General features: G+C 57.3%; 61 protein-coding genes (2 of these 61 only partly in view). 41 read left to right on the top strand and 20 right to left on the bottom strand.

Annotation, left to right across the window (positions count from 1 at the left end; all coding sequences use genetic code 11):
• The 10 genes from BM344_RS00590 to BM344_RS00550 form a co-directional block, all read left to right on the top strand.
• On the top strand, positions 1-79 hold the 3' end of the coding sequence (locus tag BM344_RS00590) for an adenosylcobalamin-dependent ribonucleoside-diphosphate reductase (protein ID WP_091984781.1). The gene continues 2060 nt to the left of window position 1, outside the view; only the last 79 of its 2139 coding nucleotides appear in the window; the start codon falls outside the window, past its left edge; its stop codon occupies positions 77-79.
• A 27-nt stretch (positions 80-106) separates the two neighbouring features.
• Positions 107-805, top strand: coding sequence for a TSCPD domain-containing protein (locus tag BM344_RS00585; RefSeq protein WP_091984778.1), 699 nt, complete (start codon positions 107-109; stop codon positions 803-805).
• 690 nt (positions 806-1495) lie between these two features.
• A complete protein-coding gene (locus BM344_RS00580; RefSeq protein ID WP_091984775.1) occupies positions 1496-1870 on the top strand; it encodes a hypothetical protein in 375 nt (124 codons plus the stop codon).
• 80 nt (positions 1871-1950) lie between these two features.
• Positions 1951-2463 carry a hypothetical protein gene (locus BM344_RS00575; protein WP_091984772.1) on the top strand — a complete coding sequence of 171 codons (513 nt, stop codon included), beginning with the start codon at positions 1951-1953 and terminating at the stop codon, positions 2461-2463.
• A 148-nt stretch (positions 2464-2611) separates the two neighbouring features.
• On the top strand, positions 2612-4228 hold the full coding sequence (locus tag BM344_RS00570) for a DUF4435 domain-containing protein (RefSeq protein ID WP_091984769.1): 1617 nt from the start codon (positions 2612-2614) through the stop codon (positions 4226-4228).
• Positions 4229-4369: 141 nt separating this feature from the next.
• Positions 4370-5104, top strand: a complete 735-nt coding sequence (locus BM344_RS17470) for a hypothetical protein (RefSeq protein ID WP_139229614.1) — start codon at positions 4370-4372, stop codon at positions 5102-5104.
• Between the two features lie 131 nt (positions 5105-5235).
• Positions 5236-6621 (top strand): hypothetical protein, encoded by a 1386-nt coding sequence (locus tag BM344_RS00565; RefSeq protein WP_091984766.1) that lies wholly within the window; start codon positions 5236-5238, stop codon positions 6619-6621.
• Positions 6622-6725: 104 nt separating this feature from the next.
• A complete protein-coding gene (locus BM344_RS00560) occupies positions 6726-7211 on the top strand; it encodes a GNAT family N-acetyltransferase (RefSeq protein WP_091984764.1) in 486 nt (161 codons plus the stop codon).
• A gap of 120 nt (positions 7212-7331) precedes the next feature.
• Complete coding sequence (locus BM344_RS00555; protein ID WP_208603360.1) at positions 7332-7829, top strand: nucleoside deaminase; 498 nt, start codon at positions 7332-7334, stop codon at positions 7827-7829.
• The gene (locus BM344_RS00550; RefSeq protein WP_091984759.1) at positions 7826-8620 is read left to right on the top strand and encodes an SDR family NAD(P)-dependent oxidoreductase; all 795 of its coding nucleotides are present in this window, start codon (positions 7826-7828) and stop codon (positions 8618-8620) included. Before BM344_RS00555 ends, BM344_RS00550 begins: the two co-directional genes overlap by 4 nt.
• Positions 8621-8710: 90 nt before the next feature.
• On the opposite strand, the gene BM344_RS00545 is transcribed toward BM344_RS00550, so the two are convergent.
• Entirely contained in the window at positions 8711-9130 is a 420-nt protein-coding gene (locus tag BM344_RS00545) for a DUF2267 domain-containing protein (RefSeq protein ID WP_167363196.1), read from the bottom strand.
• Positions 9131-9261: 131 nt separating this feature from the next.
• Here BM344_RS00545 and BM344_RS00540 point away from each other — a divergent pair, with 131 nt between their 5' ends.
• The 10 genes from BM344_RS00540 (at position 9262) to BM344_RS17730 (ending at position 15958) form a co-directional block, all read left to right on the top strand.
• Entirely contained in the window at positions 9262-9552 is a 291-nt protein-coding gene (locus tag BM344_RS00540; RefSeq protein WP_091984753.1) for a DUF1330 domain-containing protein, read from the top strand.
• A 184-nt stretch (positions 9553-9736) separates the two neighbouring features.
• Positions 9737-10057, top strand: a complete 321-nt coding sequence (locus BM344_RS00535) for a hypothetical protein (protein WP_091984750.1) — start codon at positions 9737-9739, stop codon at positions 10055-10057.
• A gap of 1 nt (position 10058) precedes the next feature.
• The gene (locus tag BM344_RS00530; protein WP_091984747.1) at positions 10059-10556 is read left to right on the top strand and encodes a hypothetical protein; all 498 of its coding nucleotides are present in this window, start codon (positions 10059-10061) and stop codon (positions 10554-10556) included.
• 27 nt (positions 10557-10583) lie between these two features.
• Positions 10584-10982: a GFA family protein gene (locus tag BM344_RS00525; protein ID WP_091984744.1), complete on the top strand. Its 399-nt coding sequence runs from the start codon at positions 10584-10586 to the stop codon at positions 10980-10982.
• A gap of 51 nt (positions 10983-11033) precedes the next feature.
• Positions 11034-11369 carry a DUF2834 domain-containing protein gene (locus BM344_RS00520; protein WP_091984741.1) on the top strand — a complete coding sequence of 112 codons (336 nt, stop codon included), beginning with the start codon at positions 11034-11036 and terminating at the stop codon, positions 11367-11369.
• A gap of 473 nt (positions 11370-11842) precedes the next feature.
• Positions 11843-12355 carry a hypothetical protein gene (locus BM344_RS00510; RefSeq protein WP_091984735.1) on the top strand — a complete coding sequence of 171 codons (513 nt, stop codon included), beginning with the start codon at positions 11843-11845 and terminating at the stop codon, positions 12353-12355.
• A 62-nt stretch (positions 12356-12417) separates the two neighbouring features.
• Complete coding sequence (locus tag BM344_RS00505; RefSeq protein ID WP_091984733.1) at positions 12418-13359, top strand: zinc-dependent alcohol dehydrogenase; 942 nt, start codon at positions 12418-12420, stop codon at positions 13357-13359.
• A gap of 82 nt (positions 13360-13441) precedes the next feature.
• The gene (locus BM344_RS00500) at positions 13442-13921 is read left to right on the top strand and encodes an acyl-CoA thioesterase (protein ID WP_091984731.1); all 480 of its coding nucleotides are present in this window, start codon (positions 13442-13444) and stop codon (positions 13919-13921) included.
• A 51-nt stretch (positions 13922-13972) separates the two neighbouring features.
• Positions 13973-14545: an NADPH-dependent FMN reductase gene (locus tag BM344_RS00495; RefSeq protein ID WP_091984728.1), complete on the top strand. Its 573-nt coding sequence runs from the start codon at positions 13973-13975 to the stop codon at positions 14543-14545.
• A 105-nt stretch (positions 14546-14650) separates the two neighbouring features.
• Positions 14651-15958: a methyl-accepting chemotaxis protein gene (locus BM344_RS17730; protein ID WP_091984725.1), complete on the top strand. Its 1308-nt coding sequence runs from the start codon at positions 14651-14653 to the stop codon at positions 15956-15958.
• Between the two features lie 37 nt (positions 15959-15995).
• On the opposite strand, the gene BM344_RS00485 is transcribed toward BM344_RS17730, so the two are convergent.
• Entirely contained in the window at positions 15996-16322 is a 327-nt protein-coding gene (locus BM344_RS00485; RefSeq protein ID WP_091984723.1) for a thioredoxin family protein, read from the bottom strand.
• A gap of 92 nt (positions 16323-16414) precedes the next feature.
• On the opposite strand from BM344_RS00485, the gene BM344_RS00480 reads away from it, so the two are divergent.
• The 11 genes from BM344_RS00480 (at position 16415) to BM344_RS00430 (ending at position 22166) form a co-directional block, all read left to right on the top strand.
• Positions 16415-16681, top strand: coding sequence for a DksA/TraR family C4-type zinc finger protein (locus BM344_RS00480; RefSeq protein ID WP_091984720.1), 267 nt, complete (start codon positions 16415-16417; stop codon positions 16679-16681).
• Positions 16682-16744: 63 nt separating this feature from the next.
• A complete protein-coding gene (locus BM344_RS00475; protein ID WP_228143511.1) occupies positions 16745-17185 on the top strand; it encodes a methyltransferase family protein in 441 nt (146 codons plus the stop codon).
• A gap of 19 nt (positions 17186-17204) precedes the next feature.
• Positions 17205-17429 (top strand): ChaB family protein, encoded by a 225-nt coding sequence (locus BM344_RS00470; RefSeq protein WP_091984718.1) that lies wholly within the window; start codon positions 17205-17207, stop codon positions 17427-17429.
• 85 nt (positions 17430-17514) lie between these two features.
• A complete protein-coding gene (locus tag BM344_RS00465; RefSeq protein WP_139229612.1) occupies positions 17515-18081 on the top strand; it encodes a hypothetical protein in 567 nt (188 codons plus the stop codon).
• Between the two features lie 43 nt (positions 18082-18124).
• Positions 18125-18559, top strand: coding sequence for a GFA family protein (locus BM344_RS00460; protein WP_091984711.1), 435 nt, complete (start codon positions 18125-18127; stop codon positions 18557-18559).
• A 15-nt stretch (positions 18560-18574) separates the two neighbouring features.
• Complete coding sequence (locus BM344_RS17620; RefSeq protein WP_091984708.1) at positions 18575-18796, top strand: GDCCVxC domain-containing (seleno)protein; 222 nt, start codon at positions 18575-18577, stop codon at positions 18794-18796.
• A 17-nt stretch (positions 18797-18813) separates the two neighbouring features.
• Positions 18814-19146, top strand: coding sequence for a YnfA family protein (locus tag BM344_RS00450; protein WP_091984705.1), 333 nt, complete (start codon positions 18814-18816; stop codon positions 19144-19146).
• A gap of 71 nt (positions 19147-19217) precedes the next feature.
• The gene (locus BM344_RS00445) at positions 19218-19646 is read left to right on the top strand and encodes a DUF4399 domain-containing protein (protein WP_091984702.1); all 429 of its coding nucleotides are present in this window, start codon (positions 19218-19220) and stop codon (positions 19644-19646) included.
• 98 nt (positions 19647-19744) lie between these two features.
• Complete coding sequence (locus BM344_RS00440) at positions 19745-20491, top strand: SDR family oxidoreductase (RefSeq protein WP_091984701.1); 747 nt, start codon at positions 19745-19747, stop codon at positions 20489-20491.
• A 19-nt stretch (positions 20492-20510) separates the two neighbouring features.
• Complete coding sequence (locus tag BM344_RS00435) at positions 20511-20969, top strand: hypothetical protein (RefSeq protein WP_091984698.1); 459 nt, start codon at positions 20511-20513, stop codon at positions 20967-20969.
• A 51-nt stretch (positions 20970-21020) separates the two neighbouring features.
• Positions 21021-22166, top strand: a complete 1146-nt coding sequence (locus tag BM344_RS00430; protein ID WP_091984696.1) for an iron-containing alcohol dehydrogenase — start codon at positions 21021-21023, stop codon at positions 22164-22166.
• A gap of 98 nt (positions 22167-22264) precedes the next feature.
• Here the strand turns inward: BM344_RS00430 and BM344_RS00425 are convergent, their stop codons facing one another.
• The 6 genes from BM344_RS00425 to BM344_RS00400 form a co-directional block, all read right to left on the bottom strand.
• Positions 22265-22987, bottom strand: a complete 723-nt coding sequence (locus BM344_RS00425) for an amino acid ABC transporter ATP-binding protein (RefSeq protein WP_091984693.1) — start codon at positions 22985-22987, stop codon at positions 22265-22267.
• Entirely contained in the window at positions 22984-23637 is a 654-nt protein-coding gene (locus BM344_RS00420) for an amino acid ABC transporter permease (RefSeq protein ID WP_091984691.1), read from the bottom strand. Before BM344_RS00420 ends, BM344_RS00425 begins: the two co-directional genes overlap by 4 nt.
• On the bottom strand, positions 23637-24302 hold the full coding sequence (locus BM344_RS00415) for an amino acid ABC transporter permease (protein WP_091984688.1): 666 nt from the start codon (positions 24300-24302) through the stop codon (positions 23637-23639). The genes BM344_RS00420 and BM344_RS00415 overlap by 1 nt, the downstream gene beginning before the upstream one ends.
• Before the next feature lie 113 nt (positions 24303-24415).
• Positions 24416-25234, bottom strand: a complete 819-nt coding sequence (locus tag BM344_RS00410) for a transporter substrate-binding domain-containing protein (protein WP_091984685.1) — start codon at positions 25232-25234, stop codon at positions 24416-24418.
• A 299-nt stretch (positions 25235-25533) separates the two neighbouring features.
• Positions 25534-28101 (bottom strand): ABC transporter permease, encoded by a 2568-nt coding sequence (locus BM344_RS00405; protein WP_167363195.1) that lies wholly within the window; start codon positions 28099-28101, stop codon positions 25534-25536.
• Positions 28091-28744: an ABC transporter ATP-binding protein gene (locus BM344_RS00400; protein WP_091984682.1), complete on the bottom strand. Its 654-nt coding sequence runs from the start codon at positions 28742-28744 to the stop codon at positions 28091-28093. Before BM344_RS00400 ends, BM344_RS00405 begins: the two co-directional genes overlap by 11 nt.
• Before the next feature lie 100 nt (positions 28745-28844).
• Here BM344_RS00400 and BM344_RS00395 point away from each other — a divergent pair, with 100 nt between their 5' ends.
• Entirely contained in the window at positions 28845-29756 is a 912-nt protein-coding gene (locus tag BM344_RS00395; protein ID WP_091984679.1) for a histone deacetylase family protein, read from the top strand.
• A gap of 48 nt (positions 29757-29804) precedes the next feature.
• Here the strand turns inward: BM344_RS00395 and BM344_RS00390 are convergent, their stop codons facing one another.
• Together BM344_RS00390 and BM344_RS00385 are read right to left on the bottom strand one after the other, a co-directional pair.
• Positions 29805-30911 (bottom strand): histone deacetylase family protein, encoded by a 1107-nt coding sequence (locus BM344_RS00390; protein ID WP_091984676.1) that lies wholly within the window; start codon positions 30909-30911, stop codon positions 29805-29807.
• A 15-nt stretch (positions 30912-30926) separates the two neighbouring features.
• Positions 30927-31475 (bottom strand): GNAT family N-acetyltransferase, encoded by a 549-nt coding sequence (locus BM344_RS00385; RefSeq protein WP_091984673.1) that lies wholly within the window; start codon positions 31473-31475, stop codon positions 30927-30929.
• A gap of 137 nt (positions 31476-31612) precedes the next feature.
• Between BM344_RS00385 and BM344_RS00380 the strand changes: the two genes are divergently transcribed.
• Positions 31613-32278 carry a DNA-3-methyladenine glycosylase I gene (locus BM344_RS00380; RefSeq protein WP_091984670.1) on the top strand — a complete coding sequence of 222 codons (666 nt, stop codon included), beginning with the start codon at positions 31613-31615 and terminating at the stop codon, positions 32276-32278.
• A 50-nt stretch (positions 32279-32328) separates the two neighbouring features.
• On the opposite strand, the gene BM344_RS00375 is transcribed toward BM344_RS00380, so the two are convergent.
• Entirely contained in the window at positions 32329-33240 is a 912-nt protein-coding gene (locus BM344_RS00375; RefSeq protein WP_091984667.1) for a pirin family protein, read from the bottom strand.
• A 146-nt stretch (positions 33241-33386) separates the two neighbouring features.
• On the opposite strand from BM344_RS00375, the gene BM344_RS00370 reads away from it, so the two are divergent.
• The 4 genes from BM344_RS00370 to BM344_RS00355 all read left to right on the top strand — a co-directional run bounded on the left by BM344_RS00370 (position 33387) and on the right by BM344_RS00355 (position 40361).
• A complete protein-coding gene (locus BM344_RS00370) occupies positions 33387-35486 on the top strand; it encodes a TonB-dependent siderophore receptor (RefSeq protein WP_091984664.1) in 2100 nt (699 codons plus the stop codon).
• Between the two features lie 168 nt (positions 35487-35654).
• Entirely contained in the window at positions 35655-36350 is a 696-nt protein-coding gene (locus tag BM344_RS00365) for an aspartate/glutamate racemase family protein (protein WP_091984661.1), read from the top strand.
• Positions 36351-36453: 103 nt separating this feature from the next.
• Entirely contained in the window at positions 36454-38643 is a 2190-nt protein-coding gene (locus BM344_RS00360; protein ID WP_091984658.1) for an OsmC domain/YcaO domain-containing protein, read from the top strand.
• Positions 38644-38801: 158 nt separating this feature from the next.
• The gene (locus tag BM344_RS00355; RefSeq protein WP_091984655.1) at positions 38802-40361 is read left to right on the top strand and encodes a glutamate synthase-related protein; all 1560 of its coding nucleotides are present in this window, start codon (positions 38802-38804) and stop codon (positions 40359-40361) included.
• On the opposite strand, the gene BM344_RS00350 is transcribed toward BM344_RS00355, so the two are convergent.
• Positions 40331-42406: a dehydrogenase gene (locus tag BM344_RS00350; RefSeq protein ID WP_091984652.1), complete on the bottom strand. Its 2076-nt coding sequence runs from the start codon at positions 42404-42406 to the stop codon at positions 40331-40333. The two genes, BM344_RS00355 and BM344_RS00350, sit on opposite strands and share 31 nt — an antisense overlap.
• Before the next feature lie 142 nt (positions 42407-42548).
• Between BM344_RS00350 and BM344_RS00345 the strand changes: the two genes are divergently transcribed.
• Entirely contained in the window at positions 42549-43562 is a 1014-nt protein-coding gene (locus BM344_RS00345) for a class I fructose-bisphosphate aldolase (protein ID WP_091984649.1), read from the top strand.
• 25 nt (positions 43563-43587) lie between these two features.
• Here BM344_RS00345 and BM344_RS00340 read toward each other — a convergent pair whose 3' ends face one another.
• The 8 genes from BM344_RS00340 to BM344_RS00305 all read right to left on the bottom strand — a co-directional run bounded on the left by BM344_RS00340 (position 43588) and on the right by BM344_RS00305 (position 52498).
• Positions 43588-44580: an MBL fold metallo-hydrolase gene (locus tag BM344_RS00340; RefSeq protein ID WP_091984647.1), complete on the bottom strand. Its 993-nt coding sequence runs from the start codon at positions 44578-44580 to the stop codon at positions 43588-43590.
• A 103-nt stretch (positions 44581-44683) separates the two neighbouring features.
• Positions 44684-45655, bottom strand: coding sequence for a tRNA dihydrouridine synthase (locus tag BM344_RS00335; protein ID WP_091984644.1), 972 nt, complete (start codon positions 45653-45655; stop codon positions 44684-44686).
• 155 nt (positions 45656-45810) lie between these two features.
• Positions 45811-47985, bottom strand: coding sequence for a catalase/peroxidase HPI (gene katG, locus BM344_RS00330; RefSeq protein WP_091984641.1), 2175 nt, complete (start codon positions 47983-47985; stop codon positions 45811-45813).
• Positions 47986-48350: 365 nt separating this feature from the next.
• Positions 48351-48569 (bottom strand): DUF2835 domain-containing protein, encoded by a 219-nt coding sequence (locus BM344_RS00325; RefSeq protein WP_091984638.1) that lies wholly within the window; start codon positions 48567-48569, stop codon positions 48351-48353.
• Positions 48570-48676: 107 nt separating this feature from the next.
• Positions 48677-50575, bottom strand: a complete 1899-nt coding sequence (htpG, locus tag BM344_RS00320; RefSeq protein WP_091984635.1) for a molecular chaperone HtpG — start codon at positions 50573-50575, stop codon at positions 48677-48679.
• 263 nt (positions 50576-50838) lie between these two features.
• On the bottom strand, positions 50839-51273 hold the full coding sequence (locus BM344_RS00315; RefSeq protein WP_091984632.1) for a PaaI family thioesterase: 435 nt from the start codon (positions 51271-51273) through the stop codon (positions 50839-50841).
• Complete coding sequence (locus tag BM344_RS00310; protein ID WP_091984629.1) at positions 51270-51740, bottom strand: PaaI family thioesterase; 471 nt, start codon at positions 51738-51740, stop codon at positions 51270-51272. Before BM344_RS00310 ends, BM344_RS00315 begins: the two co-directional genes overlap by 4 nt.
• A gap of 14 nt (positions 51741-51754) precedes the next feature.
• Positions 51755-52498: a DUF599 domain-containing protein gene (locus tag BM344_RS00305; protein ID WP_091984626.1), complete on the bottom strand. Its 744-nt coding sequence runs from the start codon at positions 52496-52498 to the stop codon at positions 51755-51757.
• Positions 52499-52698: 200 nt separating this feature from the next.
• Here BM344_RS00305 and BM344_RS00300 point away from each other — a divergent pair, with 200 nt between their 5' ends.
• From BM344_RS00300 to BM344_RS00290, 3 genes are all read left to right on the top strand, one after another.
• Complete coding sequence (locus tag BM344_RS00300) at positions 52699-53976, top strand: M48 family metalloprotease (protein ID WP_091984623.1); 1278 nt, start codon at positions 52699-52701, stop codon at positions 53974-53976.
• Positions 53977-54154: 178 nt separating this feature from the next.
• Positions 54155-54700, top strand: coding sequence for a hypothetical protein (locus BM344_RS00295; protein ID WP_091984620.1), 546 nt, complete (start codon positions 54155-54157; stop codon positions 54698-54700).
• Positions 54700-55453, top strand: the 5' portion of a protein-coding gene (locus tag BM344_RS00290; protein ID WP_091984618.1) for an iron-containing alcohol dehydrogenase. It continues 434 nt past the right edge of the window; only the first 754 of its 1188 coding nucleotides appear in the window; the start codon lies at positions 54700-54702; its stop codon lies beyond the right edge, outside the window. The genes BM344_RS00295 and BM344_RS00290 overlap by 1 nt, the downstream gene beginning before the upstream one ends.

The following is a 55453-nucleotide window of genomic DNA, read 5'->3' as shown; positions in this document are numbered from 1 at the left end:
GGTGGAGTACGACGGCGAAATCCACAACGCCGCCAACCTGTTTGACGCGCTTAAAGAAGGCACCTACGGCAAGTACTGATCCGGGAACCGACACAGGACAACGAACATGACAGTTAAAATCAGCAACAAAATCGTCGGCTACCGCGTAAAGAAAGCCGACCCCGAAGCCGCCGCCGAACACCAGGCGCCGGTACAGGCAGACACCAAGCCCGTTCAGATGAACGAATACATCGAACGGCCGGACTTTCTGCTGGGCACCACCTACAAGATCAAGCCGCCGGTGGCCGAGCACGCGATGTACATCACCATCAACGACATCCTGCTCAACGAAGGCACCGACCACGAAAGCCGGCAGCCGTACGAAGTGTTCATCAACAGCAAGTCCATGGAACACTTCCAGTGGGTCATCGCCCTCACCCGCGTTATCTCCGCGGTATTCCGCAAGGGTGGCGACGTAACCTTCCTGGTGGAAGAGCTGCGCAGCGTGTACGACCCCAATGGCGGCTACTTCAAGAAAGGCGGCGTGTTCATGCCCTCCCTGGTGGCTGAAATCGGCGCCGTGATCGAGAAGCACCTGAAGGCCATCGGCCTGCTGGAAAGCGAGGAAATGAGCGAAACCACCAAGCGCATCCTCGCCGAAAAGCGCGCCGAGTTCGAAGCCACCCACACCACGGCCACAAACGACGAAAAAGCCAGCGACTACCCCGCCAACGCCACCATGTGCGGCAAGTGCAGCACCAAGGCGGTGATCGTGATGGACGGGTGCGCGACCTGCCTGTCCTGCGGTGACAGCAAGTGCGGTTGAGGTGATTGACTGCGATGAGTGACGAGAAGGCCTGGAGTGAAAGCTTCGGGCCTTTTTGTTTGGAGAGATGTAATCATTTGACCGCTTCGTGATTGCCAGAGATGCGACCGTTTCATGATCACACAATCATAGCGCACAGCTGAGAGTACGGACTTTGCAACTAACTGTTTTTGGCGCTAGTTTGAGGGAGTAATGCTGGGATTGTTGGAATTATGAAACGCAATAATAATGTAGTCAGATTTGTGGGTGGGATTTGGCTGCAATCCGATTACTTTTATGTGTCCATTGGGGTCTGAATGCTGAAATTCCTGTCGTGGATCGAGCTACTGCTATCAGCATTTTAATACTGGTGGCATTTTGGGCGGTGTTGCGAATCTGCGAAGGTCGACCATATAAATTTGATTGCGAGGCTTGGTTAATTCTCGGAGTAAATCTTTTCTTTCCGGTTAGATGGCTTAGTCTGGTTTGCTCAGTTTGGTCATTAAAGAGTGGGTCTTGGAGCCCGCAAAATGGGTTCGTTGCAGGGTGCTTGGCGGTGATGTCCTATTGGTGGTTGCATGCTTAACGGGCCAACACATAACAAGGCGCATCAATTCGCGGCCTGCGGCCGCTGGAAGCCCTTTCCATTGCGGTTGCCCCTCCATTCCGAGCGCGCCATTGTGCGCTGGCGTTATCTAGAGGTACTGATTCATGGCTGAAATGGAATTTAGGGCTAAAGACGGCAATTCATACACAATCAAGATTGACGACAAAGGCGAAAGGATTGAGGTGTTTCTACAGGGTGTAAATCTTGGGCACATCCTTCTTGAGCGTAGATGCGATCCGCCTATTGAGCCGGAGCACTTTTATATCAACGATCTCGCGTTGAATAAGTACAGGGGCAAAGGGCTAGGCGAAGCAGCGTTGTTATTCCACATAAACCAATTCGGTGTACCAATTCTTGCAGCCAGAGAGCATGGCCCAAAGCGAGAAGATGGCAGTCATTTAATAGACGATGGTGTTCCTTTCATAAGAAGAATGCGGGAGAAAGGTATTGTATGTCCTGAGCCGGAAGAACGGGACTAGATAACAAGTCACGATAGACGGACGCTTGAGACGTGCCGCTTCGTTTTCGCGTTAGTTCTCAAAAATATCGGAGAAATTAAATGGCAATAGAATTTATTGAAATAGCAGTGCCAGTCATTAGTTCTGTTGTTACAGTGATTTTTGTGTTTTATATAAAGGGGTTTTTAAGCGACAGAAGCGCTTACTCTAAGTTACGCAAGAAGCTCGAAAATGTGGCAGGAAAGAATGCCACTATTGTTTACCCCGGGGCGGGCGATATAGGCGGTACACTGTACAAGATTATTGAGATTGGCAAAGAAGGTATTACGATTGAAAATCCGGTTCATAAAATATTTCTTCCTGTATCGCAAGTGCTCAGGTTACCAATGGTTCTACCAGTTGATGACTATAAAACCATAAAGGAAGATTATGAAAAGGAGCAGCTTGAAAAAGTCAGCGGCGCTTTGTTTGAACCACTGTTTGAAAAATTGGAAGAAAGTTTTGAGCAAAATGTAACGCAGCCAGGAAGTGAAATCGGTGCGAGTATAGAAGTCAAGGTTATTAACATTCTAGAAGAAAAAGGTCTCCTAATTGCTGCACCAAGCGAAAAGTAAAAAGCTAACAAGTGCAGTCACCTGACACAAATTGCTACGCGCCTTTTTTTGTTTTCACTACGCTCAATTATACACAAACGGCACTTCACAATTTGTGCAGATGCTACAAGCGTTATGCAGCCCAGCAAGCTTTCATGGATAAGGATATATGAATAAAGAATTTACTCTTCAGCTTCCAAAAGCGGACGGTGGCACTCAAAACATAACCACGAAACGAAGTCTGCTAGTGATTGGTGCAAATGGATCGGGAAAGACAAGGCTAGGTACTTGGATTGAGCTCGAATCGCCGCAAAAGGATCGCGTCCATCGAATTTCTGCACAGAAATCCTTATCTATGCCCGATAACGCTACGCCAATGTCAATCGAAAGAGCTGAAAAGGCATTACTTTATGGATACGCGGACGCTCAGGAGGAAAACGCATCTGCGTACAAGAGCGGACATCGCTGGGGAGACAAGCCTGCGATTTCTTTGCTAAATGACTACGAAAAGCTAATGGTCTTCTTGTTCTCTGAACATACAGAGGAAAGTGCAAAGTACCTCGCGGCGTCGAAAGCTTCGAGCCGGAAAATAAAACCTCCGATCACTAAGTTAGAGCGGGTTAAGGAAGTATGGGAGAAAATACTTCCTCATCGCGAATTGATCCTTGGAGGGCTCAGAATACAAACACGCGTAAAAGGACAGCAAAATAAAATTTATAATTCTTCTGAAATGAGTGACGGTGAGCGGGTCATTTTCTACCTGATTGGCCAATGCCTAGCGGCGCCGAATAATGGAATCATAATAATTGATGAGCCAGAAATACACCTGCATAAATCTATTCAGGCTCCGCTGTGGCGGGAGATTGAGAGTATTAGATCGGACTGCCTTTTTGTCTATATGACGCATGATGTAGATTTTGCAGTAGCACTTCATGAATCGGAAAAGATATGGCTTAAAAGCTACGATGGTTCCTCTTGGGATTGGGAGGCTGTGCCAGAAGTAGAGGGGCTCCCAGAGTCGTTACTTATCGAGATACTCGGCAGTAGAAAACCGGCAGTATTTGTAGAAGGGGAAAATGGGAGCTACGACGTATCATTGTATAGAGCCGTATTGAGTGATTATTTAGTGATTCCTAGCGGGTCCTGTACTCAGGCCATCCAGATGGTCAAGGCATTACGTAACAATCGACGATTTCACCACATGGATGTTTTTGGAGTGATAGATAGGGATCGTAGAATCGATCAAGAAATTCAAGCGTTGGCACAGCAAGGAATTTATACACTAAACGTGGCCGAAGTAGAGAACTTGTTCTGTGTCCCAGAAGTGATATCTATTGTAAGCCAACAGTTAATGCGAAATGTAGAGACGGACAAAGAGTCGGTTAAAGCGTTCGTAATAAAAAAGATTGAGTCTGAATTAGATAATCAAATATCTATGCGTGTAGCATCCGAGATTAAATTTCAGCTGAACTGTTTCGATGAAAAAGCAACAGGAGTAGATGCGCTCAAAAGCGCACTTCAGGCGCTCCTCTCGAATATCAGTGTTGATGAACTGTATGAAGAGAGCCGAACTCTTTTCCAAAGGGCGGTCAAAGAAAAGGACTACTTGTTAGCCCTGAGATTATATAATAGGAAATCCTTAGCAAGTCAAGTTAGTAAGCACTTGGGGCTTGCTCACGGGGAACTGGCTGAATTGGTTGTTCGGTTGGCCAACAGTGATAGCAGGGCTTTAGTTAAACAAGCGATAAAACCTTACTTTGGAGAGTTTTCTGCAAAGATTTCATAATAAGTGGCTGTTGTCGGATGTGGACTTCCCCCACTTCAGTGGCCACGCATCGATAACTCCGCAGGGGGAGCAAACCGATGCCGGAAATGAGCACGGCCTGCGGGCGCCGTTGTGCGCTGGCGATAGGCTTTCGTAAGAGAAATGATTAAGAACTCGTTTATAAAGAAACAGATTGAAAAGTCAAAAAGAGAAAGAAGAACTTCTGATTTTCTCAGGAGGTTGATCTTTTTCGTAGTGGAGAAGTCACTAATAGAACACTACGGTGATGACTACTCTATGAAGTGCTTGCAATCTTCGGTGGTCATATCGAAGATATTGAATGATCTAGGAATTAAATCTAGAGAATTTGTCGGAGCTGTTTGTGTATCGCAAGTATTCAAGGACTCTACTAGGCTTCCTAGTTGGAATGGGTTTTGGGGTGAGGACCATCATGCCTGGACTATCACAGAATATGGGGAGGTGGTAGACCTAACAATTAGTGCTCTTCATGCTCATCCAATGTCTAAAGAATATAACCAAGTACCTATGCCTCCCGTATGGTGGGGTGATACAGAGCATTGGCCTCAAATTCTTCGGTATCTTCCTGAAGGGGCCGTAAAACTCGACTTACCAGAAAATGACGCTGAAGATTTAGAAGAATTTACTGCTAGAGTACTAAAAGAGCTTGAACAAACGCTTCATAATAAAAGTGTAGATGAAGTTGAGTATTCACCAATACTCCACGGAATAGATGCTTTAAATAAGTTACATGAGTCGGGCCACCCTTGGTTAAGAGGTAGCTATGTACTGCAAGAGGCTAACATTCCTCATCCTCCCTGGGTAGCTGAAAGAGAACGACAACTAATGAGTGAATACAGTGCTAAAAATCAAACCTAACAATTGCATTCAGCCGACCCATTTCCGCAGCCTCGTTTGTGCGTAAATCCCACAAGCCTCACGCCACTACAATGGTTGGCTGGTTCTGAGCGTTATGCGCTTTAGCCGAACGAAAATACTATGGAAGACATATGCCAAAAAAGCAAAAGATAGTCCTTTTTCTCGGAAATGCCGATCGTGAGGGTGTTACCGAAAAGTTAAAAGCTGTTGGAACCCTTTATAGACGGAAAATGCTAGAATCAAAGCCTGAAAACTGGCTTAAGATCATAGACATCTTTAATGACTATGACGTTACCTCTGTGGTCGTTAAATTAACAAATACTTCCTTTGGCCTTCTTTGTTTAGAGGAATACAAAGGGCTTAGAGAAAATATCCTCAGACTTATTTCCTCCAAACCTAATTTGATATTGGCTCATGAATCCCTTATGACGGGTGAGAAAGCCAATGACTACGTTGACTATCTGGCAAAGTTAAATGACTATGATCCCGATTTGGATGAAGAATATCAGTACTTGCGGTCAGAATACGACAATATATTTGAGCCGCCAAAAAGGGAAATCGTTGACGAAGTGATTGATCTGTTCGCGGATCATGGAGTTACGATAACTCCCTATAATAAAAATGTAGAACTTAGTCTTATTGCCTCGTCTTTCATAGATAAAAATGAAAGTGATTTGATATTTCGTATCTACGTTCCTTCAGAGAGAATGTGGGCTAGTGAAGCAGAAAAATTATTGAAGCTATTCAGAGATTATCTACATAAAGTTTCTGGTTTGAGTGTTAGGCAGGATCAATATACAACTAACCAAGGAGTTGTTTACGAGTTTTTTGGCGGAGACGGAGTAGATCCAAATCTACTACCACAAAAATTTGATGAATTTTCCAGCTTTATGGAATCTTGTGTTTCGAACCCAGAATCTGCTCAAGCACTATTAGATTCAACACATTTAAATAAGAGTGAGATATTCAATCTTGTAGAAAAATACAGCAAGGAAGCCAGAAGGTTGCATGTAGATATAAAGCAAGAAAGGGAAAGAAAAATTCTTGCCATTAGGCACGGCTTAGAAAGCGAGCTTTCGGAACATGTGAGAACTGATCATGATTGGGAAGTAATTGGAAGGGTAATAGAGGCAAGCGTCCCACCTGTCAGTGGCGTTTCGTCTGCGCTAGCCATTGATAGAAAAATTCAACCCATACCGAACAACGATCTAACGGTAAATATAAATCCGCAAATCATTGATACGGTAAATGGTGTGATTGCCCAAAATATAGTAGGTGACCAGCATCTAGCGGCTGATGCAAAGCAGTTGTTAGAAATAATTGACCGATATGCAGGTAAAGACAAAGCGGTTCTTGCATCTTCTGTGCATGAATTGTCTGATAAAAGTGCTAAGCCTGAAGAACGAATAACTGCGAAGCACCGACTAAAAGGATTCTTGTTTTCGGTTGGAAGTAAGATTGGTGATGTGACTGCGGGCGTTCTTCAGTCATATATTGAAAACCAAATCGGACTCTGACCTGCGTATAATCGGATTGCCGCGCAGAAAGTAAGCTGTTTCCTGCAGCGCCGCAGGGTTTCACAATCGGCCGGTCATGGATCGATTTCCAACGAGAGAGTTTAATGAACCGGACCTTGAGCCTCCGGCCCGCCACCGAAACCGACCTGCCCTCCATCGTTTCCCTGTTTACCGATTCGGTCCATCAGCTTGCAGCCCGCAGCTATACGCCAGAGCAACGCGCCGCCTGGGCGCCGGAAGTTCCTGATGAAGAGCAATGGCGATCCCGGCTGACAAGGGTGGAAACCTTAATCGCAGAATCCGATGGCACCATGGCGGGCTTTATCTCTTTCACCGCGGGCGGCCACATAGAGTTCCTTTTCACTGCGCCGGCGTTCTCCCGCCGAGGCGTCGCATCGTTGCTCTATGAGGCTGCCGTAGAACGCCTTCTCGCCAAAGGCGTCCGAACGCTGACAACAGATGCCAGTCTCGAAGCCCGTCCCTTTTTTGAATCCAGGGGTTTCTCGGTGGTGGAAGCCCAGACTGTAGAGCGCGATGGCGTTCAGCTCCAGAGGTTCGCCATGGCTCGGTGCCTGAGTCAGAGCGAATAAAAACCCATCCGGGAAACCCGAAAAGATCTGTTAGTCTCCGCACGAGCGTATGTCGCGACTAGGTCTGAACGGATCTACCCTGTTATCCAGGCAATCGCCAAACCCGACCGGAGGCCAAACGTGAGCGATCCCCGCAGTGACGATACCGACCAGGCCTTTCTGCAGGATGCGGTTCAACTGGCCCTCGACTCCGTCGACCAGGGCGGCGCCCCGTTCGGCGCTGTGGTGGTTCACAACGGCCGGGTGATTGCCCGGGCGGGTAATCGGGCGAAGCAGGATTGCGACGCCACCGCCCACGCGGAGGTTGCCGCCATACGGATTGCGGGCCAGGTGCTGGGTAACGCCCACATGCCGGAAGCCACCCTGTACGCCAGCTGCGAGCCCTGCCCCATGTGCCTGGCGGCGCCCCACTGGGCTCGGATTCCCCGCATCGTGTATGCCGCACGCCAGGAAACGGCCAACCGGGCCGGCTTTGCCGATGGCAACATTGCCGAACAGCTGTACGGGCAAATTCACCCCGTAAACCCGGAACAGCTCGGGTTGTGTCACATTGAAATCGAGAACTCGGCGGCGCCTTTTCAGGCCTGGCTGAGAAAGCACGAAGGAGGTCTACGATGAACATTGAACTCACCGGTAAAACGGCCATTGTCACCGGCTCCACCCAGGGTATTGGCCTGGCCATTGCCAAGGGGCTGGCCGGATCTGGGGCCACGGTTGTGGTCAACGGCCGCAAGCAGTCGAACGTGGATGCCGCTGTAGCCGAAGTTCGCGAGAGTGCGCCCGACGCAACCGTTCGCGGGGTCGCTGCCGATCTGGGCACGGCCGAGGGCTGTCAGGCGCTGGTGGATGCCGAGCCGAGCGCAGATATCCTGGTAAACAATGTCGGTCTGTTCGGCCCGCAGGACTTTTTCGATACCCCGGACGACGACTGGCAGCACTTTTTCGACGTCAATGTGATGTCTGGCGTGCGCCTGTCGCGGGCTTACCTGCCGGGCATGGAAAAGAAAGGCTGGGGCCGGGTGATTTTCATCTCGTCTGAATCCGGCCTGAACATCCCGGCCGATATGATCCACTACGGCTTTACCAAAACCGCCAACCTCTCGGTGTCGCGCGGCCTGGCCAAGCGCATGGCCGGTACCGGCGTCACCGTCAATGCCGTACTGCCCGGGCCGACCATGTCTGAAGGCGTGCAAGGCATGCTCAGGGAGGCCGCGGAGAAATCCGGCAAGAGCCTCCGGGACACCGCCATCGACTTCGTGAGAGCTGAGCGGCCCAGCTCCATCATCCAGCGACCGGCGGAAGTGGATGAAGTCGCCAACCTGGTGGTTTATGTGGCCTCTCCCCTGTCATCAGCCACCACCGGCGCTGCACTGCGGGTGGACGGTGGTGTCGTTGATTCGATTGCCTGACGGACAAGGGCGGGAATAGGCAATCCTTGCGAAACAGCGGAGGAAAAGCCTATTCCCGCCGAGAAACACCGGCTTTCTCAAAAACCCTGATTACTGGGGCCACAGGTCCCAGACTTCCTTGGGATGCATTTTCTTGACCTCGGCCAGCTCGTTACTGTCGAGGTGGCGATCGAGCACCTTCAAAACGGCTTTCAGGGTTTGCTCGGCGTCCACATCACCGTCGATGGTCTGCTCGAAGGCCTCCAGGTATTGCTCCCTGTCCCGCCACTTGTGCGGCGTTTCCGCAGGCTTCCAGCCTTCGAAGAACAGTCCCCGCGCAAGGATCGGTAACTGGGCGGCAAAATCGGCAGCTTCGTTGACCGTAATGCGGTCTCTGAGGGTTTGCAGCACGGCTTTCAGTCGCGCCCATGCCTCCTCTTCACTGATGGCGTCCAGCTCAGCCGAGATGTCCTTGAGCCAGGTGTTTATGGTCTTTACGTTCTGATCAACGATGTCGATGCTGGATTGCATCAAGGCCTCCTTCTCGCGAACGAATGTATGAATGCCTACCACCGTCCCTGAGGTCATATACTGTGGTTTCAAGACGAGCAAGCGCGCGGTAAGCAAGCTCGGATGATTTACTCAGTGACTGGAGAACAACAATGACGGCTTATGTAATCGGAAACATCACCGTGAAGAACCCCGAAAAATGGGCAGAATACCGCAGCGAGGTGCCTGCAACGCTGGTACCCTGGGGTGCGGAACTGGTACTCCGGGGTAAACAGGCGAAGGTACTGAGCGGGGACTACCGGCACACCGATACGGTGGTTATCCGTTTCCCGGATGCGAAATCCGTTGCGGGATGGCACAACTCCCCGGCCTATCAGGCACTGGTTCCGTTGCGTAAAGAAGCGGCGGATGTGGATCTGGTGAGTTTTGAGGGCGATGGATAGGCTGGCCAAAGACAACATCGAATGCGCCCTCAACCTGGATCAGTCGTTGACCCAAAGGACTCCGTGACGGAACCCTCAACTGGCTGATAAACAGAAAGATCAACTGGTTCGGGCCACCGTCATTTGGTAGTTTAAGAAGCGTCCAGGAGGACAATGTCTCCAAGCAAGCAAAAGGAATTGGATCATGGATCACAGTGAACGTGAGTACGTCTCTGCTGCCATCAACTTTTTCTGGGGCGATGGCACCGCCTCACCAGAATCTGTCAATGAGCGATCCGCTGAGGTCGTCTACATCGCAGTCTCCGAATCGCAATCCTGCTCCGCCTCCATGGACCTGGTGCCCAGACCTAGTGGTGGCAAGCCCGGTATCTCCTACATCGTCAAGCAGGTTGCAGGCATTGGTAAGAATATTGTCTCCGGTAATGAAGAGACTTATCGCATCTGCAAGCTTCAAGTCAGCCAGAACTTCCGCTCTGAGATCCACATGGCCCTGAAGGGGATTTGATATGTTCAGGCTTATTCTGATCGCCACTGCTTTCGCTCTCTCCTTTGCCGTCAAAGCAGATAGTCGCATCGAACTTGTTTACTCGGATTTAAAATTCAACATCCCGGCTGGCTTTACGCTTGTTGGTGATATTGGTGACAGCCTGAAACTTCTGGCCTTCCGATATGGTGATGAGCCTGGCAAGCGGTTCCTGGCATTCGCCGATATGACGCACGATCAAACGTTGGATTACGGCTGCACACCAGGCACATTCTTCAGAGCTGTCTTCTTTCCGACAGCTTCAAACCAGTGCGATCAAGCGTTGCTAAAAGCGATGCAGGAAAACTTTGTCACTGGCCGAAAGGTCGCCACCTGGAGCCAGGACAGCTATTCCCTTGCCTACTCGGATCATGGGAAGAAGGCTTTTCTCTTTGTGATTGGCAAAGACGGAAAGCTACTCCGGATTGATTCCGATTTTCTCAGTGGCGAATCCCTTAAGCAGATCGCTGCTGACATCTGAAGCACGGAAAAAACAGGAGATGACTCAATGACCCAAACCGGCAGTTGCCTCTGTGGCGGCGTCAAATACGAGATTCATGGTCCCCTGACCGATGTTCTGAACTGCCATTGCACCATGTGCCGCAAACTTCATGCATCAGCTTTCCGCACCCGCGCAAAGGTAAAGTCAGCAGACTGGCACACGGTGCAAGGTGAGGCACTGCTCACCTTCTACGAGTCGTCCCCCGGCGAACACAAGGCCTTCTGCTCCAACTGCGGCTCCAGCCTTTACACGAAATTTGATGCTCATCCGGAAGTGCTTGGATTCCCCATGGGCACCCTCGACACGGATCCGGGCGTTAAGCCGCAGCGGCACGTTTACGTGGGCAACAAGGCCCCGTGGTTCGAGATTACCGACGACCTGCCCCAGTACACGGAAAATCCCTGAGGCCGGAAACCGGCGGCCTCTGAATCCTGCAAAACTGAATCAAGGAAGATTATGAAAATATCAGCGCTCCCCCTCATCGTTCTCTGTCTGTTCATGGGCTACACGTTCTGGGTCATGGCCGGTGCAGACCAATCGCTTCTGGCCTTCGGCGCCCAACTGATGTCCAGCCCCGATACCGCGCAGGTTGTTATTGATCTCTACATTCTCGCGGCATTGGCCTGCATCTGGATGTATCAGGATGCGAAGCGCCGTGGCAGAGGATGGGGTTATCTGCTTCCGTTTTTCGTGGTGACCGCCGTATTTGTGTCCGCAGGGCCGTTGCTTTATCTGGTGCTTCGGGGTGGGCGCGAGCAGGAAAAACAGAGCGACACGCCCGAGGCTGGATGACTCCAGACCCTACCCCTCCAAATCGCCTCAATCTCTTCAACGGGCAGTAAAACCGTTATGAAATCTAACTTGGTAAAGAATGAGATCGATAGGGATAACCGAATCCTCCTGGTCTACCACGATTACAGACTTTTCGGTTGGATACTGATGGTTGCTTCGCTCCTTCCATTGACGACTTTGCTTGCTATGCCCTCTCCCGCCATCTCCGTTGTATTGGTGCTGATGGGAGGCATTCCGTTGGCGGTCGGAGCCAACCTTGTATTTAAGGAGCGCCGGAGGCTTTGGAATCGCGATTCGGCCAATGCTTATCCAGGTACGCGATCTTGGGTGCTAGGCGTTTTCCCGAACAAGAAATTTCGGCCAGATGCAGAGGAACTCGCGGAATTTGCATCCACCGAATGTGACCTGCCAATCAGGGACGATCTGGCAAGGTAGAGTCGTTTAACGTTTCTCCAGTAAAAGGCACTCAGCACGTGTTCTCAACCGATATATACAAAATCCTCAACTCAGACGAGGCAGGCATTTGCTTCGACCGCCCCATCCTGCCCAATGCTCTCATTTTCGGCGTGATCGCATCGCTTGCAGTGGTTTTGATCTACTTCGTCTGGGACGACCCTTCCCTGAACGCCTGGCTCTGGTTCGGCTGTATAGCCCTGGCACTTATGATACTCGGCCTCTTGTACCTGCTGGTCCCCGACAAGCGCATAACACTGGAAGAGAACGGATCGAAATTTTTGCTGAAAGGTAAACACTGGTTAGGAAAACGAAACGGCCAATTTGCTGCCGATGGGGTGATGACCATCGTCACCGTGACGGGGGCAGAGGGCAATCGTGCGATGAATTATGTGCTGGAGGTGAGAACTTACGACGGATTGCGCTTTATGTTGGGTTTTCATGGCTATGGAAGCTTCAAAAGAGAAAAGCTCAAGATTCTGGGCCAGGTGTTGGAGGAAAAGTCCGGGGGGCGGCTAACGCTCGAGTCTTGAACCGGTGCTCGTTGTTGTCAGTGTATTAGCCGAATCACTCTACCAGAAGAGGTAAGCCCACAATGCGCGCCTTGAAGCTCATGGCTCCAAAGAATCTTAGTTTGGAGGAGTTAGCGCCGCCAAAGTCTGGCGCCGGAGAAGTTTTGGTGGACGTGGAAATCACCAGCATCGGCGGCAGTGAAATTGCCGCGTTTCAGAACCCGGGGCTCCGCCCTCTACCGAACATCATGGGGCACGGCCTATGTGGAACAGCGCCATCCGGCAACCGCGTCGCGGTTTTCCCATTATCCGGTTGTGGGAATTGCCTTTACTGTCTTCAGGACCAACCCCAACTCTGTGATGACTGGCGCCTGATTGGCGTTCAATCACCCGGAGGGTTCGCGGAACAGGTGGCGGTTCCGGAGTCTGCTCTGGTTCCCCTACCCTCAACTCTGAGCTGGGAGCAGGCCTCGTTCATCGAGCCTTTCGCCAACTCCGTCAATGCCTGGGACCGCGCGCAACCCAAACCCACGGATTCTGTGTTGGTTCTCGGCGCGGGTTCACTGGGTTTGGGGTTGGCGGCCGTAGCGCGTCATCAGGGCTGTACTTCGGTGGCTGTTTCCGATCCATCGCCGACGCGGCTCGAGGCGGCTTTGGCGCTGGGTGCCAGCGAGGTTTCGCCCGGGGTCAACACCAGGTTCGACGTTGTTTTCGATACGGTCGGCAGCGAGCAATCCCGAACGGAATGCCTTCATCGAACCCGGAAGGGAGGAAAGGTGGTTTTTCTTGGCTTTGCATCGCAGTCACTCAGTGTGGATTTCTCGCTCCTGATCCGCGAGCAGAAAACGCTGATCGGCTCGTTCGTGTTTTCCCGGGAACAGTTTATGAAAGCCATGGAGCTGGCCGGTGGATGTCGTTCGGAATGGGTCCGTAACCTCTCATTTGATGAGGTTTTCGCAGAGCTCCAAGCCTATTCAAATGGCAATTTCGAACCCGTGAAGTCAGCACTTCGCCCGCAACGCTGAGCGGTGCCGCTGTCTGCATAATTACTGCCACCATCCGCCAGACTGGCGCCTATACTGGATAGCAAACCACCAGAGAAGCGCCATGGAACCCAACTCAACAAGCCTGAGCATGACCGTACTGATGACGCCGGACAAAGCCAATTTTTCCGGCAATGTGCACGGCGGCACCCTGCTGAAGTACCTGGATGAGGTGGCCTACGCCTGCGCCAGCCGGTACGCAGGCACCTATGTGGTGACTCTGTCGGTGGATCAGGTGATGTTTCTGCAACCCATCCACGTGGGTGAGCTGGTCACCTTTCTTGCCAGCGTGAACTACACGGGCCGAACCTCCATGGAGATCGGCATCAAGGTCGTCACGGAGAACATCCGTGACAAGCTAGTGCGGCACAGCAACAGTTGCTTTTTCACCATGGTGGCGGTGGATGACAACGGCAAAGCGGTGGAGGTGCCAGAGCTGGTGCCCCGCACCGACGATCAGATCCGGCGCTTTGCCAACGGCAAGGAGCGCCGTGCGATTCGAGCTGAGCTTGAGGAACGCTACAAGGCGCTCCATCGCAAGTAACGTCTAGCTGGAAACACCTTGGTAATTTGGTAAAGGAACATATTTGTTCAAATGGATATTGTCAGATTACTGGCTCTCTCGGGCAGTCTGCGGAAAGTGTCGTACAACACAGCTGCCCTCAAGGCCCTGCAAGCTCTGGCCCCTGGCCATGTTCGCATTGAAATCGGTGAGATTGGTGGCTTGCCACTGTTCAACCCCGACAGAGAGGATGAGTCTATTCCAGCTCTGCGGGCACTGGAGTCCTCGCTGAGACAGGCCGACGGGTTGATCGTTGCCAGCCCGGAATACGCTCACGGCATCAGTGGCCCCATGAAGAATGCGCTTGACTGGCTGGTTGGTGGCATGGAATTCCCTCACAAGCCCATCATGCTGGTGAATACTTCTCCTAGAGCATCCCACGCACAAGCAGCACTGAAAGAAGTGCTTACCACCATGTCTGGCGACGTGATTGACGATGCCTACACGTCTGTACCGCTGCTCGGCAGTGGGCTTGGCACACAGAGCATTGTTGAAGACCCGGCTATCGCCGGAGCCCTGCTTGGTGGCCTCAGCACATTTTGCAGAGCCATTCACGCTCGTAGACAGGCTGCGACGGGAATAGCGCACAAAGCCAACACGGCGTGACGGGAGGCAATGCTCCCACACAAATGGTTACCAATCTCAATTTGTTTTCCCCGAATTACCGGCAATACTCAATGGAGTTGGGATGGCCTTTCAGAGGGAATGACAATGCTATTCGCAGCACAAAAGCGCCATGCGGCGCAGAACCAGATCAGCAGCCTTCAGCAGGAACGAGATGGACTCTCCCAAGACCTGCAGGCCATCCGCACCCACATCGGTTCCATTGAGTTCACTCCCGAAGGCCGAATCCTCGATGCCAATGATCTGTTTCTCTCAATCGTCGGTTACCGGCGTGAGGAGATCGTGGGCCAGCATCACCGCATGTTTTGCACCAAGGAGTACGTCCGCAGCGCCGGTTACCAGTCATTCTGGGAAACCCTCGCTGCGGGCGAGGCCCATCGTGGCACCTTTGAACGGGTAAATCGGGAGGGGCGCCGGTGCTGGTTGCAGGCATCCTACTTCCCCGTGAGGAACGATTCAGGACAGGTGGTGAAGGTGATCAAGATCGCCTCGGATGTCACTGCAGAAAAAGAAGCCCTCGCGGACCGGGAGGCCCAGATCTCTGCCCTGAATCGCTCATTGGCAGTCATTGAATTCGAACCGGACGGCACCATCCGCTCGGCCAACGAAAACTTCCTCAAAACCATGGGCTACAGCCTCGAACAAATAAGGGGTAAGCATCACCGCCTGTTCTGTGAGGAGGAGTTCTACAAGGAAAACCCCAACTTCTGGCGCCACCTTGCCGCTGGCGAATTCTTTAGCGGTCAATTCGAGCGCCGCAACAGCGCCGGCCAGAGAATCTGGGTAGAAGCCACCTACAACCCTATTTTCGATAACGAGGGTAAGGTCTACAAGGTCATCAAGTTTGCCACTGACATCACCGCGCGCCTTGAGTCGTTTCATGCCACGGCACACCTGGCCGCTGAAACCTCCGATGAGACCGCAGAGATTACCGCCAGTGCCCGACACGCTCTGGATAGTGCGGTTGACTCGTCCAATACCATTGGCGAGAAAATTGAACAGGCAGGCGGCGTCAGCGAGCGGCTCAACGATCAGTCACGAAGCATCAAAAAAATCGTGTCCACCATCGCGGATATTGCCTCCCAAACCAACCTGTTGGCCCTGAACGCTGCGATTGAGGCGGCGCGTGCCGGCGAAGCCGGTCGGGGATTCGCCGTGGTGGCCGACGAGGTTCGCAAACTGGCCTCTCGCACGGCCGAAGCCACGAACGAGATTACCGGCGTTGTGGACCAGAACTCGGGGCTGATTGAATCGATTTACGCTCAGATGAGCTCCATCCGCGAGAGCTCGAACGAGGAAAAGGAACGTATCGGCATCGTTGCAGCAGGCGTCAAGGCCCTTGAGGAGGCTGTTCTGAAGCTCACGGGCGCCGTACGTTGCATGGATCAGAAATGACAAACGACTGAATCAACCGGAACCACCGCGCGGCGGTCTAGCCCAGAAGTTTCTCCAGTTGCTCATCAATAGCCTGTCGCCCCTGCGGCCGCACCACCCGGGCAATCTCCTGCCCGTCCCGCAGGAAAACCAGCGTTGGCCAGAGCTTCACACCAAAGGTCCGCCCCAACCTGCGGCCTTTGCCATCCTCAACCTTCAGGTGCGCAACACTCGGGTGGCCGTCCATGGCGGCTTGTATATCCGCCTGTGCTCCCCGGCAGATACCGCACCAGTTGGTGCCGAATTCCACCACCATCGGGCCTTGGGTCTGATCCAACTCGTCACGGCTCAGCGTTTCAGGTGTATATTGGCTGATATACGACATGGTGTTTCCTTGTTGGTTGTCGGCTATCTTTGAGCGCCCACGTTCGAATGATACCGTTGAGTGATTTCAGTCATCCAGACTCCGGAGGGCTCATGGCAGGTGGATGGTCCCGTGATGGTGCGGTTCAGGAACAGATTGATGCAAGTGTTGAGGATGAAATCCAGCGCGCTCGCAGCCAGTTGGCCAAAGGCGAGAGCGCCAGGGAATGCGACGAGTGCGGCGCCACGATTCCCGAGGCCCGGCGCAAGGCCATTCCGGGTGTCCGGTTGTGCATTGACTGCCAGTCAGCCCATGAGAAGCAAAACGGCCGGTCAAGCGGCATTAACCGTCGTGGCAGTAAGGACAGCCAGCTTCGCTGACTCGCTGGTGCCACCCTCTTTGAGAACCGTTTAATCGTGAGAGCAAACCTGTTGGAAAAACGCGTGCCCCCGGTCGCACTGGTGCTGATCGTGGGATTGATTATGTGGCTTGTCGCGGTCTCTGCCCCTCGCGTTGATGTGGATGAAACACTTCGGCTGGCAATCGCAGGTATCCTGTTCCTGCTGGGCATTGTGTTTGCTATCTCCGGAGTAATGGCCTTCCGGGCTTCAAAAACCACCGTGGATCCTCGCAAACCCGAGGCAAGTTCTGCACTGGTCAGCTCCGGGGTGTACCGCTATTCGCGCAACCCCATGTACGTGGGTTTTGCCCTGGTGCTCGCGGCCTGGGCCGTGTTCCTTGCGTCCGCCTGGGCGCTGCTCGGCGTTCCTTTCTTTGTCGCGTATATGAACCGGTTCCAGATAGCTCCGGAGGAGCAAGCGCTCGGGGAAATCTTCGGAGAGGAATTCGCGGCCTACATGCAGCGGGTACGTCGTTGGATCTAACAACGAAGGAGGTAGACCAATGCCCTATCATCGCAACACTGAATTACCCTCCAGTGTTCGTAACAACCTGCCGGAGAAGGCTCAGGAAATCTACCGTAAGGCCTTCAATTCCGCTTGGGACGAATACGAGGACCCGGAAGACCGACGCGATAACGCCAGCCGGGAGGAAACTGCCCACAAAGTGGCCTGGGCGGCGGTGAAGAAGGAATACCACAAGGAAGGCGATCGGTGGGTGAAATCGTGAAATGATTGATCTGACAAGGCTTGCTGCCCTGAAAACCCGATGCGGTCTATTCTTACAGAAACCGCTCGAGGCCTGGTGGAATGTCATGAAACAAGCCTTGTTTCTTTTACTTTTGCTGGCGTTGTCCGGCTGTTCTACAACTCAGGCGCCAGAAAACGACACCGGTTTCGCGTCCGTCGCGAAGCTTGAGGCCTTCGCCGGCTGCTATAAAAACTGCAGCAGCCCCGCGGGCGGCTCGTCGCCGGTGTGCCTGACCTCCATCCTCTGGCCGGGACAGTTCTCGGCAGAAACCCAGCCGGAGGCGGTTGCCATTCGCAGCGGCAGTGGCTCAAGCCTGATCGCTTCGGCCATTCTGGACAACACCGTTATACAGGAATCGCGGTTCGAGGAAGGCAAACACTTTCATTTCAGGGACGGGCGCATTGAGCTGAATCGTGACTTCCTGGCCTCGGGCGCCCGGGAACCCGGCAATCCGTTTATTGGCCTCGCGACAAGCAGCACCGAACTTGGGCTGGATTCGTCTGGCCAGGGCCGCATCAGTCAGTCGACAGCCTTCGCCGGCACGGGCTTTCTCATCGTCCCCATTGCCGGTAAAACCTCGACTATTCAGAAGATTGACCGGGCGCCGTCGGATCTTTGTGCGATAGACTAAGGTCCCGTCTGGTTCCAACCATGAATGAAACAAGGACAACTCCATGAAAGGCGAATGCCTGTGTGGTGAAATTGCATTCGAGATCGAAGGCAACCTCCCTAACCTCTACCAGTGCCACTGCTCCCTGTGCAGAAAGGCAACGGGGTCAGCAGCCAATGCCGCCACTTTTGTGCCAAGCACACGCTTTCGTTGGCTTTCCGGCGAGCAGAAGATTTCGTCGTTTCAGAAGTCCACCGGCTATCGCAGCGACTTCTGCTCTGCCTGCGGCAGCCCGGTACCCAATCCGCTCAGAGACAAGGAGTTGATCTGGGTGCCTGCCGGTCTGCTCGACGAGTCGTTCGAGGCGTCGGTCACAGTGCACCTGCACCTCGGGTCGGCTGCATTATGGGAACATGATGCGGAACGGTGCCTGCGGCTGGAAGCAGGGCCAGAGAGCCTTGAAATGCTGGAAGAGGCGCTAAAGCAACCTGCGCAATAACAGGAGAGCAAAGGAATGACCAACATCACTTTGGAATCCACCCTCACCTGCCCACATTGTGGTCACCAGAAAACGGAGACCATGCCCACGGATAGCTGCCAGTACTTTTACGAGTGCGAGTCCTGCGGACGCTTGCTGAAGCCCAAGCCGGGCGACTGTTGCGTTTTCTGCTCCTATGGCACCGTGCCCTGCCCACCCATTCAACAAGGCACCGACTGTTGTGCGCCGCCAGAGTGAGACCGGAGGAAGCCGTTTTGCCTGAATTGAAAACCGTTGGGCTATTTCTCGTCACAGCACTTCCTGAAATCGTGGGCTGCTACCTGCCCTACCTGTGGCTTCGTGAAGGAAAGAGCATCTGGCTGTTGGTGCCCGGTGCCCTCAGCCTGGCCGCCTTCGCCTGGCTGCTTTCTCTGCATCCAACCGCCGCAGGGCGTGTGTATGCAGCCTACGGCGGCGTTTATATTTTTATGGCCATCCTCTGGTTATGGGCGGTAGACGGTATCCGTCCCACGATGTGGGATCTGGTTGGCTCCGGGGTGGCATTGCTCGGTATGGCAATAATCATGTTCGCGCCGCGCGCTTCCTGACTTCTCGGCAATCATCACGTTCTCGTTCCTCAACTATACTCAGCTTTGGCAGAACCCAAGGAGGATTTGAGATGAATCGGATTGCCATTGCTCTATGTTCCGCACTCATGGTAGCGCCTGTCGCCGCTATCGCAGACGCCATGAAATCTGAAGCCCCGGCCAATGCCGAGGTGTATTTCGTGCAACCCAGTGACGGCGCCACAGTAGGCCAGACCTTCAAGGTGGTCTTCGGCCTGCGCAATATGGGTGTTGCTCCCGCCGGTATCGACAAGGCCGGTACCGGCCACCACCACCTGCTGATTGATACCGATGTACCCTCTGATATGAGCCAGTCGCTTCCGGCAACCGATCAGGTGCGTCACTTTGGCGGCGGCCAGACTGAAACCGAAGTTACGCTGGCCCCGGGGAAACACACCCTGCAACTGTTACTGGGCAACCACGCCCACGTGCCCCATGAACCAGCGGTCGTCTCCAAAAAAATCACCGTGACGGTGGAGTAACGCAGAAACGCCGGTAACGGGCTGTTTTTTCGCCAATTCCATTCCCGGCCAATCGTGGTAGTCTGGGCACCATCGACTTGATGGACCAGAGGTACCACATGCGGAAAAACATTCTGATTACCGGCGCCAGCACCGGCCTTGGTGAGGGCATGGCCCGCGAATGGGCGGCAAAGGGCTGTAACCTGGCCCTGTGCGCCCGTCGAGCAGACAAACTGGAAGCCCTGCAACGGGAACTGCAACAGGCCCATCCGGGCATCCGGGTGCTGGTGCGGGGCCTGGATGTGTGCGATTACGAGCAGGTGTTCGAAGTATTTCGCGGCTTCCGCGAAGAGCTGGGCAGCCTCGACCGGGTCGTTGTGAACGCCGGTATTGGCAGCTCACAGCCGATTGGCCGGGGCCATTTCGCCGCCAACCGCAAAACCGCCGAAACCAACTTCATTGCTGCCATCGCCCAGAGTGAGGCGGCCATGGAGATTTTCCGGGAGCAGAACAGCGGCCACCTGGTATTGATGTCCTCGGTGAGCGGTGTGCGCGGATTCCGTGGTCCGCTCAATGTCTACGCCGCGACCAAAGCCGCCGTAGCCTCCCTGGCCGAGGGCCTGCAGCTCGACACCAAAGGCAAGCCGATCAACGTGAGCAACATCCTGCCCGGCTATATCCTCACCGACATCAACCGGGACACCAAGAATGCGCCTTTCAGGGTAGATCTGGAAACCGGCGTAAAAGCCCTGGTGAAAGCCATCGAATCGGAAAAACGCCGCGCCTTCGTGCCCTGGTGGCCCTGGACGCCGCTAAGCTATGTCATAAAATCCCTGCCCTTTGGCCTGTTTGCCAGGGCCATGTAACCGGTTCGGATTCTGCTCAATGTTCAAATCCCTTGCTCTGGCAGCACTGATTGCGGTGCTGCTCGCTTTCCTTGGCTTTCAGTACTACATCACCTCGGTGCCCGAACTGGTGGAACCCATCGCGGTGGAAGATGCGCGCTTTATCGAACAGGACAACAGCCTGATCGTGACCTTCCAGGGCAGCGCCGGGCACCGCTTCACCTTCGGGCTGCGGGGCGACGTTACCAACGAGCCCGAACAGACAGCCCTTTTCTTCATTCGTAACCCCGACCTGGTGCCCTACGTCTACTGGCCCGGTTTTCGGAGCAACGACGAAAAGCGGGTATTGGAGCTTCTGGAATACTGGTCTGAAAGCCACTTGCCTGCTGACCAACTGGAATCCTTCAGGCAGGCCGAACCCGATGAATTAATGCCGGACAGACTGGGCGGAGAAGCAGCCGCCTATCGTATCTATCAGGTGCTGGAGGCCCGCAACTGAGAGTCGGGCCCCGAGCACAGGCTTCTTGTAAATTCAGCTCGAGGAATCAAGATGACGCCCCCATTCAATGTCCTGACGCCAGCAGAAATTGTTTTCGGTCGCGGCAAGATGGCCGAACTGAACGAACGTGCCAGCCGACTGGGGCGTCGCGCGCTCGTGGTTCATGGTCGCAGTCCCGAACGGCTGAGCCCGGTATTTCAGTCGCTGACCGACGTTGACGTGGTCCAGACCCTGTCCATTGGCAAGGAGCCGGATCTGGATACCCTGTCTGCCGCCATCGCGTCGGGCAAAAGCCTGGGTGTTGATCTGGTTCTGGGTATAGGTGGCGGTTCGGTGATGGATTCGGCCAAGGTGCTGGCAGCCATGCTGCCAAGTCCTTCAGAGCTGATGGACCACCTGGAGGTGGTGGGCAAAGGCCTGCCGTTGCAATCCGACCGGCTGCCGCTGATCCTGGTGCCCACAACCTCCGGCACCGGTGCCGAGGTTACCCGCAACGCGGTGGTGGATATCCCCGAGGCGCAGCGTAAGGTCAGCCTCCGGGATGCCCGGCTGCTGCCGGATCTTGCCCTGGTAGACCCGGCGATGACCGACGGCTGCCCAAAGTCGGTGACCTTGCACTCGGGCCTGGATGCGGTCACCCAGGTCATTGAACCCTACCTTTCTTCCAGGGCCACACCCTTCACCGACATGTTATGTGTTGAGGCCATTCCCATGGGTTTGCGGGCCCTCAAACAGCTTATGGCGGGCGAATCCGAAGACGCCCGGGATGCCATAGCCCATGTCAGCCTGTTTGGCGGCCTGGCCCTGGCCAACTCGGGGCTGGGCGTGGTGCACGGTATTGCCGGGCCTTTAGGCGGGCTCAGTGGGGCACCCCACGGTGCCATCTGCGGCGCCCTCCTTCCGGCAGGCATTGCCGTAAATCGCGACCACGCCGAAACCGACGAGCAGCGGGCCAGGATTGATCGGGTGGTCGGGTGGATTGCCGAGGCTTTCGAGACCTCGCCGGAGCAGGCCTTGACCGTGTTCCAGAGCTGGATTGTCAAAAACGGCCTGGCCGGCCTGGCAACCCTTGGCGTGACCGAAGAACAGGTGGTTGCGGCGGCGGACGCAGCGGCCAGCTCATCGTCCATGAGGGCCAATCCGGTGGTGCTGGCTCGGGATGCCGTCGAGGGCGTGATACGCCAATCGATGGGCTAGGAAAAAACGCAAACAAGGAAAGAAAAAAATGGTTGGAGAAGCGGGTCCAACGACTCCTCCAACCAGCGCCACGGCCGTGGCGACTTTCTTTGAACCGGTTAACGCACCTTGGAAAGGAACTTCTGTGTCAGCGGGTTCTGGGGATCAGTGATCACCTGCCTGGCTTCGCCGATCTCGGCAATCACGCCCTGGTGGAAGTATGCCACCCGGTCGGAAACGTCTCGTGCGAAACCCATTTCGTGGGTCACACAGATCATGGTCATGCCGTCTTCGGCCAGCATGCGCAGGGTGTCGAGCACCTCGCCCACCAGTTCCGGGTCCAGTGCCGAGGTCACCTCATCCAGAAGCATATAATCCGGCCTCATGGCCATGGCCCGGGCGATGGCCAGGCGCTGCTGCTGGCCACCAGACATCTTGGTCGGGTACACGTCGAGCTTGTCGCCAAGACCAACATGCTCAAGCTCCTTCTTGGCGATCTCCATCGCCTCTTCCTTGCTCATCTTCTTGACGATCCGGGGCGCCAGCGCTGCATTTTCCAACACAGTCATGTGTGGAAAAGAGTTCCACTGCTGGAAAACCATACCCAGCTTCTGGCGCAACTTGTCCTTGTTGGTGTCCCTGGCGTGGACATCCACGTCGTCAACCAGGATCTTGCCGCTGTTGATGGTTTCAATGGCGTTGATGCAGTACAGCAGGGTGGATTTGCCGCTACCCGAGCCCCCGATAACGCTCACCACCTCGCCCTTCTGCACATCCAGGCTGACGCCTTTCAGGACTTCAAGATCGCCAAAGGATTTGTGGACATTCTGGACGCTGATCATATTGCCATTTTCCTCTCGACATACCGGCCGTAGTGGGACAGCGGGTACGAAATAATGAAGTAGAAGATACCAACGCCGATGAGTATTTCGAGCGGCTGCTGGGTTCTTGAAATCAGTTGCTCCGAGGTGCGCAGCAGTTCCATGTAGCCGATCACTGACACCAGGGCCGAATCCTTGATCACGCTCAGGGAGACGCCCAGCCAGGACGGGAACACCGCGCGCAGGCCGATGGGCAGCCGGATGTGATAGATGGTCTGCCATTTGGTCATGCCCAGGGAGCGGGCCGCTATCTGCATGGACGGGCTCACGCTCTCGAAGCCGCCGCGGAATACCTCGCTCATGAAGGCCATGGTGTACAGCGACAGCACGATGGACCCCGCCACGAACGGCGCCAGTGGGCTGCCGGCGGCACCCATGAAGGTGGAAAACAGAATGAGCTGGATGATCAGCGGCACACTCCGGAGCACGTCCAGTACGCCGCCAAAAAGCATGTTGACCCAGCGGTTACTCTCAGCCCGGGCAAAACCCACGATCAGGCCGAGCACGGTACCCACAACGATGGCCAGCACCGAGATGATGATCGTGTTCCAGACACCGGTCAGGATCAGGCCGCTATCGCTCCAGGACAGGGGTGTGAATAAAGATCCCATCAGATTTCCCCCTTGAAGAGTCTGCGCGCCAGAAGCGATGAACCGAACAGCACCAGCTTGGTAATGATGAAGTACATAACTGCCGCCACAATGAAGAATTCAAGGGTACGGAAGCTCAATGACTGCAACCGCTGGGTGGTGCCAGACAGTTCGCTCATACCCACCAGGATGCCCAGCGAGCTCATCAGGATCGACCACACGAACTGGTTGGTCATGGGGTGATAGATACGCCGCAGCATCTGCGGAAGGATAATGTGCCAGTAGGCCTGAAAGCTGGTCATGCCCAGCGACTTGGACGCGCTGTACTGGGTGCTTGGAATCGACTGGAACCCGCCACGGAAGGTTTCCGTGAGATAACCAGCATTGATGAAGACCAGCGCACTGAGCACCGCCGCATAGGGGCTCAGGTGGATACCAAAGGCCCCCAGACCAAAATAGGCCATGTAGATCTGAAACAGTGCCGGCGTGTTCCGGGCAATTTCAACCCACACCGTCGCGACCTGGCTGAAGAACTTGGTGTTATTCATTTTGGCAATCGCCAGGAGGATGGCGATGACAATGCCCAGAAGCATGGCCAGAACGGAAACGTGCAGGGTAACGAAGGCGCCGTTCAGCAACTGGGGCATGTTCTGGAACACAACGTTCCAGTGAAATTCGTAGTCCATACCTTTGCCATTTTATGAATGGAAGGAAAGTTGATCACCAGGCCGCCAGGGCGGCACTGGCATCAATATCTCGGGGCGACCGCCCGATCGGCGGCCGCCCTTTCGCCCATTGCTTACTTGTTGTCTCTCAGGGTCTTGATCAGATCGGCAGGTACGTCTGTGCCAAAGTGCTTGTTGTAGGCTTCGTTCATGTTGCCATCACGAATCTGGCGCACCAGGAACAGGTTCAGGTAGTTGATCCAGGCCACCTCATCACGCTTGGCGATGATGCCAACAACGTCGTCGTAGTTGGGCACGTAGGGGCCGGCCACGAAGTCATCGAATTCTTCACTGCGCAGTTTGGTGGCAATGTTGGTGTTGGTGGAGATGATGGCATCTACCTTGCCCTGGTACAGGCCGAGATAGGCATCATTCTCGGACTTGAAGGAGGTGTAGTTGTCTTTACCCCAGCCCTGCTGCTCTGCGTAGGCCAGGTACTCGGTTTCGTAAGTGGTGCCGAGCGCGGCGCCTACCTTCAGGTTCTTCAGGTCGTCGAAAGACTGGATGTTCTTGTCTTCGTGAGCAATCACCTGGAATTTGAACACGAAGTACGGATAGGTGAAACCAACGGTCTTGGCGCGTTCGAGAGTGTCTGAGGTGGAGCCGATTACGACGTCAGTCTTGCCGGAAACCAGAGAGGGAATCCGCTCACCCCAGGTGAGGTTAAGTACGTTCACGTCCACCCCAAGCGCCTCGCCCAGGTCGTTGCAGTAATCCACATCGAACCCTGCGGGGTTGTTGTTCTCGTCAAAATAGCCCATGGGTGGGAAATCAAGAACCACGCCACAGTTCAGCGTGCCACGCTGAATCACGGTATCCAGCTGGTCGGCTGTTGCGTTGATTGGAGCGGCTGCAGCACAAGCGAATACCAGCGGTGCAAGTTTGCGAATCATAGTGTTTCTCTCTTTTTCTTTTGTGGGCGAAAGGATTCTGACCGATATGCCTACACATCACGCGCTATGTGCAAAAAGCATACGTATAAATGCTACCCCAGAAGTTTTAGTAAAATGTCTTGAAATAGGCAAATGCGTAGTGAATTTTCCTAAATTTTGCCATTACAAAACGATTTCACGAACCAAAACGGCGAATTCCAGTCAGTAAGGTCAAAAAAATATTGCATTAATCATATAAATTCCCGATTTCCCTGCGTTTTCCAATACCTGCGTGGCAGGCCGCAATCCTGGCCCTAAAACTAACCTTCCCGAAGTAAAACGGCGGGATTGAGGCGCATGGCCTTGAGGGTTGGCAACAGCCCACCCAGCAGGGCCAGAGCACTGACCGCACCCGCAACAAGCATGCCCAGCCACCACAGATCGGCGGCGGGCAGTTTCAGCAGCTGATCCGCCAGCGGCAATGCAATCAGGGCGCCCAGGCCAGTGGCGAACACCGTGGCCAGAAGGGTCAGCAAACAGGTCTCCAGCAGCAGGGAGGTCCGGATGGCCTCGTGCCGGACACCCAGGCAGTGCAGAAGGTTGGCCTCGTATAGCTGTCGTCGCCGGCTCACGCTCACCACACTGGAAAGTACCAGCAGACTGGCCAACAGGCTCACAGACGCCACTGCGGCCAGTCCTGCTGCCGCCTTGTTCAGGAGATTTCCGGCTGTCGCCAACCAGTCGGCTGTGCGGAGCGTGATGACATTCGGCAGGTTTTGCGCAAGCCAGCGCTGGGATTGCTTCGCCGCCTCGTCACTCTGATAAACCGCGCCCACGTACAGGCTGATGAGTCCGTCCAGGGCGCCGTTCTGCAGAACGCCCTCAAACCAGAAGCGCGTCTGCAGCCCCTTTTGCCGGTAAATGGCGCGAATTTCCGCGGTAATGGTCTTGTCCTGGGCGGAAAACGTCACTTGGTCGCCAATCCCGAGGCCAAGCTGGTAAGCCTCCCGGTCTTCCATGGCCATGAACGCCGGCTGTCCGCGTGGCGCGGGTTCGGTCCACCAGCTGCCCTCCACCAGCTCAAGGCCCTCCGGATTTCCCGACAGGTAACTGAGCTTGTATTCATCCCCCATGGCCTCGCGCCGGGCATCGGCGTCATCGGCCAGTACCCGGGCAATGGGTTGCTGGTTGATGGTCGACAGTCGCGACCGCACCAGCGGTAACAGCTCGGTCTGGCTGGTACTATCCAGTTGCGTAAGGCCTGCCCGCAGCGGTTGCCGCTGATCCGGGAACACCTCGTACAGAATCAGTGCAGGCGCCTGCTCGGGTATGGTGGTCTCCAGCGCGCGCAACAGCGTGGTCACCATCAGGGTGCAGGCCACAACAAGAGTCAGGGCTGTGCCCAGTGACAGCAGCGTGGCCCGCAGGGGCGAGTCGGGCCGGTGCAGGTTCGCCAGGGCAAGCCTGCGGGTAAACTTCCGGTCAGCAAAGCCTGCCGTTTCGAGGGCCTTCGCCCCTTTTCGCAATGCCTTGATCAGGCCCTCCAGCAGAGCCCAGAGAACCATCACTGCCAACAGAAACAGAAACCCCAGATGCGGTGAAGGCAACCACACCAGTGTGGCCGCGATGTAAAGCGCCAGCAGGCCGTAACTCGCCCGTCGCCAGCTACGGGGCTCGTTGGGTGCCGCCTCCACCTGGCCCCGGAACAGACCTGCCGGCGGCGCCGCCAGCGCTCGCGCCAGGGCCGGCAGTGCAAACACGTAGGCCGTCAGCACGGCGAACAGCCAGCTTAACAGCAAGGGTATAACCCAGAGCGAGAGTACGTTTGTCGCACCCGCCGAACCGCCTGCGGTGAACGCATCGCCAGCCAGGTGGAGCGCCGCGGACGACAGCCCCAGCCCGATTCCGCCGCCAATCAGACCGGCCAGCGTGCCCAGAATGCCAATCTGCAACAGGTAAATACACACCAACGGCTTCCGGCGCAGGCCCAGAGTCTGCAGAGTGGCGATGGTGCCCAGTTTTTCGTCGAGATAGGCATGAATGCTGTTGGCCACGCCCAGCCCGCCGATGAAGAGAGTGGTGAAGGCAATCAGTATGAGCGCAGTGGCAATCTGGTCCAGTCGTTCCGAAATCCGCTCGCTACGCTCGGCAAAAGTGGTTATCTCCCAGCGGGCATCAGGAAAGGCCTGCTCAAAGGCCTGTAGCCAGTCCTCGAGGTTGCGGTTGGTCTGTACCCGGTACTCGTAATCCACCCGGCTGCCAGGACGAATCAGGCCGGTGGCGCCTACCGCTTCGCTGGCAATGATGACGGGCAGGCCCCGCCAGTTGGCGTTCAGGCTTCGGTCGGGTTGTGCCTGAATCAGCCCCGTGATGCGAAAGCTCGCAGCGCCAATCTGGATGTCGTCGCCAACGCCCTGCCCCAGGCGCTCGGCCAGCAGTGGGTCGATCAAGGCGCCCCACTGCCCGTTGCTTTTCGCGGTCAGCTGTTGCCGCGACTGGTTCGGGCTCAGCGCCAGCTCACCGTAAAGCGGATAGGCATCGTCTGGCACCAGAATTTCCGCACGGAAAAAGCCGTTGCCGTCGCTGCCGGAGACAATTGTGTCGAATTCCCGTACCAGAGAGAGACGGCCCGTGGCCTCAATCCAGTCCTCCACCTCCGGAGGGAGCGCTTCGCTGGCTTCCAGTTCCACGTCGCCGCCGAGCAGGGCCCGTGTATCCGCCAGCAGGCTCTGCTCAATCACGCGGTAGAGGCTGGCGGTGGCCGCCACCAGGGTAACGCCAAGAATCAGGCAGGCCAGAAACACCCTGAGCGCCGAGATACGCGAGCGCAGATCAGCGATGGCAAATCGGAGCATCCAGGCCGGTTTGCGGGAGGTTCTAGGCTTCATGTAGACACCCACCGTCCATGCGCACCCGGTGCTGGCAACGCTCGGCTACCCGTTCATCGTGGGTCACCAGCACCAACGTGGATTGGCTGTCCTTGTGCAGATCAAACAGCAGTGACAGTACTTTCTCGCCGGTCTCCCGGTCCAGATTCCCGGTGGGTTCGTCACCAAGCAGCAGGCTCGGCTTGTGTACCAGTGCTCTGGCGATGGCGACACGCTGTTGCTCCCCGCCCGACAGCTGGCTCGGGTAATGCTGCAGCCGATGGCTCAGCCCCACGGCTTCGAGCATGGCGAGCGCCTGTTCGCGTGGGCGCTCCGCGCCGGCTATCTCAAGCGGCAGGCTCACATTGCCGAGGGCCGTCAGGCCCGGCAGCAGATGGAAAGACTGGAAGATAATGCCCAGATGTTCGCTACGCCAGTCCGCCAATGCGTTGGCGTCCATGTCACCCAGGCGCTGATCGCCGACCACGATTTCACCGCTGGTTGGGCGTTGCAGCCCCGAAAGCAACAGCAGGAGCGAGGTTTTACCACTGCCGGAGGGACCGGTAATCGCCAGCGTGTCCCCTGGCGGTACGGTGAGCGAAGCCTTGTTGAGCACCGCGACCTTGCCGGATTCGGTCGGGTACTCCAGAAAAATGTCGTTCATTTGTACGCGGGTGGACACGGTCGTTCCTTCTGTCTGTGTGTTTCCGGTAAGGCCTGAACTAAACTACGAGCCTTTTCCGCAAGTGGTGCAAATTGAGCCTATGAACATTCCGATAGTTCATCACCCGGATTACAGCTTCCCGTTCCCGGAGAGGCACCGCTTTCCCATGGAAAAGTTCCGGCTGCTTGCTGACTACGCGCGCTCCAGAGGCCTGTTGACCCGAACCAACGGTTTTCGGCCAGCCCCCTGCCGGCAAGCCTGGCTGACGCAGACCCACTGCCCGGACTACCTCACCCGGTTTGCGGGTGGCGCGCTCTCGGCAAGGGAGCAGCGTCAAATGAACCTGCCATGGAGCACAGGCCTGGTGCGGCGGACCTTTCTGGCACCGTCCGGTACCGTGCTGACAGCGCAGCTGGCGCTGCAACATGGCATTGCCTGCCACCTGGCCGGTGGCACCCATCACGCGCATTATGATCATGCTGCGGGCTTCTGCATCCTCAACGACCTGGCCGTCGCTGCCAACGTGCTGTTGCAGCAGGACGGCATCGAGCGACTGCTGATCTTCGACGTTGATGTACATCAAGGCGATGGTACCGCGGCTCTTCTGGCTAACGAACCGAGGGCGTTTACCTGCTCCATTCACTGCGAGCGTAACTACCCGTTCGTGAAAAGTGAGAGTGACCTGGATATCAGTTTGCCGGACGGCCTGGAAGATGATGCCTACCTGGAGGTGGTATCCGACACCTTGCAGCAAGCGTTGGCGTTATCCCGACCGGACATTGTGCTCTACGACGCGGGTGTGGATGTTTTCGGGGGCGACCCCCTGGGTCGCCTGAACATTTCAGAGGCAGGCATTCTCCAGCGAGACAGGCTGGTGCTCGGTGAACTCAAACACCGAGCAATTCCAGTGGCTACGGTTATCGGCGGTGGTTACGACGACGACAGGGCAAGGCTTGCCAAGCGCCACGGCATTGTCGTTGAAGCTGCCTGTCAGTTGTTCGGAGGCGGTTAACGGATTGCGGAGGCCGGCCCATGCTCGGCGCTCGGGAACTGGCCTGGATCATTCATAATCGTCACTGAATGCCGAGCGGTGAAATTCCGCCGCCTCCTCCACTTCCGCAACACCGATTTCGCGTACCTCGGGCACGTCCCCTCCGGCCAGCACCTCAAGCACCGCATGCACGCCCCGGGACAGTGAACTGAGGCTGTAGCCACCCTCAAGAACCAGCGCGAGCCGTCCGTCGGCATGAGTCTCGGCCACTTCCTGCACGATGCTGGTGAGCATCTTGAAGCCGTTGTAGGTAAGGTTCATGGCCAGATCATTGCGGTGGGGGTCGAAGCCTGCGGACACAAGCACCAGATCCGGCTTGAAGTAATCCGCCGCTGGTACCAGGATGTCCCGAAACGCCCGTTCAAAGGCAACATCCCCTGCCGTTTCAGGCAGCGGCACGTTGATGGTATAGCCTTCCCCCAGCCCTTCCCCCACTTCCTCCAGATCGCCAGACCCCGGGTAAAAAGGCGCTGCGCAGTGGGTGTCGAAGAACAGCACGTCCGGATCCGCCCAGAAGATGTCCTGAGTACCGTTGCCGTGGTGAGCGTCCCAGTCGATGATCAGAATCCGCTCACAGCCGAGCTTGGCCTGGGCGTGCGCCGCCGCAATGGCAACGTTATTGAGTAGACAAAAGCCGCGTGCACGCACGGGTTCGGCATGGTGCCCAGGCGGCCGAATCAGGGCAAACGCACTCTGGCATTCACCCTTGATAACGCTTTCAACGGCCGCAATGGCATTACCCGCAGCAGCGGTGGCAGCCCGGATGCTATCCGGTGACACTGCGGTGGTGTCTTTGTCCAGCCAGGCGCGCTTGCCAGCCAGGGAAAAAACATGATCCAGATAGGAGGTCGTGTGAACCCTGGCCAGTTGATCATAGGTCGCGGCTGCGGCGCCAGTGCGCCAATGCACTCCCTCAATCGGGTTTTCGTCAAGGAACTCTTTGACGGCACTTATCCTGCCCGGGTGTTCCGGATAGCTCCATTTGAAGTCCAGTCCCTGGAGGATAGACCGTACCCGCTTCTCGACCCGACTGGGCACGAAGGGCAGGTCCACCTCAGGATTGTGTCCCAGCATGATCTCGTCATAGAACACGTTGACGCTTCGATCTCCGATCATGAACGGTTTCCTTTCTTATCGTTGGTTTCCCGCCAGCGCCTGGCTGACACTGGACGTAAACGCTGCCGCCCGTACCCCAGTCGGTTTAAAGCCCAGCCGGGTCCAGGCCTCCTTTGCTTCCTTGTTGGAGGCCGAATATTCAAGAATCAGTTCGGACGCGTGATGCGCCTCGGCAAACGTAACAAGTTCACGCAACAGGGCCTTGAAGATACCCATTCTTCGGAACTCCGGTTCTACCCAGATATCGTCAATGATGCCTGATTTGTACTCCACGGATTCGGACTGTTCCCAGATACCCTGGCTTCGCCAGATATAAACATAGCCCATACCAACGAGACCGGCAGTGTGATGCTCCGCCACCACCAGCCGCTTGTTCGGATCGTCGAGCGCTGTGTGCAGGGTTCGGAGCAGTCGCTTGTATTCACTTTGTTTAAGCTCGTGCGGGGGCGCACCGGACACGTGCAAGGCTAGCTTGGCGAGAAAATCCACAAGCTCGGGGAGGTCACCTTCCCGGGCTTCCCGGATGATGTACTCTCTTCGGTTGCCCGATCGCTTTCCGGACATGCAGGGCTCTCCAGGCAAGACTTGGACTATATGAAAGCTTAGACGCTCTCCATGAACCCTACAAAAGTCGACGCTTGGCATAGTGCAATGTTCAGGGTACCGTCCCAGGCATCCCTTTTAACTGACAGGCGGTTTCCATGTCCTTCTTCCGACTCCACGAACAGGCCGTACTGCAGAAAGGCGGCGAAGCCGAGGTGAAAGCCCGGCTCCCGAGAGTGGCCACGGCCGAGGAGCTTGCTGCGCTGGGCGATGATCGTTATCTCTCCGAGATCACCCGCTGCATTTTCAAGGCGGGGTTTGTCTGGCGGGTCATCGAGAATAAATGGCCCCAGTTCGAGGCGGCGTTCGAGGGCTTCGTGCCACTGTACTGGCAGCAGGTGCCGCCCGAGGTGCTGGAGCAACTGGCGGGCGATGAAAGAATCGTTCGCAACGCCCAGAAGATTCAGACGGTTCCCGAGAACGCACGCATGATCGTGGAAACGGCCCGGGAACACGGCAGCTTCGGGAAGTTCCTCGCGAGCTGGCCCCACAGCGATCAGGCGGGTCTACTACTGTGGCTGAAACGTAATGGCGCGCGACTCGGCGGCAACAGCGCTCAATATTTCCTGCGCCGGGTTGGCTGGGATGGGTTCATTCTCTCCCGCGATGTGATCGCGGGCCTGCAGCGGGAAGAGCTGCTGGATGCGTCCCCCACCAGCAAGAAAGGACTGCTGCAGGCACAGCAGGCCTTCAATCGCTGGCACGAAGAGACCGGGCTGCCGTACAGTCACCTGTCACGCATACTTTCCATGACACTGGGCTGAGCGCTCCCGCACAACACCTCTGAGTGTCTTTCCCGGCAATCTCTCGCCTGTCAGTAAGGGATGTAGTCCGATTCATCATCGACCACTTTTGCAAAGCGCCCTGCCCGCCAGTCGGCTTTCGCCGATTCAATCCGGTCCTTGATGGACGAGACAAAATTCCATTCGATAAACCGCTTCCCCAGCGGTTCGCCACCGATCAGGGCGATCCTTGTATCGTCCTGGGCGGTAACCGAAACCCCGGGCTCATTGCTCAGGACCGCCATGCTGTGGGCCTCAATCTCTGAGCCATGGGCCTTGAGAGAGCCGCTCACCACATAGAGGCCCCGCTCGGTTGACTCTGGCAGCACCAGGCTCTGCCCTGCCCTCAGAAACGCTTCCAGGTACAGCGTATCGCTGTGCCGGATAACCGGTGATGTCTGGCCATAGGCACTTCCGATCATGATCCGTACAGTGACCCCATTCACCTCCACGGAAGGAATCTCCGAAGCCGGGTAGTGGTAGAAAGCAGGGTCTGCCTCCTCGTCATGTTCGGGCAACGCCAACCAGAGTTGCAGCCCGTGGACCCGATGGGCCTGTGCGGTCACTTCCGGCCGCTCCCGCTCCGAATGGGCAATGCCACGTCCCGCCACCATCAGGTTGATGTCTCCAGGTCGAATGGGCTGAAAACTGCCAACGGAATCCCGGTGCAGTATCTCCCCGTCGAACAAATAGGTGACTGTGGCGAGACCAATGTGTGGGTGCGGCCGAACGTTGACACCCTCCCCCGGGGGAAAATCCGCCGGGCCCATTTCGTCAAAGAAAATCCAGGGCCCCACCATCCTCTGCTTTGCGGTCGGCAGGAGCCGCCTAACCGAAAATCCCCCGAGGTCTGCAACTCTGGGACTCAAAATCAGTTTTATGGCGCTGCATGGCGCCACTGTTTCACCGCAGGACTGCTCGGCCTCTCCCATCAAATTACTCATGACTCATCCTCCCTGTGTATCGGTTTATGTTAGCCGATTCCCAACACACCCGAGAGCACCTCCCATCAGTGCTACGCCATTCTTGTGTTTTTAGTAATAATCATTATCATTCGCTTCTGCATTTCATAACAGGAGATTCCAAAACCATGAACCTTCCTTTCCGCCGCCGCTGCGGCTTTATCGCCCTGGCCTCGCTGATGGGCACTCCGCTGGTCGCCCTGGCACAGTCCGACGCCAGCGAAACCGAGGAGCTTGCCCCACTGGACGTGGTGTCAGACGCGATCACAGCGCCGGAACACATGGATCTTGAGAAGCGGCCCCAGGTCGGCAAACAGAACGTGGCCATTGAGGAGCAGCCTTACTCGGTGTCCGTTGTCGATGAACAGTTCATCCAGGATTCCGGCGCCAAGACCATTCAGGATGCGCTTCTTTACACCCCGGGTGTTTACGCAGGCTCTTTCGGCTTTGACACCCGAATCGATTCAGCCACGGTACGTGGTGTGGATGCCGGCCGCTATCTGGACGGCCTGCGCCAGATTTATGGTTCCTACAACACGGTGCGCAGCAACGTTTATGCACTGGAGAGCATCGAAGTGCTGAAAGGGCCCTCCTCCATGCTCTACGGTCAGAGTGACCTCGGCGGTATCATCAACGCCGTCTCCAAGCGGCCCGAAAAGGAACAGGCCGGAGAGATCTGGGCCCAATACGGCACCTTCGATCGTAAACAGTTGGCGGTGGATGTTACCGGCCCCGCAACCGAAGACGGCGAGCTGCTCTATCGGCTTATCGCGCTGGGTCGCGACAGCGATACCCAGGTGGATTACGTTGAAGACGACGGCTATGTGCTCTCTCCTTCCCTCACCTGGCGCCCCTCGGAAGATACCAGCCTGACCCTGCTGCTGAACCGGCAGGAAAACAAGGGCCAGGTGTCAGCGCAGTTCCTGCCCCAGGCCGGCACGCTTGACCCGGGCTCGCAGGGCTTCATTGGCTCGGAGCGGTTCGTGGGCGAACCGGGATGGGACCGGTACGACCGGGAAAAGACCGAAGCCACCGTGTTCCTGGACCACCGCCTGAATGCCAACTGGGCGGTATCTACCACCGCTCGATATACCGACTCCAGCGCGGAAACCCGGGAACACTGGATCACCATTCCCAGCGTTCCGGATGCCAACGGCGAGGTGCCACGCACCATCTACACCGTCGATGCCGAAACCCGTATCTTCAACCTCGATGCCCGGCTCGAAGGTGACATCAAACTCGCCAACACCCGCCACCGTCTGATCATCGGCGCCGACCGTCAGGATGCCCGGTGGGAGCAGTCCAATTATTTCTACGGTTACGGCCTCGGCGGCACCTTTGACGTTTACGATCCGCAGTACGGCAACCTCAACGCCGGTGTCATTACCCCCTCTGACCGACCGGATAATGAGATCGAGCAGATCGGTGTGTACGTCGCAGACCACATTGAAATAGGACCTGTGGTTGTGTCTGCCGGCCTGCGCCACGACTGGGCTGAAAACCGCCGGCTGGCCGTTTCCGGGGCGGATACCGTCAGTGACGAGGAGGCCACAACCGGCCGCGCAGGTTTGATGTACCGCTTCGAGAACGGTATCTCCCCGTACATCAGCTACGCGGAAGCCTTCAGCATGAATCTTGGCACCGATGGCACCGCCTCTGCCGGCACCCTGGAGCCGACCACCGGCGAGCAGCAGGAAGCGGGCGTGAAATACGTATCGCCGGACAGCTCCCTCGGCATTTCCGCGGCCTACTTCGACATTACCCAGGAAAACCGGGTGAGCGATGGACAAACGCCCGGCGGTGTAGAGCAGACTGGCGCGGTCATCAACGGCTGGGAGCTGCAGGTGAACAAGCGCTGGCAGCGCTTCGAGACCCAGCTGGCCTACACCGATCTGAACGCAGACAACGATGCCACCGGCAACCGACTGCCCTACGTGGCCGAGCGCCAGGCCTCCTGGTGGAACCAGCTGTTCCTGGGTAGTAACTGGCGTTTCGGTGCCGGTGTACGCTATGTGGGCGACAACGTAGGTTCCGGCGGTGGCCCGGTGGTGCCCTCAGTGACCCTCTACGACGCCATGGTTGGCTACACCTGGGGCCAGTGGGACTTCAGCGTTGATGCCAAGAACCTGGCCGATGAAGAATACATCACCTGGTGCCGGTACGACGGCGGCGACTGCGGCTACGGAGAACGCCGTACCGTCAATGCCAACGCCAAATACCGGTTCTGAGCTTTCTGCAATCTGCCCGCTCGTGAAAGCCGCCCGCCCTCAATGCGGGCGGCTTTTTCATTTGCTGCCTGAAAACTGGGTCCGGGTTCGCCCCAGCAGCTATAGTGAGACCCACGGGAATCGCCCGTGACCTTCTGTATTGAAAAGCGGACACTACGGAGATTATCCATGCAAACCATTGGTCTGTTGGGAGGCATGAGCTGGGAATCCACGCAAACCTATTACCGGCTGATCAATGAAGGTATCAAAGCCCGGCTGGGTGGCCTCCATTCGGCAAAACTGGTGCTCTTCAGCGTTGACTTCGCCGAGATCGAAGCGCTGCAACACAAGGGAGACTGGCCCGCCACGGCAGACATTCTTTCTCGCGCCGCCGCATCACTTCAAAAGGCCGGGGCCGACTTCCTCCTTATCGGCACCAACACCATGCACAAGGTAGCACCCGAGATTGAACAGGCCGTTCAGATTCCCCTGTTGCACATCGCCGATGCCACGGCCCAGGTGCTCAGAAACGATGGCATAGACCGCGTTGGGCTGCTGGGAACACGTTTCACCATGGAACAGGCATTTTACCGGGAACGGCTGGAGAAGGCCGGCATTGAGGTTCTTACTCCGGATGAGTTGCAGCGGGAAACGGTGCATCAGGTAATCTACGAGGAGCTGTGCCAGGGTAACATCCAGGCCAATTCGCGGGATGCTTACCTGGACATCGTAACTTCACTCTCCGGCCGTGGCGCGCAGGCGGTGATTCTGGGCTGCACCGAAATCGGCCTGCTGATCAATCAGAAGGACACCGAGGTACCGCTGTACGACACCACGGCAATCCACGCCATGCAGGCCGTTGACCGGGCACTGGCAGATCCGTAAAAACCGACCAAGACGAACACCCGCAAAAACTGGATAATGGCCGCCATTCGTCGGAAGCTCCCGGGCTGCGGCACGCCAAATTCTCCGATCCAGGTGTTTTGTCATGGAAATCAACGTCAATTTTCTCGAGAACCTTCGGCTGGAAGCCAAATTTGACGATTTCACGGTGGTGACGGACCAGCCCATCCGCTACAAGGGCGACGGCTCCGCCCCCAGCCCGTTTGATTATTTCCTGGCCTCGTCGGCGCTTTGTGCGGCCTATTTTGTGCGGGTTTACTGTCTGGCGCGGGACATCCCCACCGAGAACATCCGGCTGTCCCAGAACAACATCGTGGACCCGGAGAATCGCTACAACCAGATCTTCAAGATCTCCGTGGAACTGCCCGAGGACATCTCCGAGAAGGATCGTCAGGGCATCCTGCGCTCCATCGACCGCTGCACCGTGAAAAAAGTGGTACAGACCGGCCCCACCTTCGAGATTGAAACCGTTGAGAATCTGGACGCCGACGCCCAGGCCCTGCTGATGACGCAGCCCGACGGTGGCAGCCAGACCTTTATCGAGGGCAAGGACCTGCCGCTGGAGCAGACCATCGCCAATATGACCGGCATTCTCGAAGAGCTGGGCATGAAGATCGAAATTGCCTCCTGGCGCAATATCGTGCCCCACGTCTGGTCGCTGCACATCCGCGACGCCGCCTCCCCAATGTGTTTCACCAACGGCAAGGGCGCCAGCAAGGAGAGTGCCCTGTGCTCGGCCCTGGGTGAATTCATCGAGCGGCTGAACTGCAACTTCTTCTACAACGATCAGTTCTTCGGCGAAGAAATCGCCAACAGCGAGTTCGTGCATTATCCGAACGAAAAGTGGTTCAAACCCGGCCCGGATGACGAGCTGCCGGAAGGTATCCTGGACGATCACTGCCTGGCCATCTACAACCCGGACGGCGACCTTCGGGGCTCCAACCTGATCGATACCAACTCCGGTCGGGCAGACCGCGGCATCGTTTCCCTCCCCTTTGTGCGCAAATCAGACGGTGAGGTGGTCTACTTTCCCTCTAACCTGATCGAAAACCTTTTCCTGAGCAACGGCATGAGTGCCGGTAACACGCTGGCCGAGGCGGAGGTGCAGTGCCTCTCTGAAATTTTCGAGCGGGCGGTGAAAAAAGAAATCATCGAGCAGGAAATCGCCCTGCCGGATGTGCCGCGGGAGGTGCTGGAACAGTATCCGGATATCCTCGAGGGTATTCAGGCGCTGGAAGCCCAGGGCTTCCCAACCCTGGTGAAAGACGCCTCCCTGGGCGGTCAGTTCCCGGTGATGTGCGTCACCCTTATGAACCCGCGAACCGGCGGCGTGTTTGCCTCCTTCGGTGCCCATCCGAGCTTTGAGGTGGCCCTGGAGCGAAGCCTGACCGAGCTGCTTCAGGGCCGCAGCTTTGAGGGCCTGAACGACGTGCCACCGCCCACCTTCAACAGCCTGGCGGTGACCGAGCCGAACAACTTTGTTGAGCACTTTATCGATTCCACCGGCGTTGTTTCCTGGCGCTTCTTCAGTGCCCGGTCCGACTACGAGTTCGTGGAATGGGATTTCTCCGGCACCACCGCCGAAGAGGCCGACCGCCTGTTCGGTATCCTCCAGGACCTGGGCAAGGAAGTGTACGTGGCCGTGTACGAGGAACTGGGCGCGCCGGTGTGCCGGATTCTGGTCCCCGGCTATTCCGAGGTGTACCCGGTGGAAGACCTGATCATGGACAACACCAACATGGCCCTCGACTACCGGGAAGACATCCTCAACCTGCACCGCCTGAGTGACGACCAACTGGCCGATCTCGTGGAGCGCCTGGAGGAAAGCCAGCTCGACAACTACATGACCATCATCACCCTGATTGGCGTGGAGTTCGACGAGAACACCGTCTGGGGCCAGCTCACCATCCTGGAGCTGAAGATCCTGATCTGTCTTGCTCTACAGTGGCACGAGGAAGCGCTGGAATTTGTCGACATGTTCCTGCAGTTCAACGACAACACCGTGGAGCGAGGTCTGTTCTATCGCGCCATGGCGGCGGTGCTTGAGGTAGCCCTGGATGAAGAGATGGAACTGGAAGATTACCTCACCAACTTCACCCGGATGTTCGGCGAGCAAACCATGGATGCGGTGGTCGGCTCGGTGAACGGCACCGTGCGTTTCCATGGCCTCGAGCCCACCAACATGCAACTGGAAGGACTGGACAAGCACCAGCGTCTGATCGAGAGCTACAAGAAGCTCCATACGGCCCGAGCGGCCCGCGCCGGCCTGGCCTGATCGCCGCGGCAACCAACTTGGACAACCGTGCTGCTGGCGCAGCGCGGACTCTCCCGAGTCATCCCGCAACATAACAAGTAGCCTATTTTCGTTTAATGCCCGTACACCTTTAGAGTTGTCCGACCATTTCCGGCACAAACGAAAACAGGAGCCTTGCGATGAGCAATCCGGTGATCGCTGATAACAAGCCGAAGAAAGTCAGCCTGAAGAAAGGAAAAGAATACGCGTTCTGCGTGTGCGGTCGCTCCAGCGACCAGCCCTTCTGTGACGGTTCCCACGCAGACACAGGCTTCAAGCCGAAAGTCTTCAAGGCGGAAAAAGACGAGGAGGCGGTGCTGTGCCAGTGCAAGCAGACCGGTAGCGCACCCTACTGCGATGGCACCCACCAGCAATTCAGTGATGACCAGGTTGGCAAGGAAGCGCCCGAGGGCGACGATAGCGGCGACGAGCAATCCGGTGACGCCCCGAAAGCCAGGTCCACGAAAGAAGAACCCACCGTTGAATTTATCCACCAACTGGCCCGGGAAGGCCTGAGCAACATGGGCCACCATGGTCCGACCACGGCCATGGGCGTGCCTCGCCATACCCTGCCTCACTGGGACGATCTGCAACTGATGGTGGCGCAGATGGCCAGCAAGCCCCTGGCAGACGACGCCGACGTGGCCACCGAGCTGGTCATTGGTCCGGAAGCGCGAAAGCCGCTGACCCTCAGCATGCCGCTGTTTGTGTCCGACATGAGTTTTGGGGCTCTGTCCGAGGAGGCAAAAATCGCCCTGGCCCGGGGTGCCGAAATGGCGGGCACCGGCATCTGTTCCGGCGAGGGAGGCATGCTACCGGAGGAGCAGCAGGAGAATTCCCGGTATTTCTACGAGCTGGCCAGCGCCAAGTTTGGCTACAAGGAGGAATTGCTGGAGAAAGTGCAGGCCTTCCACTTCAAGGGCGGCCAGGGCGCGAAGACCGGCACCGGCGGCCATCTGCCCGGTAACAAGAACACCGGCAAGATTTCGGAAGTGCGGAACATCCCCGAGGGCCAGCCGGCCAACTCGCCGCCCACCTTCGAGGATCTGCGCTCGGTGGAGGACTTTCAGCGCTTTGCCGGCCAGGTTCGCGAGATCACCGGGGGCATTCCGGTGGGCTTCAAGCTCAGCGCCAACCACATTGAACGGGATATCCAGTTTGCCCTGGATGCGGGCGCCGACTACATCATTCTGGATGGTCGTGGCGGCGGCACCGGGGCTGCACCGGAAATCTTCCGGGACCACATCAGTGTGCCCACCATTCCAGCCCTGGCCCGGGCCCGCCGTTACCTGGATGATCGCGGCGCGAGCGGTAGGGTCACTTTGATCGTCACCGGCGGGCTGCGGGTGCCCATCGACTTCGTGAAGGCCCTTGCCCTGGGGGCCGATGGGGTTGCGGTAGCCAACAGCGCCATGCAGTCCATCGGCTGCGTAGCAGCGCGCATCTGCAACACCAACAACTGCCCGGCAGGGATCGCTACTCAGAACAAGGACTTGCGCCAGCGCCTGAATGTCGACCAGTCGGCGAAGCAGCTCAAGAATTTCCTGGAGGCGTCAACGTCGTTGATGCAGGTAATGGCCCGGGCCTGCGGGCACGACAGCCTGAGCAAATTCAACATCGATGATCTGTCCACCTGGCATCGGGAGATGGCCCTGTTGAGCGGTGTGCGCTACGCCGGTGTACTCGACCCTTCTGCCTGATGCTCATTACTGGCCGCCAGGGTTCGCACCCGTTCGAAGTCCTCTTCGGTGAACACACCGTTGACTCCGGATATGGCGGCCAGCTTCATGCCATGGCGCAGGCCCAGTTTGTAAATCTCACGGACCTTCTCCCATTCGATGTTACGGCCAAGGGTGAAGTTTTCGAAACGGGCTTCCAGTGCCAGCACGATGGTCTCCGCGAGGCAGGCATAGGCAATGCCCCTGGGCAGGCCGATGTCTTTCATTCGCACATCGCCCGGTAGCTGAATTTCCCCGGATTCGATCACCAGAACGTCCGGGCGTTTGGCCACGTCCTCCGCGGGGATGTCCAGCGGCCTGGCAACATCGGTGATCACACAGCCCGGTTTAACCCTGCTGATGTCGAGAACACGCTTGCCAGCGCCAGACGTCGCGGTGACGATCATGTCCATCTGGCCAAGGTCGCGATCGGCCGAGCCCGCAAGATGAACGATGGCTCCGGGGGTTTCCTGTTCGATGCTTTCCTTCAGGGCCAGGAGTTTGGCCGGCTCCGGCGCCGCCAGGTAGATTTCGTCCACGGCCTTGGCCAGCAATCTGGCGCAAACCGAACCGATGGCGCCGGTGGCGCCGACTACCATGGCCTTGCCGGCAGCCTTTCCATTGGCACCGACGTGTACCCGGCCGATCTTTTTCATGGCCTCATGGGCCGCCCACAGGGCGCCGGAGGCGCTGTAGCTGTTGCCCGTGGTTATCGGCAGCGGCGCCCGCTTTGCCACGGTAATGCCGGCATCCCCCACCACCTTGGTAAAGGCCCCCAGGCCCATGATCTGGGCGCCGAGTTTCTTTGCCAGTTTTGCTGCCTGCAGCAACCGCGCGTAGGTAAATTCCGGTCCGTGGGCCATGATTTCCCGGGGCGTGCCGCCGACTGTGATCAGCCAGCCTTCCGCCTCGTCGCCCGTGGGCGAGCGGATGCCCGAAACCTTCGAGTAGATGAACGGGGGCGTGTAAGCGACGGCCTTTTCCACCAGGTTCATCACCTTTGGGGACGACACACTGGCGATCCAGTCCAGGGGCGGTGTCCTGGTCAGGTATTGTTGCGACAGCGGGTGGATTACGAAGGCAAACCGGTTCACTCGCCGGTAACCCTCGGGATACAGGATACGAGGCTCCAGCCCCAGAGTCTGGATCACATCCAGGTAGTCATCCGGGCCCAGTTGCTCCGGCGTGCGGGCCAGTGCCGCACTGATCATGGCCTCCATTACGTTGACGCCGACGGGTCTGCCCGCCAGCCAGGGGCTGTAATCAACCACCATGGCCACCCGGCGGGAGCGCAGCCAATCCAGTGACGCCTCGGTCACCCGGGAGGTGATCACGGTTTTGCCGTCCAGCTCTTTCTGGCCGAAATGCTCAAGATCCCCCAGGGCGCCCACAATGACGTGAGCCTCGGCAACGGCCTTTTCCAGGGAACCACGCACCAGGCGCTCACCAAGACGATAGACCGGCGTTCTCAGCAGCGCCTCCACGGTTCTCACCGCGGCCGGCCGGAACATCAGGGGCGCAGTCAGGGCGGTATAGGTTTCCAGCTGGTTCAGCGAAGTCAGCAGCCTTGGCACCCCAAAATCAATGTAAGGGTCAGCAAAGAAAAGATTGTCGGTATGCTCCGCCAGCGCCCTGGCAATGCGATAGCCGGCCTGGCCGTTAACGAATAGTACCCGGGCATTGTCGAAGAAGTGGCCCAGTTCTGACTGCGTGTGCCTCACGGCCCACTCCTGCAGGATACCCCGGAGCCCGGCGCCCGTGGTTACGGGTTTGTCGGGGACCACCGCCTCGAGGCGGGCGGTATCGGGATGTTCCAGTCGTTCCCGGCCCACTTCGTAATGATCGTGCACCATGCTCAGGCCAATGGCGTCGGCCTGCTCGTGCACCGAATCCAGCACGGCCTCGGCCCGCGAGAGATCGCCATCCGTGCCCACGCGAATAATCCGGAAAGACTGGCCTAGAAACTCGGTTTCGAGATCGTAATCGTACTCGGAGGAACCCAGGCTTACACTGAAGACGGTTTTCATGGTGCGGCCTTCCCTGTCTGCGGCAGCAGTTATACCAAGCCTAAACCAGATCAGCCGTCCGCACCTTAGCCCAGATCAAATTTCGAAACGCCTGTGAGCGACTACACTCAGAGAACGTGGGACCCTAAGACAGGAGCGTGCTATGACCCTACAGGAAGAACTCGATGCTACCGTCCGGGAGCTGGTGCAGGCCGGCAAAGGAATCCTCGCGGCAGACGAAAGTCACCCGACCATCGCCAAGCGGTTCAAGGCGGTGGGCGTTGAATCCAGTGAAGAAAAACGCCGCGAGTATCGAAGCCTGATTTTCTCCGCATCGGGCCTGGGTGAGTTTATCAGTGGCGTGATCCTGTTCGAGGAAACCCTGGGCCAGACCAGCCTCGACGGGGTGCCCATGGCAAAGTTGCTCGCCAGTAAGGGTATTGTGCCCGGCATCAAGGTCGACAAAGGCAAGCAACCCCTGGTTAATGCGCCCGGCGACGAGATCACCGTAGGGCTGGACGGCCTTGAGGATCGGCTGGAGATTTACAAAAACCAGGGTGCGCGGTTTGCCAAATGGCGCAACGTCTACCACATATCCGACACCCTGCCCTCACGCCAGGCGGTGGAGGCCAATGCAGAAGTCCTCGCTCGCTATGCCGCGATCTGCCAGTCCGTGGGCATCGTGCCTATTGTGGAGCCGGAAGTTCTGATCGATGGCGATCACAGCATTGAGCGGTGCGCCGAGGTCAGCGAAGCGGTGATCCGGGAGGTGTTCCACGCGCTGTACCGCCACCGCGTGGCGCTGGAACAGATGATCCTCAAGCCGAGCATGGTCACACCGGGCAAGGAAAATCCGAAGGCGAGCTCGGAAGAGGTAGCCAGCGCCACACTGGGTGTGTTCCGGCGTTCGGTGCCAGCGGCCGTGCCCGGCATTTTCTTTCTGTCCGGTGGCCAGACGCCTGAGGAGGCCACCGCCAACCTGAACGCCATGAACTCTCTGGGCCAGCAGCCCTGGGCTCTGAGCTTTTCCTACGGTCGGGCACTTCAGGAACCTGCCCAGAAGGCCTGGGCGGGCAACCTGGACAACGGCCCGGACGCCCAGGCCGCCATGCTCAAACGCGCACGGCTCAATGGCGCGGCGCGTTCAGGCAGCTACCGGCCGGACATGGAGGACTAACCGGGCCCGGCCAGTATTGTCACCATCAACCGCAACCGCTGACGCATTTGGCGGTGCGGTCGAATGCCATGGTGCGCCCGCTCAGTGGAACGTGCACCGGTACCGTTACCCGGTCACGGAACAGCGCGGTGCGGGTGCCCGCCTTAACCTCACCACCCTCGGTGGCTGGCTCGTTGGCGTGAGACGCAATCACCGACGACGGCTGCACCAGCTCGTTGATCACGTAGGCCGCCTGGGTGGGTCCGGTTGTGAAGGTGTCACCAATGTTCATAACGGTCAGCAAGGCGCCGTAATGATCGTTCACCACCAGTTTCTGCTCTGCGGTGATGCCAGTGTCGCCCGAGAGATACGCCACCAGACCATTCGAGAACTTCAGCACATAGCCTGTGGGTGGTCCCACACTGGCACCAACGCCGGCCGCTTTCAGGTACTCCGCCAGCGGCCCGGTGAGGAACGACGGCGACACCCCGTTGCTGTGCACCGCAGGCACGGTGGTAATGGCCACGCCACCCACGGTCACTTCGCCACCAAAGCGCACCAGCTTCGACTTTCCGGGGTCGCCACCGGCGTCTCTCAGCTTGGCCGCGAAGAACGCAGGCATTTCGCTGCCGGTGACGATCGTGGCGTTGTGCTTGAGTGCAATATCCACGGTGTTCGACTGCGGCAAGGTGGAAACGCCGGTATCCGGCGACGCGCAGGTGCCCTGGTTAGCCTCCCGGATTCGCTGGTCGCCAACGTGGTCGCCGTGCATGTGCGAGACCAGCACCACATCGATCTTGCCAAGGCGGGGATCGTCCGGGCCGGCCACAGTGCGCCCGGCGTCGTAGAGAATACGGGTGCCGTTCGGGTCTTCAAACACCAGGGCCCGGTCGCGGCTGCAGAACTCGCCGTCGTGGCTACCCAGCGGCGTGACCTTGACTACATGGTCATCGGCCACCGCAGATTGCCAGGCAAGTGACAGGGCACAGACAGCCAGCGCAGCGCCTGTTATACGGTTCCGAAACGTGTCGGAAATCATCGTGTCGTCCTCCCACAGGTTTTGTTGTTCGTGTGTTTCTTGTACGAACCAAATCACTTTCGGTACCAGTGTAGTACCGAAAAACGGGAGGGACAGGCTGGCCTCAGGCGGCGCGGGAACTCGCGCGGGTGGAAGGTTGCTCAAGGCAGGCCAGCATGGGCGCCACCTGGCGGATCTTGCGGGCCTCAGGCCAAAGCGCTTCGGCCTCGGCAAAGCCCTGGCGCAGGAAGTTCAGCCACTGCTTGATTCGGCCAGTCACGTAGCGATCTTCCAGCCAGCCCTGCAAAACCGTCGCGTACTCACGCACCAGGGCAACCGCTTCCGGCCAGGTCATGTCCTCGATGGCTTCACCCCGCTGGCTGGCTTTGATCTGCCTGGCCAGGTCTGGCCGGGCAATCAGCCCCCTGCCGATCATGACATCCTCACAGCCGGACACCTCGCGACAGCGCCAGTAATCAGCCACGGTCCAGATCTCGCCGTTGGCGATGATCGGCGTGCGGACTGCTTCCCGGGCCCGGGCGATTTCCTCCCAGTAAGCCGGCGGTTTGTAACCGTCCACCTTGCTGCGAGCATGAATCACGATTTCGCCGGCGCCAGCGGCTTCCAGGGCCTGGGCGCAGGCAACGCCCATTGAGCGGTCGTCGTAGCCCAGACGCATCTTGGCCGTTACCGGAATCTCGGCGGGCACCGCCGCCCGAACCGCCGCTACAATCTGGTGCATCAGTTCCGGCTCACGCATCAGCACACAGCCGCCTTTGTGCTTGTTCACCGTCTTGGCGGGGCAACCAAAGTTGATGTCCACCTGGCTGGCTCCGAGCTCGGCGGCACGCACGCCGTGGCGCGCCATCTGATTCGGGTCAGACCCCAGCAGTTGCAGCGCCACCGGTGTTCCTACGCGCGTTAGCGACTGGTTATGAAGCTCTGGCGCGTACTTGTAGAACACCCGCGGCGGCAGCATGCCGTGGGTTACCCGCACGAATTCGGTCACACAGCGGTCGATCCCGCCAACCTGGGTCAGGGTTTCACGAATGGGTGCATCCACAAGCCCTTCCATCGGGGCAAGAATGATACGCATGGGTACTCCGGGCGGGCGCTGCCACCGTCACAAGCGGGATCGGAAATCTGGGCGCGATTGTACGGGATTCGGGGCCCTACCAACAGCAGGGGACACACCTATGAATGGCAGAAACAAAAAGGGCGCCCGAAGGCGCCCTTTCAACTGGCAGGTGATCAGTGCTTCACGTCGAAACGATCCGCATTCATCACCTTGGTCCAGGCGGCTACGAAGTCCTTGACGAACTTCTCCTCGCTGTCGTCCTGGGCGTACAGCTCGGCATAGGCGCGCAGGATGGAGTTGGAACCAAACACCAGGTCAACACGGGTCGCGGTGAACTTGGTATTGCCGCTCTTGCGATCCACGATGTTGTAGCTGTTCTTGCCAGTGGGCTCCCAACGGTTGGCCATGTCGGTCAGGTTCACGAAGAAGTCGTTGGTCAACTGGCCAACGCGATCAGTGAACACGCCGTGCTTGGTGCCGCCGTAGTTGGTGCCCAGGACTCGCATACCACCCAGCAGAACGGTCATCTCCGGTGCCGTCAGGCCCATCAGCTGGGCACGATCCAGCAACAGTTCCTCCGGCTTGACCACGTAATCCTTCTTCTGCCAGTTGCGGAAGCCATCGGCGACCGGCTCCAGCGGCTCGAAGGACGCAGCGTCGGTTTGCGCGTCAGTGGCGTCGCCACGGCCTTTCAGGAACGGCACGTGCACATCATGACCGGCTGCCTTGGCCGCTTTCTCGATACCCAGGTTGCCGCCCAGCACGATGACGTCAGCAATGCTGGCGCCGGTGTCGGCGGAAATCTTCTCGTACACCTTGAGCACCTTCGCCAGACGGTCTGGCTCGTTGCCTTCCCAGCTCTTCTGCGGCGCCAGGCGGATACGGGCACCATTGGCACCGCCACGCATGTCGGAACCACGGAAGGTACGCGCGCTGTCCCAGGCGGTACAGATCAGCTCATTCAGGCTCAGACCGGCTTCGTCGATCTTTTCCTTGACCACTTCCTCGATGTAGTTGGTCTCGCCCTGGGGTACCGGATCCTGCCAGATCAGGTCTTCCTTCGGAACGTCCGGACCGATGTAACGAGACTTCGGCCCCATGTCACGGTGCGTCAGCTTGAACCAGGCGCGGGCGAAGCAATCCTGGAAGTATTCGGGATCGGCCATGAACTTTTCGCAGATGGCACGATACTTCGGGTCCATCTTCATGGCCATATCGGCGTCGGTCATCATGGGCTTGACGCGGGTTTTCATGTCGGTCGGGTCAACCGGCATGTGCTCTTCCTTGATGTCGACCGGCTCCCACTGGTTGGCGCCGGCCGGGCTCTTGGTCTGCTGCCACTCGTAGCCGAACAGCAGGTCAAAATAGCCCATGTCGAACTTGGTGGGGTTGGTGGTCCAGGCGCCCTCAATGCCGGAGGTAACCGCATTGGTCGCCTTGCCCTGCATGTTCGGGTTCATCCAGCCGAAACCCTGGGTTTCGACGTCGGCGCCTTCAGGCTCCGGCCCAAGGGCCTCGGCATCACCATTACCGTGCGCCTTACCAACGGTGTGACCACCCGCTGTCAGCGCTGCGGTTTCTTCGTCGTTCATTGCCATTCGGGCAAAGGTTTCACGAACTTGCTCCGCAGTCTTCAGCGGGTCCGGGTTGCCGTTGACACCCTCGGGGTTTACATAGATGAGACCCATCTGCACGGCAGCGAGAGGATTCTCCATGGTGTCCGGTTTTTCGACGTTTTCATACCGGCTATCGGACGGCGCCAGCCACTCTTTCTCGGCACCCCAGTAAATGTCTTTTTCCGGGTGCCAGATGTCCTGGCGACCATAGGAGAAGCCAAAGGTCTTAAAGCCCATGGACTCATAGGCAATATTGCCGGCCAGTATGAACAGATCGGCCCAGCTTACCTTGTTGCCGTACTTCTTCTTGATCGGCCACAGCAGACGCCGCGCCTTGTCGAGGTTGCCGTTATCGGGCCAGGAGTTCAGGGGTGCAAAGCGCTGGTTGCCAGTGCCGCCGCCCCCGCGGCCATCGGCCAAGCGGTAGGTACCTGCGGCGTGCCACGCCATGCGAATCATCAGACCGCCGTAATGACCCCAGTCAGCCGGCCACCAGTCCTGGCTATCGGTCATCAGGGCATGCATGTCCTTCTCGAGGGCTTCGTAATCGAGTTTCTTGACCTCTTCGCGGTAGTCGAAGTCTTCACCCATGGGATTGGTCTTGCGGTCATGCTGGTGCAGGATGTCCAGATTCAGATTCTCCGGCCACCAGTTGGTGTTGTCCTGACCGTGGGCGGTACTGCTACCGTGCATTACCGGGCACTTGCCGCCTGAGCTGTTGTTCTGGGTCATTTCTCTCTCCTCGTTGGGTTTGGCAAAACGACACTGCTTCAAAGAAAAGGCTCAAATAACTATAGGACAGAAAAAACGCACTGCTCTGAGATTTTCTTATGCCCTGAATAGCGATTGCCTATAGCGTTCCCGCAGGCTTGCGGCCCGTACCGAACCTATTGCGAGCAGGCAAAATTGCTCGAGTAATCCGTCAGAATTCCCAGCAGGTCCTGCCAGGTCGGTACTACACTCAATGAATTCGGATCTTTCATGGATCAGCTCCTGCCTCACGAGAACAACTTCACTGTAGCCCGGGAACAAGAGACCAATACAATTAATTAAAAATACGCTTGTGAAAGATTTTATTAATCGGAAGAAGTAAAACGTCAGAGGCGCTCAATGGAGGCGAATTTTCCGGCATCGTCAAAAATAATGCGAAAGCTGCCACGAATGCCGTCGCGGAGGTAGAAACGGGAGAGAATACGGGCCGGGAAACGAACGGAGCGTCCGTCCCGGGCCGTGGTGTGAACATCACTGGCAATGCCCTGGTAGAGCTTGATCCACTCATCCGGGCTGATGCTGATGTCCACGATGATCTGCTGCATGGATTGTGTCCTTTTTGTCGGATTACGGCTGCGCCTGATCCGACCTACTTTTAACTGTAGGTCGGATTAGCCACCGGCGTAATCCGACGCAGGAGCGGTTCCGGGCCTCAGTTTGCCAATTCAAGCAGCAGACGGTTCAGACGCGCCACATAGGCGCCCGGATCATCCAGCTGCTCGCCACTGGCCAGGGTGGCCTGATCCAGCAGAACGGCGGAGAGCTCGTTGAAGCGCTCCTCGCCTTTTTCGCTTTCCAGCCTCTGCACCAGCGGATGGTCCACATTGATCTCGAAGATTGGCTTGCTGTCCGGCACCTTCTGGCCAGCGGCTTCCATGATCTTCTTCATCTGGGCGCCCATGTCGAAGTCACCCACAACAAGGCACGCCGGTGAATCAGTCAGGCGATTGGTCACACGCACTTCCTGCACTCGGTCATCCAGCGCTTTCTTGATGCGCTCCAGCAGGTCCTTGTGCTCCTCGGCGGCTTCTTCCTTGTGCTTCTTGTCTTCCTCGGTTTCCACCTCACCCAGGTCCAGATCACCCCGGGCAACGTCCTGGAACTGCTTGCCGTCGTACTCGTTGAGGTAGCCCATCATCCACTCGTCGATCCGGTCAGAGAGGATGAGCACTTCAATGCCCTTCTTCCGGAACACCTCGAGGTGCGGACTGCTCTTAGCGGCACTGAAGTTGTCGCCGGTGATGTAGTAGATCTTCTTCTGGCCTTCCTTCATGCGGCCAATGTAGTCGTCCAGCGACACGTTCTGGGTGCGCTCGCCAGTATGGGTTGAGGCAAACCGCAGCAGCCCGGCGATTTTCTCGCGGTTGCCGAAATCTTCCGCCGGGCCCTCCTTCAGCACGGTGCCGAACTCGCCCCAGAACTTCTGGTACTGCTCCGGGTCCTTCTTCGCCAGCTTGGACAGCACGTCCAGAACCCGCTTGGTCAACGCGGTACGAATGCTTTCCACAGTGCTGTCGTTCTGCAGAATCTCGCGGGACACGTTCAGGGACAGATCGTTGGAATCGATCACGCCCTTGGCAAACCGAAGATACAGTGGCAGGAACTGCTCGGCGTCGTCCATGATAAACACCCGCTGCACGTACAGCTTCAGGCCACGGGGCGCTTCACGATTGTACAGGTCGAACGGTGCACGGGCGGGGATATACAGCAGGCTGGTGTAGTCCAGCTTGCCTTCCACCTTGTTGTGAGACCAGGTGAGCGGGTCCTCAAAATCGTGGGCAATGTGCTTGTAGAACTCCTTGTACTCCTCGTCCTTGATCTCGGTGCGCGGCAGGGTCCAGAGCGCAGTGGCATCGTTGACGGTCTCGAACTCGTCTGACTTTTCCTTATCCTCGCCATCGGCTTCTTTACGCATCTCCACCGGAAAGGAGATGTGGTCAGAGTACTTCTTCACCAGACTGCGCAGCTTCCAGCCGTTGGCGAATTCCTTCGCCTCTTTCTTCAGGTGCAGGACAATCTGGGTGCCACGGTTTTCCCGGTTGGTCTGCTCAATGGTGAACTCGCCATCGCCCTTGGACTCCCAGTGGACGCCCTCTTCCGCCGGCGTACCGGCGCGCCGGGTAAACACCTCCACACGGTCGGCAACGATAAAGGCCGAGTAGAAACCGACACCGAACTGGCCAATCAGCTTGCTGTCTTTTTTCTCGTCGCCGGACAGCTGCTTGAGAAACTCGGCAGTGCCGGACTTGGCGATGGTGCCCAGGTTCTGGATCACGTCATCCCGGGTCATGCCGATGCCGTTATCGGTCAGGGTGACCGTGTTGGCTTTTTCATCGAAGTCCAGGCGAATCTTCAGATCGGGGTCGCCTTCGTACAGGCTGTCGTCCTTCAAGGCGGCGAACCGCAACTTGTCCTCGGCGTCCGAGGCGTTCGAGATCAGCTCACGAAGGAAGATTTCCTTGTTCGAATACAGGGAATGGATCATCAGGTGAAGCAACTGCTTCACTTCCGTCTGAAAACCCAGGGTTTCTTTCTGCGCTTCAACCGTCATGGCTTGAGTGTCTCCTGCTTGTGTTGCTGTCTGTGAGGCAGACATATTCGTTTGATCAGGTTTGCCCCCGAGTCTGGGCGAGCGTGTGGGAGTGGCTTTCCGAAACCGTGCGGAGCCATGGATGGCGGAGCCGAGCGTACACGGACGTATTCACCGCGTGTTTCGGAAAGCCACTCCCACACGCTTGCCTGCTCCGAGGCGTCAGTTATGGAAGGGAGATGGGGCCAGCACGGGGCTTTTCAAGCCCCGTATTTCGAGCAAAATCAGTCTTCCAGCAGGAAGTGGGCGCGGGCCGTGGCGATGGGCTGGGAGCGGGATTTCTGCCAGGCGGTGACCATCACATTGGCCACGCGATTGCCCTGGCGGGTCAGCCGGCATTCGGCGAAGGTTTCCCGGTTCAGGCCAGCCCGCAGGTAATCCAGGGAGAAGTCGACGATCCGGGGCATGCGCAGGGAGTCCTGGGACATCATCAGGTAGATGTTCGCCGACATCTCCATGAAACCGCCAATCACACCGCCGTGGATGGCCGGCAGGATCGGGTTACCCAGGTTGGACTCCTTGCAAGGCAGACGGAAGATCAAGTCGTCGCCGAAGCGCTCGCATTGCAGGCCAATCCAGGACGCGTAGGGAATACTCTCCAGCATGCGGCCGAAATCGCCGGTTTCCTGCGTGTAGCGGAGGATTTCAGGATCGGTCATTGCTCGCCTCCCGTGATCAGGTCCCGGTAGTGCTTCGGCGTTGCCTCTTTGCCGATGCGCATGAAGGTGGCCACGCAGTTGGCGATGGTTTCGCCACCCTCCTGGTACGCCTCACAGCGCGTAAAGATGATGTTACTGGTGACCCGATAGGTCTCGGCCCGGGCATAGACCGGCTTGTGGGGATGGGCCGGGCGCATGTAGTCGACGCGCAGGTCCAGAGTCGGGCAAAGCTCGAAGTCGTCCAGTGAGCAGAGGATGACCGAGCCGGAGGCCGTGTCCATGAGTGTGGTGATGGCGCCACCGTGGATGACGCCGGTTTCCGGGTTGCCGATGATGCCGTCGCTGTACGGCAGGCAGAGGGTAAGCCCGCCCTCGCTGGCCTCGGTCACCGAGAGGCCCAGCGCTCTGGCCTGGTTCAGGGTTTCAATAAATCGGGAGACCCGTTGCTTTCGGAGTTCGTCGTTCATTCAATTGCAACCTGTCAGTCGGCTTTCTGGTTCTGCGCGGCAGAGGGCTTGCCCGGTAGCGGTTCTTCAAACACCTTGCCACTGCGGAGGGCATCCAGGGCAGCCGAGCAGAATTCCCGGCGGTAGAGGACTATCACGACCAGGGTCGATGCGGCCATGAACACAATCGGGTGAATGAACCAGCCCACCACCGCCAGCGCATAGTAGTAGGACCGCAGCCCCAGGTTAAATGCATCACCGGCCTGATTGCACACGTTGCCGGCGCTGCGGGCAAACGCTTCTCGGGCAGCGGGGCTGGTTTTGGTGTCATCAGGCGGTGGCGCACTGCCAATCATCACGGACACAAAATTGTACATGCGCATGGACCAGGTGAACTTGAAGAAGGCGTAGATAAAGACCACCAGCAGGATCACCATGCGCAGCTCCCAGATTTCCCGGCTGGGCAGCGTGCCAAACGGCATGGTGCTGAACACTTCCATGACTTCCTGAGTGTAGCCCAGGGCGGTAATGATACCGGCCAGGATCAGCAGGCAACTTGAGGCAAAAAAGGCACCGTTACGCTCGAGATTCCCCACCACTGACGCATCGGCAATGCGGTTGTCGCGCCGCAACATTACCCGCATCCAGTCTTCACGGTACAGGTCCAGGGTATTGGAAAGACAAGGGCGATCCGCCGCTCGGCGCTTGGAATACTCGGTGTAGCCGAGCCAGCAGACCAGAAACCAGGAAAGGGCAATCAGCTCGAGAAGGTTGGTCATGGCTTGTCCAGATGCAAGAGTGGTCAGGGCGTTCTAAACAGCGTGGGAACAATCACTTATGATACGTCATGCACTTGCCTGCCACCACCGCCTGTGGACAACCGTTCATCCAAAGCGCTGCGCATGTGTGCTATAACCTGCCTCAGAGGTACTGGCGCTTGAATGCGCCCCACCGTCGCACTACAAAAAGGGAGTTCATCGTGAATCTGTCCGCTGTCAGATCCAGTTTTCTGGTCGTTGTCCTGGCCGTTGTGGCGGCCGGTTGTTCGGTAAACCCGGTTACCGGCGAAAAACAGCTGTCACTGATTGGTGAAAGCCAGGAACTGGCCATGGGTGCCGAGCAGTATGTGCCTACCCAACAGACCCAGGGCGGACAGTTCTACGTTGACCCCGAACTGGGCCTCTACGTCAGCGAAGTTGGTCGCAAGATGGCGGCGGTGAGCGATCGCCCCGACCTGCCCTACGAGTTCGTGGTTCTCAATAGCAGTGTTCCCAACGCCTGGGCCCTGCCCGGAGGTAAAATTGCCATCAACCGGGGCCTGCTGACCGAGCTTGAAAACGAAGCCCAACTGGCCTCGGTGCTGGGGCACGAGATTGTCCACGCGGCGGCGCGGCACAGTGTACAGCGCATGCAGCAGGGCATGCTGATCAGCGCCGGCGTGGCTGGCCTTGGCTTTGCGCTTTCCGATAACGAGTGGGCCGGGCTGATCATGGGTGGTGCCGCCCTGGGCGCCCAACTGGCTCTGGCCCAGTACAGCCAGGGCGACGAACTGGAATCCGACCATTACGGCATCCTGTACATGAAAGAAGCCGGTTACGACCCCGCCGCTGCGGTGGAACTGCAGGAGATCTTCCTGAGACTCTCGGAAGGTCGCAACCCGGGGTTTGTGGAGGGGCTGTTTGCAACTCACCCGCCCTCAGCGAAGCGGGTACAGGAAAACCGCGAGCTGGCACAGAAAATTGGCACCGGTGGGTACCGGGGCGAAGAGGTTTATCAACGTAAGCTCGCCGAACTGCGCTCTCTGCAGCCCGCCTATGCAGCTCACGACAAGGCCCTGGAGCTGGCGTCAAAGGGTGACATGGCCGCCGCCCTTGAAAAAATCAACGAAGCCATTCGCATCCTGCCCCGGGAAGCCATGTTCTACGCGCTTCGCGGTCGCATCCTGGAGGAGCAGAAACAACCACAGAAGGCCGCCGAGGATTTTGAGAAGGCGGTCAGCCTATACCCCGAAATGTTCAAGTACCGCCTTTACAACGGCCTTAACGCGCTGCGAATGAATAACCTGGAGAAGGCCCGGGAGAACCTGGTGCGTGCGAACGAGGTGGTGCCGACGTCTATCGCTTTCCTTCGCCTGGGGGATGTTGCCGTGAAACAGAATAAGCGGAACGAAGCGGTTGCGTACTACAGCAAGGCTGCCGAGGCCGGTGGCGACGTAGCCGAAGAGGCCAAGCGCAAGTTGGCCGCCCTTACCCAATAAATCCCCGCACCTCATAAACCCCGTTTGCAGAGGCCGGAAGCCGCAAGGTTTCCGGCCTTCCTGCTTCTTTAACGGGACATTTGCCTGCGTGACAGCACATTCCCGTCATCGACCGCATTGACTTTTAGAGCAATAGCTCTAAAAATCAGATGACATCAACAACGATTGGACGACGCACATGCTAGCGAAACGTATCCAGCCCATGGTGTTTCAGGCCAGGCGCCTGTATGTGGAACTGATGTTCCAGGTCATGGGGCGGGCCCTGCAGGCCGTAAGCGAGGTGGATGAGAAAGTTCAGCACGAAGCCAAAGCCCTCCCTGACGGCTTCCTGTTCGAAATGATGGTAATGCCTGACGGCTCCAGGCTGATTGTGGAGCACACCGGTCAGGGCCGGTTCCGCTACCACGGCGACTCCGCACCACGCCCGGTGGATCTGTCGATCCAGTTCAAACACATTGCCCACGCCTTCCTGGTGCTGTCATTCCAGGAAAAGACCTCGGTGGCGTTTGCCAACGATCGCATGCTGGTGGATGGCGACATCAGCTACGCCGTGCGCATGACCCGGGTGCTGAACCGTCTGGAGTCGTTCATTCTTCCCAAACTGATCGCCAAGCGGGCGGTCAAGGAATACCCGGCAGACCTGCACCTGCCGGAAAAGCTGATCAGTGCTGCCCGCATTTACCTGAAAGTTGCCACCAATTTTGTTGAGACAGCGAGAGCGTGATGACCAACCAATACTACGAATTCTTCTGCCCGGTGAAAGTGATCGCCGGCAAAGCTGCCCTGGAACACATTCCCTATGAGCTGGCCGGGCTCGCTGCAAAACGCCCGATGATCGTAACGGACAAGGGTGTTCGTGCCGCCGGCCTGCTCGAACCGGTCATTGCCGCCTGTGAGGAAAGCGGCCTGGAAATCGCCACCATCTACGATGATGTGCCACCGGATTCCTCAACCACCGTGGTGCGTGACATTGCCGGCATCTATCGTCAGGAAAAATGCGATTCCATCATTGCCGTGGGTGGTGGCTCCGCTATCGACACAGGCAAGGCGGTCAACATTCTGGTTTCCGAAGGCGGCGATAACATCGCAAAATACAGTGGCGCCGGTGTGCTGAAGCACCCACTGAAGCCGTTTTTCGTAGTACCCACCACGGCGGGCACCGGCTCCGAGGTTACCTCTGTGGCCGTGATTACCGACGAAGCCAAGGGCGTGAAGCTGCCCTTCACATCCTCGTTCCTGCTGCCCAATGCCGCGATCATTGATCCCCGCATGACGCTCACGCTGCCGCCGCACATCACCGCGGCCACCGCCATGGACGCCCTCACCCACGCCACCGAGGCGTTCACGTGTATGGCCAAGAATCCACTCAGTGACGCCTACGCTACGGCGGCCATCAAGAAGATCAGTCAGTCGCTGCTGCACGTGATGGATAACCCGAAAGACAGCGATGGCCGACTGGAACTGGCCCAGGCGTCCA

The sequence above is a fragment of the Marinobacter gudaonensis genome, from assembly GCF_900115175.1.
Lineage (GTDB): Bacteria > Pseudomonadota > Gammaproteobacteria > Pseudomonadales > Oleiphilaceae > Marinobacter > Marinobacter gudaonensis.
The sequence above is the reverse complement of the archived record's forward strand: the minus strand, read 5'-3'. Positions and strand labels throughout refer to the sequence as shown.

Bases quoted from the DNA above. Each gene is read 5' to 3' on its own strand.
- BM344_RS00415 (WP_091984688.1), bottom strand. From the start codon at position 24,302: ATGGACTACGAATTTCACTGGAACGTTGTGTTCCAGAACATGCCCCAG.
- BM344_RS00375 (WP_091984667.1), bottom strand. From the start codon at position 33,240: ATGAGTAATTTGATGGGAGAGGCCGAGCAGTCCTGCGGTGAAACAGTG.
- BM344_RS00350 (WP_091984652.1), bottom strand. From the start codon at position 42,406: ATGAAAACCGTCTTCAGTGTAAGCCTGGGTTCCTCCGAGTACGATTAC.
- BM344_RS00580 (WP_091984775.1), top strand. From the start codon at position 1,496: ATGGCTGAAATGGAATTTAGGGCTAAAGACGGCAATTCATACACAATC.
- BM344_RS00410 (WP_091984685.1), bottom strand. From the start codon at position 25,234: ATGATTCGCAAACTTGCACCGCTGGTATTCGCTTGTGCTGCAGCCGCT.
- BM344_RS17730 (WP_091984725.1), top strand. From the start codon at position 14,651: ATGCTATTCGCAGCACAAAAGCGCCATGCGGCGCAGAACCAGATCAGC.
- BM344_RS00315 (WP_091984632.1), bottom strand. From the start codon at position 51,273: ATGACCGATCCTGAAATCCTCCGCTACACGCAGGAAACCGGCGATTTC.
- BM344_RS00390 (WP_091984676.1), bottom strand. From the start codon at position 30,911: ATGATCGGAGATCGAAGCGTCAACGTGTTCTATGACGAGATCATGCTG.
- BM344_RS17620 (WP_091984708.1), top strand. From the start codon at position 18,575: ATGACCAACATCACTTTGGAATCCACCCTCACCTGCCCACATTGTGGT.
- BM344_RS00530 (WP_091984747.1), top strand. From the start codon at position 10,059: ATGTTCAGGCTTATTCTGATCGCCACTGCTTTCGCTCTCTCCTTTGCC.
- BM344_RS00340 (WP_091984647.1), bottom strand. From the start codon at position 44,580: ATGATTTCCGACACGTTTCGGAACCGTATAACAGGCGCTGCGCTGGCT.
- BM344_RS00370 (WP_091984664.1), top strand. From the start codon at position 33,387: ATGAACCTTCCTTTCCGCCGCCGCTGCGGCTTTATCGCCCTGGCCTCG.
- BM344_RS00325 (WP_091984638.1), bottom strand. From the start codon at position 48,569: ATGCAGCAGATCATCGTGGACATCAGCATCAGCCCGGATGAGTGGATC.
- BM344_RS00550 (WP_091984759.1), top strand. From the start codon at position 7,826: ATGAACATTGAACTCACCGGTAAAACGGCCATTGTCACCGGCTCCACC.
- BM344_RS00540 (WP_091984753.1), top strand. From the start codon at position 9,262: ATGACGGCTTATGTAATCGGAAACATCACCGTGAAGAACCCCGAAAAA.
- BM344_RS00585 (WP_091984778.1), top strand. From the start codon at position 107: ATGACAGTTAAAATCAGCAACAAAATCGTCGGCTACCGCGTAAAGAAA.
- BM344_RS00345 (WP_091984649.1), top strand. From the start codon at position 42,549: ATGACCCTACAGGAAGAACTCGATGCTACCGTCCGGGAGCTGGTGCAG.
- htpG (WP_091984635.1), bottom strand. From the start codon at position 50,575: ATGACGGTTGAAGCGCAGAAAGAAACCCTGGGTTTTCAGACGGAAGTG.
- BM344_RS00420 (WP_091984691.1), bottom strand. From the start codon at position 23,637: ATGGGATCTTTATTCACACCCCTGTCCTGGAGCGATAGCGGCCTGATC.
- BM344_RS00525 (WP_091984744.1), top strand. From the start codon at position 10,584: ATGACCCAAACCGGCAGTTGCCTCTGTGGCGGCGTCAAATACGAGATT.
- BM344_RS00405 (WP_167363195.1), bottom strand. From the start codon at position 28,101: ATGAAGCCTAGAACCTCCCGCAAACCGGCCTGGATGCTCCGATTTGCC.
- BM344_RS00470 (WP_091984718.1), top strand. From the start codon at position 17,205: ATGCCCTATCATCGCAACACTGAATTACCCTCCAGTGTTCGTAACAAC.
- katG (WP_091984641.1), bottom strand. From the start codon at position 47,985: ATGACCCAGAACAACAGCTCAGGCGGCAAGTGCCCGGTAATGCACGGT.
- BM344_RS00565 (WP_091984766.1), top strand. From the start codon at position 5,236: ATGCCAAAAAAGCAAAAGATAGTCCTTTTTCTCGGAAATGCCGATCGT.
- BM344_RS00570 (WP_091984769.1), top strand. From the start codon at position 2,612: ATGAATAAAGAATTTACTCTTCAGCTTCCAAAAGCGGACGGTGGCACT.
- BM344_RS00435 (WP_091984698.1), top strand. From the start codon at position 20,511: ATGTTCAAATCCCTTGCTCTGGCAGCACTGATTGCGGTGCTGCTCGCT.
- BM344_RS00485 (WP_091984723.1), bottom strand. From the start codon at position 16,322: ATGTCGTATATCAGCCAATATACACCTGAAACGCTGAGCCGTGACGAG.
- BM344_RS00380 (WP_091984670.1), top strand. From the start codon at position 31,613: ATGTCCTTCTTCCGACTCCACGAACAGGCCGTACTGCAGAAAGGCGGC.
- BM344_RS00430 (WP_091984696.1), top strand. From the start codon at position 21,021: ATGACGCCCCCATTCAATGTCCTGACGCCAGCAGAAATTGTTTTCGGT.
- BM344_RS00365 (WP_091984661.1), top strand. From the start codon at position 35,655: ATGCAAACCATTGGTCTGTTGGGAGGCATGAGCTGGGAATCCACGCAA.
- BM344_RS00460 (WP_091984711.1), top strand. From the start codon at position 18,125: ATGAAAGGCGAATGCCTGTGTGGTGAAATTGCATTCGAGATCGAAGGC.
- BM344_RS00440 (WP_091984701.1), top strand. From the start codon at position 19,745: ATGCGGAAAAACATTCTGATTACCGGCGCCAGCACCGGCCTTGGTGAG.
- BM344_RS00505 (WP_091984733.1), top strand. From the start codon at position 12,418: ATGCGCGCCTTGAAGCTCATGGCTCCAAAGAATCTTAGTTTGGAGGAG.
- BM344_RS00395 (WP_091984679.1), top strand. From the start codon at position 28,845: ATGAACATTCCGATAGTTCATCACCCGGATTACAGCTTCCCGTTCCCG.
- BM344_RS00305 (WP_091984626.1), bottom strand. From the start codon at position 52,498: ATGACCAACCTTCTCGAGCTGATTGCCCTTTCCTGGTTTCTGGTCTGC.
- BM344_RS00545 (WP_167363196.1), bottom strand. From the start codon at position 9,130: ATGCAATCCAGCATCGACATCGTTGATCAGAACGTAAAGACCATAAAC.
- BM344_RS00445 (WP_091984702.1), top strand. From the start codon at position 19,218: ATGAATCGGATTGCCATTGCTCTATGTTCCGCACTCATGGTAGCGCCT.
- BM344_RS00400 (WP_091984682.1), bottom strand. From the start codon at position 28,744: ATGAACGACATTTTTCTGGAGTACCCGACCGAATCCGGCAAGGTCGCG.
- BM344_RS00310 (WP_091984629.1), bottom strand. From the start codon at position 51,740: ATGAACGACGAACTCCGAAAGCAACGGGTCTCCCGATTTATTGAAACC.
- BM344_RS00480 (WP_091984720.1), top strand. From the start codon at position 16,415: ATGGCAGGTGGATGGTCCCGTGATGGTGCGGTTCAGGAACAGATTGAT.
- BM344_RS00520 (WP_091984741.1), top strand. From the start codon at position 11,034: ATGAAAATATCAGCGCTCCCCCTCATCGTTCTCTGTCTGTTCATGGGC.
- BM344_RS00575 (WP_091984772.1), top strand. From the start codon at position 1,951: ATGGCAATAGAATTTATTGAAATAGCAGTGCCAGTCATTAGTTCTGTT.
- BM344_RS00535 (WP_091984750.1), top strand. From the start codon at position 9,737: ATGGATCACAGTGAACGTGAGTACGTCTCTGCTGCCATCAACTTTTTC.
- BM344_RS00360 (WP_091984658.1), top strand. From the start codon at position 36,454: ATGGAAATCAACGTCAATTTTCTCGAGAACCTTCGGCTGGAAGCCAAA.
- BM344_RS00560 (WP_091984764.1), top strand. From the start codon at position 6,726: ATGAACCGGACCTTGAGCCTCCGGCCCGCCACCGAAACCGACCTGCCC.
- BM344_RS00335 (WP_091984644.1), bottom strand. From the start codon at position 45,655: ATGCGTATCATTCTTGCCCCGATGGAAGGGCTTGTGGATGCACCCATT.
- BM344_RS00500 (WP_091984731.1), top strand. From the start codon at position 13,442: ATGGAACCCAACTCAACAAGCCTGAGCATGACCGTACTGATGACGCCG.
- BM344_RS00295 (WP_091984620.1), top strand. From the start codon at position 54,155: ATGCTAGCGAAACGTATCCAGCCCATGGTGTTTCAGGCCAGGCGCCTG.
- BM344_RS00465 (WP_139229612.1), top strand. From the start codon at position 17,515: ATGAAACAAGCCTTGTTTCTTTTACTTTTGCTGGCGTTGTCCGGCTGT.
- BM344_RS17470 (WP_139229614.1), top strand. From the start codon at position 4,370: ATGATTAAGAACTCGTTTATAAAGAAACAGATTGAAAAGTCAAAAAGA.
- BM344_RS00385 (WP_091984673.1), bottom strand. From the start codon at position 31,475: ATGTCCGGAAAGCGATCGGGCAACCGAAGAGAGTACATCATCCGGGAA.
- BM344_RS00355 (WP_091984655.1), top strand. From the start codon at position 38,802: ATGAGCAATCCGGTGATCGCTGATAACAAGCCGAAGAAAGTCAGCCTG.
- BM344_RS00425 (WP_091984693.1), bottom strand. From the start codon at position 22,987: ATGATCAGCGTCCAGAATGTCCACAAATCCTTTGGCGATCTTGAAGTC.
- BM344_RS00495 (WP_091984728.1), top strand. From the start codon at position 13,973: ATGGATATTGTCAGATTACTGGCTCTCTCGGGCAGTCTGCGGAAAGTG.